This is a genomic window from Segatella copri, from assembly GCF_015074785.1.
In the GTDB taxonomy this organism is placed as follows: domain Bacteria; phylum Bacteroidota; class Bacteroidia; order Bacteroidales; family Bacteroidaceae; genus Prevotella.
On the sequence record NZ_CP042464.1, the window covers coordinates 2,018,503 to 2,076,173 of the forward strand.

A 57,671-nucleotide genomic window follows, 5' to 3' on the forward strand; every position below is an offset into this window, starting at 1 on the left:
CAGAGGAAGATGCATTTCCCGATTGCCGTTTCTGAAGATTTTCTCGTTAATCACCGTAAGGAGCGTGTTCTGGATAGCAGGTCCCGCCTTCCAGATTTCATCCAGGAAAACCACATCGGCAGTAGGCAGATAACCCTCCACCGCACGCTCGTACGTATCCGAAGTCTTCAGTTTCTGAATGCTCACCGGACCGAAGATTTCATCGGGTGTAGAGAATCGCGACATCAGATACTCAAAGCTCTGAGCCTCTCTGAATGCCGTCTTCAACTGTCTGGACACCATACTCTTTGCCACACCCGGAGGTCCCAGCAGGATGATACTCTCACCTGCCAGAGCAGCCAGGAGCGAGAGCGATATCTCCGTCTCCTTCTCATAAATGCCCCGGTTCATCTCCTGGAGCAAGAGTTTGAATCTTTCAATCATATTCTTACTTTTCTATTCAGAATCGTATAAAGACGAAAAGAAGTTAAGAGATAAAATTCATTATCCCTTAACTTCCTCATATTCTTTTATATAAATAAGGTATGGCTTACTTTACGTTGCCCACCTTAATCAAGTACTCAGCAATCTGAACAGCGTTCAGGGCAGCACCCTTACGAATCTGGTCGCCAGTCAACCACAATGTGTTGCCATTGTCATCAGCCAAATCCTTGCGGATACGACCTACATATACATCGTCCTTGCCGGCACTCTCCAATGGCATTGGATAAACGTAGTTCTGGGCATCATCCTTTACAGTTACGCCTGGAGCAGCCTCCAAAGCCTTGCGGATGTCCTCTACTGCCAATGGCTTCTCTGTCTCGAACCAAACACTCTCTGAGTGAGAACGGAGTGAAGAAACGCGAACGCAAGTAGCACTGGTGCGAACATCAGAGTGCATAATCTTGCGGGTCTCGTTATACATCTTCATCTCCTCCTTGGTGTAATCGTTAGGAGTCATCTTGTCAATCTGTGGAATGACATTGTATGCCAACTGATGAGGGAACTTATTGATATGCTCAGTCTTACCTGTCTCGATGATATCCTTATACTGCTGCTCAAGTTCAGCCATGGCAGCAGCACCAGCACCTGAAGCACTCTGGTAAGAAGAGATATGAATCTTCTTGATATGGCTCAAGTCATCGATAGGCTTCAACACTACTACCATCATGATGGTGGTACAGTTAGGGTTGGCGATGATGTTGCGAGGGCGGTTCAGGGCATCCTCAGCATTTACCTCAGGCACAACCAGAGGCACATCGTCACACATACGGAATGCGCTAGAGTTATCAATCATCACGGCACCATACTTGGTGATAGTCTCGGCAAACTCCTCAGAAGTGCCGCCACCAGCAGATGTGAAAGCAATATCGACATCTTTAAAGTCATCGTTATGCTGCAAAAGTTTGACCTCATAGTCCTTTCCCTTGAAGTTGTATTTTCGTCCGGCAGAACGCTCAGAACCAAACAACACCAAATCATCCATAGGGAAATTTCTCTCAGCAAGGATACGCAGGAATTCCTGTCCTACTGCGCCACTTGCACCAACAATTGCTACTTTCATAATCGAATCTTTTAATTTATAAAGTTGTTATAAGTGTAAACTGTGGAAGAGAAAGCCAACCTCCTTATCATCTTCATGATTTCTCATTTTCTGATAGCTTCATGATTTCTCATTCTCTGATAGCTTCATGATTCCTCATTTTCTGATAGCCGGAAACTGCTTATTTTCTCAAATCCGCTGCAAAGTTAAGACTTTTTCTACAATATCAAGCATAAATTCCCAAAAATTATTGCTTTTTGCTGCAAATTTATCATTTTTGCTTACTTTTCTGCAAGAATATGCAAGAATTTGGAGAAAAATACTATTATAATATAGGTGTACCTATCTCGGTGACGCCCGAAGAGAACATTCAGACTATCATTAATCTTCTACCTTCCAATCCTTTATGGTATGCGTCTCCACATCAAAGTTGATTCCTACCTTCACGATTGGAAGACCGCAGAGGGCGAAACGCTTCGCATACTCCTTCAAGTCTATCTGTTTCATTGCCACATCAGCACTTTGGTTCAGTTTCAATTCAAAGAGGTAGAGATGGGTGGCAGTACGGAGCACCATATCGACACGTCCCTTTGGCGTGTGAACCTCTACATCCACATAATTGTCGAGGATGGAGAAGATGACATACATCATCTGCTGATAATGCCCCTCATAATCCGTATTGTCGCAATAAGGAATCGTGCCGAGATAAGTCTGGAGCATTTCCAGAGCCTCATCTATCTTGTTATGACGAATGGCAGCAGACATCTTGGCGATTGTGGTGGTACCCTTCACCGTATTCATACCTATATAATAAGGTAAAAGACTACGATACAAACCCACACGAATCTCCTTGTTCGGTATGTCTAAGAGATAGAGTTCCGTCTCTGAGTCATAGCCCTTGATGGTGATGTAGCCACTCTGATAGAGCAACGGCATGATGGTGGTCATCTTCTCGGTTGGAGCATCAAACTCCGACTTATCTGCCTCGCTGCCACCTATCTCAGATGGCATCACCTGGAACTTGTTGAGCATGTTGATCAAGTAAGTAGGTGTACCAGAGGCAAACCAATAGTAATCCAAATTGCCATTTGTCATGGCATTGAGCAAGCTGAATGGATTGAATACGTCAGGAGATTCACTCGCAAAATGATAACCATCATAATATTCCCCGAGAGCCGCCAACGTCTCTTTTCTTGTCTTGCTCAACTTCTCGCCCAAAGCATCAATATCTGCGGACATTTGGGTCTCCAGTTCTTCCTTGGTGATACCACAAATTCCCGCATACTGAGGCAGCATGCTCACATTCGTGATGTTATTCAGTTCACTAAAGATGCTCATCTGCGAGAACTTGGTGATACCGGTCAAGAAGACAAAGCGGAGATAAGGTTCGCACATTTTCAATGGACTATAGAAATTGCGCATAACGTTGCGAAGAACCTGCAAGGAAGTATCCTCGTGTACTACATCCAACAAAGGAGCATCATACTCATCGATGAGCACAACCACTTGCTTGCCTGTCTTTCGATAAGCAGTCAGAATCAAATCGGTCAGACGATTATTTGCTCCATTCTGAGGTGTTGTAATACCATACGTAGCCTCTTTATTAGCCAATTGATAGCCCAAATAATCTTCCAACTCCTTCTTTTCCAGATGCTTACCACCCGACATATCAAAATGCAGCACAGGATATTCCGTCCACTCCTGCTCCAGTTTTTCGATGGCAAGCCCTTTAAACAAATCCTTCTTACCCTCAAAATAGCTTTGAAATGTAGAAACCAGCAACGACTTTCCGAAACGGCGTGGTCGGTTCAAGAAGAAATAACATCCACCAGAATGCGTCATTCTGTAAATGTATTCCGTCTTATCAACATAGAGCTTATCTTCTTTTCGAATTCGCTCAAAAGTTTGGATTCCCACAGGGTATAATTTCAATGCAGCCATCTTACAATATGCTTTAAGTACTTATATCTGGGGACAAAGATACAAAAAAATATTCATAGCTGCAAAGAACTCCCCATTTTGTTTGCGATATCTAACAAAAAACGTAAACAACATACCATCATCCCTTGGATTATATTCAAAAGCGGATACTCGGTTCATTCCAGCCAAGTTCCAGTTTCACGGCAAAGTGGAGCGCCGTGCTCTGGCAAGAACTCCGATGAACGCCAATGCCACTACGAACAATACAGATATAATACATTTCTTAGTCATGATTGATAAAATTTAAATTCAACTTTTAATATCCAAGACTCAACCCTATCCTTATAGCAAGGTAAAAATCCCGAGTGCAAAAGTAGAAAAAAATAAGCAAGTAATGATGCTATCCATACGTGGATTGTATCAAATACTCACTTATGTGTATGAAATCATCAATGCCTACAGCATCAAATCCTTGATGGTTGTACCATTCATGAATCTGCTTAAATCTACCCTTTCTCCAATACCATGCAAATGTCCGGTTTCGGAATACTGCCAGATATTGCACTTTCCTCTGCCGTCGATAGAGGGTTGTCTGGAGTTATAATTGGCGATGAAGAGATAATAGCGATTGAACTTCGCCCCCATCTCCTTATTATAGAAACTCTCGTTGCTATAGATGATAGGATACTTACCATAGTGTTTCTTCACCAAGTCAGCAAACACCTGTATGCTATCCTGCAGCTGTCGTCCCTTCCATCTTCCTTGGATGCCTTTCTCCTCCACATCCAATACAGGAATCAAGTCCTGCTCACCCTTCTTCACCATCTTTTGGAAATCCAGGAACTGAGCAGTTACTGAAGAGCCGGCAGACATCAGATGATAAGATCCCACCTTCAACCCATATTTACGAGCCAGTCTGATATTTCGGCGATAATGTCGATCCACATATCCCTTACCATGTGTAGCTCTGATATAAACGAACTTGATTCGCTTGTTCTTCGCTATTTCCTTCCACTTGATAACTCCATTGTGTTTCGACACATCAATGCCGTCATATCCGCCATGCGTATAAGGTTGCCCTTTCAATCTATCAACGAAGACATCAGAATAAGATGAAGCGATGCCCACCCATCGCTTCACCTTATATGGCGACACCACATACATGATTCCCAGACCAATACCAGCCAAAACGACCAGGCTGCCTAAGGAAACCAAAGTATATTTTAATCCTTTCTTCATTACATTTTATCTTTTAGTTGTTTTCAGGGGGACAAAGATAGTGAATTTATCCGAAACGGCATAGAAAACAAGGGGATAAATGTATGAAATAGGAGTCTGGAAGTACGAAATGATAAAACGGATGCTTGACAACACCATTGTTCCAAGATTCCCACTTGGATTTCTTTTTGAATCAATCAAAGGATATTCACCATTTTATTACTGGCATATTCCCATCAAACTTACCCCACATTACGGGATGTTGACGATTCCCTGATGCTTCGACTACTCCCTGATGTACGAAGTTATAAATTTCCTTAGCCGTGATAACTCTATCCTTGTTTGTATCAGCACCACCTCGCAAGCCACGTTCCAAGAACACAGTAAACAGGCTGTTATTGAAACCTGTCTGTCTTGGAGTTTCTAAGGATTTCTCCGTTGAACGGGAAGAGAGGAAGAACATCACATTCTCTTTGGAATAGTTAGTATTCCTCTTATTCGTATTTCTCATTTTCCCTGCAAAGCAAGCATCCACGAAAATCATTTTCTGCTGAGCTTTACACTGTCTCATGATGCTCAATACGGAAGAGTAATACAAAACTCCATCGTAACACACCAATCCACCAGGCACACCATGACCGCTAAAGTATAGGATAATAGCATCTGATGGCGAAGCCTTGGCAAATGTATTACGCATTGCCGTACATACCTTTTTGATTGTAACGTCTGAATTGACAAAACAATCAACCGTAGCATTACCATTCTTGGTAAAGATACCCGATATGGTCTTGGCATCATTCGCACTTACCCGAAGGTCGTTCTGACGACCGGGATAATCGGCAATACCAACACACACGATATAGGTTCTTGCTTGCAAAAACAAAATGCCAAACAAAAACATGGCTATTATGGATAAAATTCGTTTCATAACAAACTCATTATTATTAGCGAGCAGAATGATAATAAACATTTCTGCCCGCTATTCTTGCTAATCACAAACAGGTCTTATTGAACGCAGAGTCTGAATTGGCTCATACGTTAAATCAGAATCTTCTTCATTAAAATAAAGATAATAGGCATTCACGTAATGAGCTCTGCTAGAACTCCTATAATATTCAAATGTTTTTTTTCTATTCTAATCTAAAAACTACAGGTACACTATATCTTACTCGCACGCACTCTCCATTTTGCTTACCCGGAATCCACTTAGGCATAGTTTCTACTACACGCATAGCTTCTCTGTCTAAAGCTGGATCTGCAGATTTAGCAACTTTCACATGAGAAATGCCTCCATCATTTTCAACCACAAAGCTGATAATCACCCTACCTTGAACTCCATTTTCCTGTGCTTCAACCGGATATTGAATATTATTGCCAAGATACTGCATCAAGGCGCTTTGTCCTCCAGGAAATGAAGGCATCACTTCAACGACATCATATACTTTTTCCTGCGATTCTTGGGATGTATTATAGTTCTGCTGTTCGTTATTTACATCTTGTTCAGCACCTTGGTTTTGAACATTTTCTTCTACAGTTGTTTCAATATTTGGTGCAGTCTTTACTATTGCTTCATTATTTTCTTGACATTTCATGAAAGCATACACACAGCCAATTACGAGAATAGCCAGTATCACAAGAATGATTTTTCTAGAATTTGATATATTGTCTTCTTCATCGATATATTCCACATTTTCTTCCTTCTTTGGAGCAACTATCGTCTGTTCATGAGTATCAAGAAGATTGCCAGAAAGCTTTTGAGGCAACACTTGTGTTTCCTCCTGATCAGACAATACTTCTGAGGCGATAGTAGGCATCGTACAATACATCAACTTCAAAAATTCAGATACAGTCTGCACTCTATCCTTCTTTCGAGGATTCATACCTTGCTCTATAGCGTGCCAAACAGTATCTGAAATACCAATAGACTTATCTCCTATTCCTTCATTCAAGACAATACTAGCTTCAGGAGGATTCTTACCAGTAAGCAAATAGAACAAAGTTGCAGCAAGACCATAAACATCTGTTGCAGGAGAGAAATCCTGCAAACTCTGTTGATATTGTTCCAAAGGAGCATAGCCAGCACTAATTCCTACGGGAGTAGAACTAGTCTGATGCCCTTCTTCTGTATAGCCTTTTGAGATTCCAAAATCGATAAGCATAGCACCACCTTTGTCATCAAGGAGTATGTTGCTTGGCTTTACATCATAATGACAAATATGCTTTTGGTTCATATACTCCAATGCCGAACCTATCTGTTGGATATACTTAATGGCTATTGCCTCATCCAAAGCACCATGCTGCTTCACATAATCAGCCAATGAGCCACCACTCAAATATTGCATTACATAATAAACCGTATCATTTTCCTCAAACACATCTACTACTTTAACAATATGAGGATGATCCATCTGTGCAAGGTTCTTTGCTTCTTTAACAAACTTCTTGCGATATAACTCTACCAAGGCACGACTTCCTTGGGAAGGAACGGTTATCTTCCCCGTCCCTTCCTCTCGCTCACAAGTGTCCTTCATAAAGAACTCCTTGATTGCCACAGGTACATCGACCTCCATATTACCCAAAGAACCAAAGACGGTTTCTTTCATTATTGCCTTATAGGTAATACCGAAACCACCTTGTCCTATGATCTTTTCTATTTTATACTTTTTGTTTTGAAGATATTCTATCATAATTATCTATTCATAATATTCAACGACTCTCGTTTTCTATACATCCTAAAATCCGCAACTATCATCCAATACACGATTAAGGGTAGATTTATGAGTCGTTAGTAGCAGCTTTCAGTAAAAAGCAACAGCACAACATCAATATGTAGCCACCATCCCCTTACCCCACGATGCGACTTGAGGTAATACGCAGATTCAAACCGGAAAGAAAGGATTCTTATCCGAATTCTGTTTTGAAGGGTTTTGCATAAGCTCGGTTCTCTGTGTAGATATTCAGCACGTATTGCCTTGCAGTCATGATCCACTTGGCAGGTACGGAGATGAATCTGAAGACAAAAGCCTTTATGCGACTCGTTTTCTTGAGCCCAAAAGCCTTGGTGTCAAGCCTGCTCATGATGGTCTTGTAGAAATTGTGTATCAATGCAGTAAGCAGAAGAAAGACAGTATTCTCCGCCATGAATGACTTGGGGAGCCTGCTCCAACCGAATCCGTTGTTCATGTCGTCAAAGATACGTTCCTTGCCGCCACGCAGATTGTAGAATTCAACAATGTCCCTTGTCGATGACTTGTAATCGTTGGTCAGAATACAACGGTAAGTGTATTCGCCTTCCCACAGGTCAAGGTCGCCACTGTTGCGTCTTTGTCTCTGGATGACAAGACGATAGCACTTGCCTTCCCATTTCTCAACGAGAATGGAATTGAGTTCGAACTGGATGCCGTTAATCTCCTCCGTCTTCCATCCTCTCAGAGCAAAGATGTCATTGTAGAGCGAACTGCATCGGTTGGCACGGATGTAGAAATGTTTGCAATGCTTCTCTATCTCACTGACGATTTCCTTCGAGCAGGAACCGCAGTCTGCCCTGAAGCGATTTACACGGATGTTCTGGGATTCCAGAAGAGCGAAGAATCTCTTATGGGTGTCTGCCTGATGAAAACGCACATTCGTGTTACCATCGCTGTTCTCGATATAGACTATCTTGTCACCGATAACATATACGCCAGGCCTGTAGCCGAGGAACTTTTTGTAGGTCGGTTTTGCATCATACTTCTCCGTTTCAAGGAACTGATGGTCAAAGTCAACATCGTATTCCTCAATTTCCTTCAACTCGCCTGTAGAAACCAAAGCGTTTATAAGCAATGTGTTGAGTTTGTCTGCAGTATTGAAATCATAGGTCTTGCCTTGGTCGGAAGTATAGGAGATGTTTTCCTGTGTCAGTTCCTTGATGGCTCTGAGGATGGTATCAGAGCTGCATGTACGAAGGGTAGGATGATACGAGAGATGGCGCATCAGTTGTGACGTTACATCTTCCACGCATGAGCCGCCACAGAAATAAACGCTCATCAGCGAACGGACTATCTCGCTGAACTGATATCCGAAGATACTGCTGCATCTCTGACCCAGTGTTGAGTCGATAACGGGTGAAAGCATGGAGTCAAATTTCTCCATGATTGAAAAAATTCCTCCAAAAGGTGTGAGTTTCTCAGATTTAATTTGTATTTTTGCCATGTCATATTAGAGTTTTGCTTGTTTTCTTTTTGCAACACTAAGATAAGTGAAAATTCTGACATGGCAAAATCCTGGGCAACTTTTTGTTGCTCAGGAACTTATAAATAAAGTTAAATTATAGTGTTGCGGAATTAAGGTACATATCCTGTTCAAAAACATTTTTTACAAGATACCATATGATTATAAAAATCACATCCAGTACAAACTGAAACAATTTTGCCCGAACCATTACATTTTCCACAATATGCATGAGAACATACAGCCCCCACACTCTAAACAGGCGTTTCCAAATGTTCCAACAGTTCCTCGTCCAAAACAAGAACGACATTGTATTTGATGATTACACCACTTCCTTTACAAACGGGACATCTATCCTCTATTACAACTGTACCATTACAGAAAGCACATTTTATACACCCAGAACCACCACATACGAAACACTTTTCTTGGTATTTCCCCAGTTCTTTCTTTTTTACAGGAGACACATAATTTTTCATATCAAAACTTTCTTTTGTTTCTGTTTCCCCCATGCAAGTCTATCGCCAGCAACTTCTAGTGTTTTTGCGCCCAATTTACATTTAGACCATTTTACAGTCAAGCCCAAATCTACATATCCTTCTTCTCAAATATTCGAATTACCTAATGCCAATCTAAAGCCAACAAGACAATTTGTACCTAAATGTTTCTTTGAAGTTACCAAACTCTCAGATGCTTCATCCAAGCAACAACCTCCTCGAACACTCCACCTCTTATCATTTATATCAATACAAGCATTGTCACACAACTCATCAACATTACCGGTCATATCATATAACCCTAGTTCGTTCGGGCGTTTTTGTCCAACATCTTCAAGATTCGTTTTTTTTCCATTATAGAAATTTGCTACTCCAAGAATATCATTACCTCCTGAGTATTTATATCCATGCCCACAAATGCCACCTTTTGCAGCTACTTCCCATTCTAAGTCTGTAGGCAATCTATATTGTTTTCCTGTTTTTTCATTTAGACGTTCCAAGAACTCTAACACCTGCTTTCTAGACACTATCTTCGGATGATGTTTTTTGCCCATTGCAGCCTCGTTTTTTATTCTAAGCTTATTGTTATAAGCTTCCGCACCACCTATCTGAGCAAATATCAATCTATAGACTGGTCTTTCGTCCATCACTGCATCATATTCCTCATTGGTAATTTCGTATTTTCCAATGTAAAAATCCGAGAAGGTTACTCCGTCAACTGTTCCACCTTTAACCTTTATCATATTATCTACAAGTTCATTGATTACGATATGCTGATGCACTTTCACATAACCCACTTTTATCAAAGATAGAAGCATAGAAATCGTCAACAAGCTCATAAAAATTGTCCTTGCCCATTTCCCTTTTCCTTTACCAGCAATAGCATTTGTTGTAGACGATGCAATTGGTGCCTCAAATTCATTTACAAAAGTTTTTTTTGAAACAATTGTTGTTTCACCAACGGAAATAGAGCCTATAAAATCAGATATATTTTGAAACCTATCATTTTTACGAGGACACATTCCACGTTCTACGCTTCGCCATAGTTTTGCAGAAATACCATCAGATTTTCGGCCAATTCCATCATTCAAAACGATACTAGCCTCCGCGGGTACTTTACCCGTCACCAAGAAATACAATGTAGCAGCAAGTCCATAAACATCTGTAGCAGGAGAGAAATCCTGCAAATTTTGTTGGTACTGTTCCAAAGGTGCATAGCCAGCACTAATTCCTACGGGAGTAGAACTAGTCTGATGCCCTTCTTCTGTATAGCCTTTTGAGATTCCAAAGTCAATTAGTATAGCACCACCTTTGTCATCAAGCAGGATGTTGCTTGGCTTTACATCATAATGACAAATATGCTTTTGGTGCATATACTCCAATGCCGAACCTATCTGTTGGATATACTTAATGGCTATAGCCTCGTCCAATGCACCATGCAGCTTCACATAATCAGACAACGAGCCACCACTCAAATATTGCATCACATAATAGACCGTATCATTTTCCTCAAACACATCTACAACTTTAACGATATGAGGATGATTCATCTGTGCAAGGTTCTTTGCTTCCTTAACAAACTTCTTGCGATATAACTCTACCAAGGCACGACTTCCCTGAGAAGGAACGGTTATCTTCCCCGTCCCTTCCTCACGCTCACAAGTGTCCTTCATAAAGAACTCCTTGATTGCCACAGGTACATCGACCTCCATTTTACCCAAAGACCCCGAGATGGTTTCTTTCATTATTGCCTTATAGGTAATACCGAAACCACCTTGACCAAGGATCTTTTCTAGTCTGTATTTGCCATAGCAGAGAACGGCATTATTATTTAGTTGAACCATAATTTCTCCATAATAATTTTATACAATCAATGATAGAGTACTACTATTTGACTGTTCGCAGACATAATTTATATCCAGAAAAGGTACTATTGGTATCTAATTCCAAATCATTCAGAGTAATCTTTGCTGAATTTCTGCCACAACCATCTGAGTCTTTAAGCCAAAACAAAGCCTCTCCCGTTTGCGAACAATAAGAAAATTCCTCATAAAGTCCTGTTAATTCGAAAGTAATTTTATTACCATTCGGACCTAAACAGATTGCCCAACTATGATAATAGTAATTACCATATTCAGTCCAATTCTTTTCTGAATTCTCGTTCCATTTACACCTTCTTCGTAATTCATCCCATTGCTCTAAGGTAGGAAGATTATAAGCCTTACTCTCCTCTTGAGTCAAATAAACGGCATTACCTTTTTCATCCTCAACATAGCTAGATGCCCAAAGAGTTCCACTTGGAAGCCCTAAGTCAACATACTCAGTTTTTTCCAATGCGGAATCTTTTACCACCTTATTAATACCATTCTGATAGCCCGCATTATAACCAGCCTGATAAGCATCTGCAACAACCTGGTTTAACGCTTCGACAACTTTGCCATCAGCATATTCTTTTGCTTTATTAAACAATAGTTCGTTAAAATTTGAGATAATGGCTAAGCAGCTTTACGTTGCCAGCCAAAGAGTTCTTTGATAGTATGACTAATTAACTTTCGGTTCGGTATTCTCCGACACTTGTTGAAAATTAATTTAGCGATGTATGTGCTTGCCATAATCTCCTTGAAAGAAGCCATGGAATACGGCAATTCATTTTCCTTCATCATCACTTTCGCAACATTCTGTGATGCGAATGATGCATTATAGGAAAAGTCCAACTGGTTCTTGTGTCTTGCTTGGCAATGCGTAAGACCAGTATATTGCTTTGCATCGCGAAAACAAAACTCTATTTGGAATCTTGAGCGGTATGTGCGCAACACTTCCTCACCCGACATGGATGTCTTTGTTGAGAAGAAAAGCTTGTGTTTTCCGTTCGGCATAACCCAAATGACAAGGCGCACTTTCTGCTTCAATGCCTTTGAATAGGCTATGAGTGTGTAGGCTGTGCCTTCAAGTCCTTCAATATGCAACTCTGCCATACGTGTGAGGTCAAGTTTCTTGTAGTTGATTTTTCCGTCAAGTGTCTTGGGACGTCCAGGCTTATTGGAACGAGGTCCCGTATACACATAATATAGGCTCGCAGTATCCCTGAAGCGGCTGACAAGATGGAAACCGCACTCTTTGATTCCGTCCACAAACGGACGGATAGAGAAGAAAGCGTCAGCGACAACAATATCGGTGACCTTCAACAAATCCTTCTTATAACGCTTGATGACCGCTATGTAATGTTGCACGAGAGTCATGTTACGCATTTTCAATTCTCCAGTAGATGGAGTCTGATGGGCGCGCAGCATCATGCAACTGTTGGCATGGACATCGACAAGTGCAAGCCCCATGATTTCAAGCCCATGCTTCATGGAACTTGCACAACCGGACCAGAAAGTACCGATATGCGGAGTCTTCTTACCCGACTTGCTGATGTAGCTCGGATCGATGGCTATAGCCAATAGACCATCCATATTCAAGTAACGTCGGCATAGGGCAAGGTTGAACTTCACCCAGTCTATGCATTTAGCACGACCACGGTTGAAGTTCGTTCTGTAGGTCTGCTCACAATGGGTGCCGTAACGCTCCATTTGAGTGAAATTTATCTTTCTTTGTATCGTCATGTACAATAAAAGTATTTCCAAGAGTAGACTCTCGAAAGTTTTGCTTAACTTTGCAGATGAACTTTTGATAGCATCTCTGCATATTTCCGTATATTGGTTGAGTGGTTCTGATGTCATATAACTTTGAGCTTAGAGAACTATAAAGTTACTGATAATCAGCCACTTAACCAAATTTTATTAGTTGTATTACGTTAATTAACTCTCTCATTTTCAATCGATTACATAAGAATTAACAGAGTATTGTTAAAACTATCCATATAATTTTATTCTAATTTTCTTATTCCATTATGAGTTACTATATATGGTTCAATGCTGATAACTCTTGCTTTATTTACCAGCCCCTCTATGGAGAGTTCTTCCATATTACACTTTTCAAGCCAATATCTATTACACAAATCATCCTCATTCACATTTTTGTCTCTCATTCCAACTTTAAAGTTCCCAAGTAAGAAACATAAATCATCATAATTCCGAGAATCATGCCACTCTACATTATCAACTTCCAGTACTAACAGATTAACTATACAATATGAAACTGGAGTAGAAGCAAAAGTATTAGCCCATTGAAATGCTCGCTCTTCCTTTTTATCATCATACGGAAAAACAAATAAAGAGTTTCCTCTACCATATGACTCAGGATAATCCTGTTTTCTAACATCCTCTAACTTAGATTCAGCTTTTGCCCGTCCTTCCGAATAATTATGTTCTTTTTTTGAAGCAGTAATTACCTCACCGACCTTCCGAAAAACTGTATTTTTTTCGATTCTACAAACTTTCATATATCTTAATATACTTATTTCTAAATCATAATTTTAATAAAAACATTTTAGAACTATGGTTCCATAACCAATCTAAATCCATACTCAGAACTTGCATATCCCTCCAAAATACCAACACTTCGATAAGCAACAGTACAGTAATACTCATCAAGAGCCCAATCTCCACCACGAAATATATGTCCACACTCCCCTCCTTGCGGACCTTTAGGGTTTATTTGAGAAGTTGCTGTATAAGGTGCAGCCCAATCAGAACAATATTCACGAACATTTCCTGTCATATCATAAAGCCCTAATTCATTAGGATTTTTCAGACCTACATTATGAGTTTTTCCTCCACTATTCCCATGCCACCATGCAACTTCCGAAATATTATTACTACCTGAATAACGATAACCTTGGTTAAGTTTGCCTCCACGAGCAGCATATTCCCACTCTGCCTCTGTTGGAAGTCTAAACTTTCTATTTGTTATTTGATTCAATTTCTTTATAAATTTCAAACAATCATCCATACTTCCTCCCCCCACACTAACTTGTTCTACAGGTCTTTTTTCCCCTGTAAAACCAGATGGATTTGTTTCCATAATTGCCATCCACTCTTCTTGAGTCACTTCATATTTACCTATATAGAAACTAGATAAAGTTACTTGATGAACAGGTTTAGTCCCTTCCCAATCATATGTATCAGTTCCTCCCATCATAAAAGTACCGCCCTCAACATACACCATATTAGATACCAAATTATCTATTATTTGCTTATTATGTTGTTGCTTTTTTAAATATGAGAGTCTTGCATTTATTTTTTTTCGATGTTCATCTGTCATATTGCTATATTCATTTACAAATCTATTAATATCATCAATCTTTTGAGAAGAAAAAGCCTTTTCAAAAGCATTATTTTCACAAATAGTTTTATAGCCATAATAACTAATTGATAAACATATTAAAAACAACGCCCCAGCTATTAATAAATTACGACATATATGACTATCTGTTTTTTTCTTACTTATCCCTTGCTGGTTAACTCCAGCTTTAACTTTCTTTACTTTACCTTCCCACAGTGTTTCTTCATCACCCCCTGCAAGATTAACATGAGATTGCATAGGGCAACATGCCTTTGTTGCTTCAACATTACCATAAGCAGCCGAAGCAAACTGTTGCGAGATACGTCTTATCTCCCCAACATTCTTCGGTCTCTTCAATCTATTCACTTGCATCATCCAAACCACCAATTTCTTCATTTCCCCAGAAACATTAGGCATTGGGAGGGCAAGATGCTTGTCCTCTGTCTCGTCTTCAGAAAGGTCAGAAACTGATGGGGGGTCTTGATTGGTGAGCAACTTATACACAGTTGCACCAAGAGAATAGAAATCTGTCCATGGTCCGAACTTATCATAGCTCTGCGCCATTTGTTCACTAGGAGCAAAGCCATTCGTATAACTGATGCCCGTGCTCATTGTGGCACCACCTACCGTACTCTGCTGCTTACTTGCACCAAAGTCTATCAACTTGACTACATCATGACTATCCACCATAATATTGGCTGGCTTGATGTCAAGATGGAACATACCTTCGTTATGGATTGCCTCAAGACCATCCAATATCTGATTCAAGTAATTGAGAACGGCAGACTCTGTCAAAGGCGCATTGGTACGCTTCAAACGTGCAGATAGATTTTCTCCATCCACATAATCCATCACATAATACGCAGTACCATTCTCCTCAAAAAGGTCATAGACCTTGACAATATGAGGATTACTGAGACTACGGAGACGGCGAGCTTCTTTCTTGAACTTCTCTCGCTGTTGCTCAAAGCTACTGGTATTCTCGGCATTGCTTACGCTAATGGTAGTGCTATCACCATCACGCTGACACACACCCTTTACAAAGAACTCTTTGATGGCATAAGTCTCATCAAACTCGATATTCTTTGCTAAATAGGTATTGCCGAAACCACCTGATGCTAAGTAGCTTTCAATTTTGTAAGTTCCGTGTAGGATGGTTCCAACCTGGAGCATATTTTGATTATTTATTTCGTTCATTTTTGGTAGTATCTTGGTTTATAGAATCTTGCTTTGTTGTATCAATCTCTAACTTGCTATTAAGCACTTGCACGGACACCATTGAATCCTCTAGAAGAGAATCCTGCAAAGCTGCCTCTGCTTTATGCTTGCTATAGTAGCCATAACCAGCCATGCCAACAGCAGCCAATACCACTAAGGCAACAAAGGCCATGAAGAGAGATTTCTTTCTTTTCTGCTTATTCTCCATCGCAACGATCACACTATCAGGAACAGGCGGCGGTGTACCAGCAGGCTTTACGACTTCAACATCAGGAGAAGCAGTCACCTCTTCCACATCAGGCTTGATATTCAAAGCATTGCATTTCGCCGTAGGCTCTTCATTTACAAGACTCACATCAGCCTCGTCATGACTCACCTCTTTGATGTGTACTATATAAGCTGAATGATTATCTTTATTATCTGAGGTTTCTGAAATCAGCATCTGTCGCTTCTCTTCATCACGAACATTCGCAACAAAGACATCCAACAGCTCCTCATCCTCCATCTGTTCCAACATGCCGTCAGAACAAATATAGAAGTAATCACCTGGCTGAATATCTGAAATATGGATAACATCAGGTTTTGGATGATTTCTGTCTCCAGCTATCATCGCACGGGTGATGACATTTTTCTGTGGAAATGTCTTCATCTCCTCATAGGTCAACTCACCAGCCTGATAAAGATCATACACTAGGGAATGGTCACGACTCTTATATAATATGGTATGCGAAGATGGACGGAGATGGTATATTCTACTATCTCCAATATGGGCTGCCGTACATCCATTACCGTGAAAATACAGCAAAGTTAAAGTTGTTCCCATCTGACGGGAATCTCCCGCAATAGCCAGTTTATCCAGTTCTTCGTAGGCATACGCCAAAGCATCAGATAGCAACTTATCTTCCAAGCCTTCTGAAGCAACTGCATGCTGCAACAAAAACGAAGAAAGACTTTTGCAAATACTTTGGCTTGCCATCTCTCCATGCTCATGTCCACCCATACCATCACAGAGCAAAAACAAACGGTCATTCTCCGTTGCTTTGCCCTCTATTGGATAGATGCTATCTTCCTGGTCCGCCCTTTTACCCAACTCATGGATAGCTAAAGGCTGATATATCTTGATTCTCATTGTTAGCTTTATTTTTGATGATAAACAACGGTTGTGTTACCCATCTTGATGATACTTCCTTCTGTCAAGACGAGCTGGTCACCCTCATTCAATAATTGTCCATTCACATAACTGGCATTTTTATTATGATAGTTAGACACCACCACCCTAACCTTGTCCGTAGAAGCCTTAATTACCTGGATGGCAAGATGCTGACGACTCATATATCTATCATCAGTAGCAATCTGTACAGTTGCCTGCGAAGTAGTAGCCTTGCGACCTATTACATTACTACCGATCCCTAACGGATACTTCTGACCACCATAGAGCAAATAACCGGGGGTAACTTCTTCTTTCTTGTCGGCAAGAATCGTGTCATCAGATTGAGAAGGAGAAGAGAAATGCCCCACGTAACGAGTTTCTCCATTATCTCGATTCACATACTGAGTCTCACCATTACTATTACCAACATATTCTGTTTCCCCAAAAGATTGCGGAGTTGCAGCATGTTGCTGTGAGAACATCACTCTCAGCTGAGTTTTACATTGAGGACAAGTAATCACCTTAACCGCTTCGTTTTGAGAATTTCTCACGTCAAGCAATACACCGCAACTCGGACATTTGATTCTTTTAATTTCCATTGCTACCATCTATTTAAATCAATGTTTATGCCATCTGAATATCAGCATCAGACATATAGTCTGGCATATCAGGAGCAACATCTGGATTCTCCAAGGATGCAGTTTGGAGATTTGGATCAGCAGAATCATCAACTCCGGTATCAGCGAAATCACTACCACTTGGAGTAATCACTTGTCCTGTATGCAAATCAACTGCTTCCCCAACGTCAATACTTCCATTGCCATTGGCGTCACAAATCGCAACATCAGGATTTCCATCTTGATCAAAATCTACCACACTCACTTCCTGACCATCTACGTCGAAAACACCCACTGTAGCCATGGAACCATCAGCAAGCTGAACTTCACCCGCATTAACCAAATGAACATCTGCATTTTGGTCATCAGCCACCTGCACATCACTTGCCTGATGCAAATTTGCATCGTTGTGAGCAACAAATACATCCTGGTCTGCATGAGAAGAATGAGATACCACAGCAACATCTTCAGTTTGATGAGGAGCAGTATTCATTTCTTCAGCACGTACTTCAGGCTTTACAGCCTCAGCATAGTCGTTCTTTTCTGCATCTGTCATGTTGTTCCACTCGTCCTCAGTATAAGTACTATAGATATTGCCATGCCAATGAAAAGCGCCACCAGAACCAACTTCGGCTCTAGCGGCATCGAATGCCTCCTTAAAGCTCTGCTCATCATGACTCTCAGCTACCTTGATAGAGGCATTATCATTAGCTGCAGCAGCATCTTGCGATGGATTCTCCCCTTCCGGTTTTGTTTCGGGAGTTTCTTCTGCATTTGTAGCAAAGGCATCTGTGGCATACATAGCACTTGCACCTAACAAGATACCAGCAGCACCACCTACCGCTACTTTCTTCCAAGTTGCCTTATCCGCAGCGTTCTGAGTTTTATCTTTACTTTCCTGTATTACTTCAGGATGTGTATTATTGAAATACATTGTTTCTTCATTCTGTGCCATAACTATTCGTTTTAAAATGATTACTGGTGCAAATATAGTGAAATAATAAATAGATAGGTACTTTTTTTGTGCTCATTACACAAAACCTATCTTCTATTGTAGGAAATCACTTTTTGATTTTTGCCTTGCAATAAGGACAAGCCTCATTCTGCATTAAAACTCCATAAGACAGAAAGCCCAGGAAGTGATGACAATGAGGGCAAACATAATGCTGCTGAAACTCTTCAGTCAACTGTTTCTGCCTTAACGGTCCCTTAGAAGAATCCTTATATGCTTTTACAGTAAAGCCTACAGAAATCAAAATACCTAAGAGATACAAGCCTATATAAAGAGGAGTTTCTCTAAATTCGGGGAAAATGATACTCAAAGCGATGGCTCCCATAGTAATCAAACCAGTAATGCCACGAAGAGAATTAAACTTGCGGTCAGCAATTTGCTGATCAAGTTTATGTTCATCATATTCTTCCCAAACACGCTGCAATGGACGAAAATCTACCATTTGAGGAACAAAACTCTTTATCCAATCCCAACTAACCAAAAATTTGCTTGGACCAAGTTCTATTTTATCCTTTTCCATGATAGTCTTTGCAATTATTTCCACTCCACTGACAAAAGTAACATTCTGAGTTTTTAGATTCGTAATTCTATAAGAACCATCTGGATTAATGGTCAAACTACAGTGTTGACGGCTCACAGTCATAGGAACACTTCCAGCAACCCCAAAAGTCTTGGATTGCTGCCCCATCGTTATTCTCAATTGAGATGTACTAGCATCACGTCCAATGATTAATTCCATAAAATTCTTTGCTTGATTAGTTTATTTTTTAGTTATGAGTAAATCCTTCATTTGCTTCAAGGCTTCCTTAGAAATACCTAAAGCAAAAGCAAAATGCTCATAATCGGATAATATCAACTGTTGCTTTTGCGTATTGACCTGATAGATGTAGCCAGTGTTGATGATAAAGCGCTTACCCACTCGCATAAAAATACTCTTGCAATCTACAAGATGCTCTGCCAAATACTTCTCCATCTGAGTCAAATTCAGACAAACAACAGCCTTCAGCTTGTTAATAGTAACAATCTGTGTATAATTGCCATCTCCTTCGAAATAAACAATTTTGGAAACATCTAATCTTAAGAGTTCCGTCTTTGTATTGAATACGATAAATTGACTATCCATATTTACCATTTACATCGCTGACTTGTTCCCAGAAGTAGCTATCGGTCATTAAGTTTTCAATGAAAAAGCGTGGGACTATTGCTTATTACCGGATAGAGGTTGTGGAAGGACCCGTCAGCAAGTAATAATACAATAGCCCACGCCATAGAGTATATTAACATCTTCTTCCATAGAGAAAAAGATACAATAATCCTTAGACGTGAGCATCATTGCCTATTTATCGTTAGCAGACTTTGAAACTTCCACATTTCTATCGCAAGATAACGTTCAATACGCTCATTCACTAGAGCCTTCATCGTGCCCGTTCTTTTCCGTTCACTCATAACTCTATTGCAAAAGTAAGAAATCTTTTTAATACCGCCAAACTTTTCCTCTATTATTTCTTCCAACAGGCTTACTTTTATGAAATTTCCACCAAAAAGGCATTGAAGTTTGCCACTGCTGAAAAAGATAATGCTTCCACATTTCCTATCCATGACAACCTCAATGCCTATATCCTTAAACGGCTTTACAAATTAAAGTACACTTTACCGAAAGGCGCCGTGTTCGCCTTCCACTCAAAATTATTGGCTACAACCTCTCCGTCTAGGTTTCTAACCACCTTGCTAACGAATGCATGTGTTCTCAACAAACTATCCAAAGGACCACCATAATAACCAACAACTGTCAATGATCTGCGTCCACCACTATACGTTTCTCTCACACGAATCTTGACTCTTACAACTTGATTGTTCTTAATATAATAAGCACCAACATCAGTATATTCCTCCGTAGGCGGAGGCATCTGCGGCATCTCCAAGCCAAATGATGGCACAGAATATTGCTGGACAGGTGGATTAGTATATACTGGTTTATACTCTACAAACTGAGCATTTACACTCATTACACTTAGCACCATGGCTAAAATCAACATTACCTTCTTCATACCTTATTATATATTAAAGGGTTATACTTCATGTTCCTCGTTCCACGATTTTTTCTTTTCTATCGCTTCCCGATTACGAGCGCAAAAGTAAGAAGATTATTTCTATCAGCCAAATATCTAAGCCTACCTTGTATGAAATGCCATTCTATATGTACCAAATGACAAAGAGGAGGCGTCATAAGTCTAAATTATAGTTGGCGCATAACAGTTGGTCTACGCATGCACATCACCTGTTGTGCAAGCGCATATCAGCTGCTATGCAAGCGCATAACAGCTGTTGTGCGACCGGAGATACTAACTAACTCAAAAACATATACTATCTTTTCCAACAACTTATACTATGTTTTCCAACAACATATCAGTAACATTCCAACAAACCAAAAAGGGTGAATCATTTACTTATGACACACCCTCTTTGCTAAATCAGACACACAACTGATCTTATCTTATATACTCAAACTCATAATCCCCATTCTTCAGCCATTCGGGAACATCTTCTCCATTTTCCATAAGGCCTTCAATATGAAACTCCAGACTTTCCTTTGCTTCTTTTTGCAAAGCTTCAAAGGTTGGTGCTGTAAAAACCACCGCTCCTGGTACATTACTACCAAGAGAACCACCATAATTTCTGTCGCACCACGCAACGTCAACAATAATCTTTTCCATCATATGCTACTTTAGATTTTCCAAATCTCCCCCACAATACATCATAGCTAGACCCGCTCCGTACCAACTCTTAGTCTCTGCAAAGTTTGCAAGGTTTGCTGCAAACTTTGCAAAGAATTGGCATTAATCGTGTCTAGAGACAATGTTTCGACTACCATACTTCTATCCCAATAGGTTCTTTGCCTGTACGTTCAAGACAACTATTCCTTACCAAGGTTTCTAGCTTTTCAACCATCTTACGCTTGGTTTCCTTAGAAGCATCCCAACCTCGCAACGCTTCTTCTCTTGTTAACTTTGTTGTATTCATTCTTTATTCCTCCATTTTTAGTTCAAATTACAGCTGCAAAGATACAACATTCTAGTGTAAACGCCAAAGAAATAAGAGAAAATCTTTATTTTATCGTATTACATAGATTCCATCCCGTTCAATTCTTGATTTAAAGAAAGGATTCATGTTTTTGTGAATACGCACAACATCAACAGAGCACTTAAACAAGTCCTCTAAGAATTCTTTCAAATCGGCCAATAAAAAAGGATTAGGAGTTTCTGTTTCTACACAAATATCCAAATCACTTTGCTCTGTTTGTTCATTTCGTGATACGGAACCAAAAATGCGCAAGGTCTTGATTCCAAAATCTTGAGTAATCTTGGAACTATTTTGCCTAATTATTGCTATATAATCTTGAACTGTCATCATAACACTTATCTTTTAATATCCAACCTCCCGTCAATATTTATAACCAAAATTCATATACCTACATTTTTTGAATCTAGCGATAAAAACAAGAGGTTTGAAAGGCTGGAAATCCTTGTTTTCTGCTCTCTATTAAGAACAAGACCTATAGTTGTACGACTATAAAGTTACAGTTGTACGACTATACATGCTATGGTTGTACAACTGTAGAGTTATGGTTGTACAACTATAGGGGTTATAGTCGTACAACTATAGATTTTTCTCAACGGCATCATCTTGTCAAGAAACCACAAACATCTGATTATCAACGAGTTTCTGTTTTTCTTCATATTTGTGATATTCTCAAAGAAACAATAAGCGGCTGAAAATACGAGAATCTCAGGCAAGCTAATGTAAAGAAGATTCATTCTTAACAAAGCCACATCACTACATCTTCGTGATATTCTTACGGATTACTTACTTCATCTTCCACCCATCAATGGTTCCCGTCTTCGACGAGAAGTTGCAGCCTATCTGATAAATCTTTCTGCCATCTGCTGCATATTCCCTGGCATAACCCATATCCTCTATCTGCTTCAGGGCTTCTTCAGCCGAACCATCACGCTTGAATTCGAAGATGTAGATATAGTTCGGAGTCTCTACCACACAATCTACCCTACCTTCGCTTTGCTGCTTTGACCAGCGTCAGGAAACCGCTCCTCACTTCATCATTCGGGAAATCCAGGAGATAGGAATCGGTATCCATATTCCAATCTTTGATGGTAAGATAACCGCTCTGATAAATCATTGGCAATGGTGCTTCCACATCCGCCTTGTAATCGATGAAACTACTCGTAGGATAAAACCTGTTCACCATCTCATTGATGTTCTCATCAAAATGAGACAATAGGCGAACAAGATAGGTTGGCGAACCGGTGCGGAACCAATAATCTGCCAGAATCTTCTTGCTCAAAGCATTCAAGATGCTGAAAGGATTATAGATATCAAGCATATTAGGACTGAAGTGATAACCATCAAACTTCCTTTTCAGTTTGTATTTCATCCCTTCCTCCGTCGTCTTGTATCTCACGGCCATCGCCTTGATCTGTTCATCAAAGGTAGAATACAATTCTTCTTCCGTAATTCCACAAAGTGCCTCGTAATGCTCATCCATACTGATGTCGTTAGGCTGATTGAAGCCACTGAACACGCTCACCTGTGAGAACTTGGTGACACCCGTGAGCAAGACAAACTGTAGGTCATCATCAGCTTCCTTGAACACAGAATATACGCCTTTGAGCAGATTGCGATTATAATCCTCCAAAGTCATCTTTCCATATTCATTCTGCACAGAAATATCCATATCCATCACATCAAGCAAAGGCTTGTCATACTCATCAATGAGTACGACAGCTCTCATTCCTGTCTTCTGATGAGCTTTCCCCAACACTGCCTTAAAGCGACTACCTAAAGTCTCGGCCAACTCCTCACGCCCATAGATACGTTCTGCCATGGCAACAAACTCCTCCAACACTTTATCTAACGCATAAGGCTCTACAAAGTTTTGACCACCAAAAGAGAGATGGAACACAGGATATTGCTTCCATTCCTTCTCCAGCTTGTCGATGGCAAGCCCCTTGAACAGTTCCTTCTTACCCTCGAAATAGCATTTCAAGGTAGATACGAGCAACGACTTTCCAAATCGTCGTGGACGACTCAGAAAGTATATTTTACCATTAGTCACTAAGTCATAGACCAATGCCGTCTTATCGAGATAAACATAACCATCTTCTATGATTTGTTCGAAACTCTGTATGCCGATAGGATATTTCATATTGCTGCCGTTTTAAATTCTTTCGGCAAAGTTACAAAAAATAATGATACAAGCAAAAGAATATCCCGAAAAAAATAACGAGATTGCAAAATACCATATTTGTGGGATTGTTGACAAGGAAAAAAAATAATACCTTTGCCTTTTGAAAATAATAGTTTAAAATCATGGTAGAAACAATGAATAATATTGGAAATAGACAGCCGGATAGCAATGCTGGCTGCAGTAAGCAAAAAGGAGTGAAGAATAAGCAAACCCGGCAGCTGGTACTATGGATTGGCGCTTTGATAGTAGGCGCCGTCTTGGGGATATTCGGCATCAGCTGGCTGGATGGTCTGATGAACTTCATAGCCACGGTCTATACCCGCTTATTCCAGCTTCTGGCAGTACCAACCATAGCCTTGGCAGTTATCACAACCCTGGCATCCTTGGGCAACCAGGCAGATACCGGTAAGATATTCCGCCACGCCATCACCTACACCCTGCTCACGACGATAGCAGCTGCAGCAGTGGGACTGGTGCTCTACAACATCGTTTCTCCAGGCAATTTACCTACAGCCTTGGTACAGAGCGGTATGGCGGATGTTCCCCAAAAGCTGGGAGAAACCAGCTATTATGACCATATTCTTGGGGTAATACCCAACAACATCATCAAGCCGTTTGCCGAAGGAAATGTACTCTCTATATTGATTTTGGCGGCAGCAGCAGGTATTGCTTTAACCAAAATGCCATCAAGCGATAAAAAAGAAGTCGTGATGAAGGGATTGTTTGGATTACAGGATCTGCTTTTCATGCTGATTCATGGATTAATCTGGGCTCTGCCTCTGGGTATCGTTGCCTTTGCAGCACAACTCTCAGCCCAGTTCTCTGCGGGTATCGTGATGGCTTCTCTAGGAAAGTACGTAGCTGTTATCCTGGGAGGTAATGTCATTCAATTCTTCATCATCCTTCCGCTCTTCCTCTTGGCAAGAGGCTTGAACCCTGTGCGTACACTGGGCAAGATGATGCCGGCAGTATTAATGGCTCTGTTTACAAAGAGTTCTGCTGCTACGTTGCCGGTGACGATGCAGACAGCAGAAGACAGACTGGGAGTTTCCAATCAGGTTTCCCGCTTCGTATTACCTATCTGTACTACCATCAACATGAATGGTTGCGCTGCGTTTATCCTCGTAACCTCCTTATTCCTGATGCAGAATGGAGGAATGCCTTTACCTTGGACTACGATGATTCTCTGGCTCTTCATTTCAGTTATCTCAGCAGTGGGTAATGCAGGAGTGCCGATGGGATGTTATTTCCTTACCCTATCTCTGATGTCCGGTATCAATGCTCCTATCGGCATCATGGGCATCATCCTGCCAATCTATACCATTATCGACATGGTAGAGACGGCAGAAAACGTATGGTCTGATTCCTGTGTCTGCGCCATGGTGGATAGGGATTTGAAAAGATAGAAACAATAGTGAGCATGCAAAAATATCACCATGATAGTAGGATAAGGGCAGAAAAACTTTGTGCTTTCAAGATTTATTCGTACTTTTGCAGTCAAAAACAGAAAGGGAGGGATGAATGCTGATGCAGAAATCCCTCTTTAAGTATAACAAAAAAGAAGAAAGCCTATGTTCCATATCGCTCAATACTTCCCTATCACAGACCCTACGTTGATATTCTTCGTAGTGCTCCTCATCATCCTCTTTGCCCCTATCATCATGGGTAAACTCCGTATCCCGCACATCATCGGTATGGTGCTGGCAGGTGTGCTCATAGGCAAATACGGACTGAATATCCTGGAGCGCGACTCTTCGTTTGAGCTCTTCGGAAAGGTGGGACTCTATTACATCATGTTCCTCGCCGCACTGGAGATGGATATGGAAGGCATGAAAAAGAACAAGTCGCGACTGCTTATCTATGGCCTGCTCACCTGTTTTATACCGTTCTTCCTCACATACGGCATGAGTATCTGGTTGCTCCACTACTCTGCCAAGGCTTCCTTCCTGCTGAGCTGCATCATGGCATCCAATACGCTGATTGCCTATCCTATCGTTTCGAGATACGGATTGCAACAGAAACCGAGCGTTACGCTGAGTGTGGGATCGAGCATGATTTCGCTGCTCATAGCCCTGATTATGCTTGCCGGACTGGTAGCATCGTTCAGCAAACATGACGGCGTACTGTTCTGGGTATTCTTCACCCTCAAGTTTGCCGTCTATTGTGGCGTGATGATCATGCTGATTCCCCGACTTACAAGATGGTTTTTGCGAAGATACAGCGATGCGGTGATGCAGTTTATCTTCGTACTTTCGATGCTCTTTATGAGTGCGGCACTTTCGCAGATAGTGGGCATCGAGGGCGTTTTCGGTGCTTTCTTCGCCGGTCTGATATTAAACAGATATATTCCGCATGTTTCGCCGCTGATGAACCGCCTCGAGTTTATCGGCAATGCCCTTTTCATTCCTTATTTTCTGATAGGTGTGGGCATGCTGATCAATATCAATCTTCTGTTTCAGGGCAGTCATATTCTATGGGTCGTGTTCTGCATCGCCTTCTTCGGAACCCTGGGCAAAGCCATCGCAGCCTATATCGCCTGTCTGGGTTTCCGATTGCCACTTTCTTCGGGTCACATGATGTTCGGACTCACTTCGGCTCATGCTGCCGGAAGTATCGCCATGGTGATGGTGGGTATGCATCTGCTCGTAGCACCGGGCACTTATCTCGTCAACGATGATATGCTCAATGGTGTGGTTATGATGATTCTGTTTACCTGCATCATCTCATCCATCCTTACCGACCGATCTTCGCAGAAGATTATCCTGAGAGACAAGGAACTGCCTGATGCGGAAGACGACAAGAAGGTGAGCGATGAGAAGATTCTGGTTCCGGTGAAATATCCTGAATATGCCGACAACCTGATGAGTCTGGCGTTTCTGGTGAGAAACCAGAAACTGAACAGGGGTCTCATCTGCCTGAATGTGGTATATGAAGACAAGGACATGCGATACAACCAGGAACAGGGAAGACGGCTTCTGGAACATTGCAGTCAGCTGGCTGCTGCCACCGATGTGATGACGCAGACCCAGGTTCGTATTGCAGCCAACATCGCCAACGGCATCAAGCATGCCTTCAACGAGTTCCAATGTTCTGAGATTATCATCGGAATGCACATGCATCCTGAGGTTTCGCCGAAGTTCTGGGGAGAATTCCACCAGAGTCTCTTCAACGGATTGAGCCGACAGATCATCATGGCACGCATCAGACAGCCGTTGAATACATTGAGAAGAATACAGGTAGCCGTACCTTCGAGAGCAGAGTTTGAGCCGGGTTTCTACCGCTGGTTGGAACGACTAGCCCGACTTGCCGGCAATCTCGACTGCCGCATCCAGTTTCATGGCAGAGAAGAGAGTCTGGCGCTCATCAATGAATATATCAAGAACCGGCATCCGGAAGTGCGTGCTGATTATACCCAGATGATTCACTGGAACGAGTTGCCGCAGCTGGCTTCGCAGATATCTCCAGACCACCTGTTCGTGGTAGTAACCGCCCGTAAGGGAACCGTATCTTACAAGACAGCACTGGAGCGTCTGCCGGAGGAAATAACGAAATACTTCTCAGGTACCAACCTGATGATTATCTTCCCCGACCAGCATGGTGATTCCTACGGCGACCAGCTTACCTTCGCTGAGCCTCAGCATCAGGAAGAGATCAGTGCTTACGAATCATTCCTGCAATGGTTTAAGAAGAAGTTCAGAAAATAACAAATTTGTTTTTATCAAAAAGAGTTTTATTACATAAAATAAGGCTCTTTTTTTCTTTTTATCTCTTAAAATTAGGCATTTCCAAATATTTTGCTTAATTTTGCCTGCAAAATAATTTTGAGTAAGAAAATGATTGATATAAAAGGTATAACCAAGAGCTTCGGCTCCCTGCAGGTGCTTAAGGGCATCGACCTGCATATTGACAAGGGCGAGGTGGTAAGTATCGTCGGTCCTAGTGGTGCCGGCAAGACTACACTCCTCCAGATTATCGGTACCCTCGACAAGCCTGATAGTGGCAGCATCATGGTTGATGGCATCGATGTAAGCAGCCTCAGCACCAAGAAACTGAGCGATTTCCGCAACCAGCATCTCGGTTTCGTCTTCCAGTTCCACCAACTTCTCCCTGAGTTCACCGCCCTGGAGAACATCATGATTCCTGCCTTCATTGCAGGCAAGAGCCGAAAAGAAGCCAAGGAGCGTGCCGAGGAGTTATTGGAATTCATGGGCTTGAGCGATAGAGCCAGTCACAAGCCTGCCGAGTTATCCGGTGGTGAGAAACAGCGTGTAGCCGTGGCGAGAGCTTTGGTCAATAATCCTGCCGTCATCCTTGCCGATGAGCCATCAGGAAGTCTCGACACCAAGAACAAGGCTGAGCTTCACCAGCTCTTCTTCGACCTCAGAGACAAGTTCGGTCAGACTTTCGTCATCGTAACTCATGATGAGGGCCTTGCTTCCATCACCGACCGCACCATCCATCTCAAGGATGGAATGATTGAGAAGACGGTGGAAGCAGGAGCTACTGATAGCCAGGAAGAAACTGCAGATAACAATAAAGAAGTTTCTGCTGAAGAACCAGACTCATCCATAGATTGCATCTAAACGCCCTGAACCAACGGTCACCGGCCGAAGGGAAAGGTAAAGGGCAGAAGCTCCTAGCCCAGGGCAACACCCTGGGTAATTACGGACACAAACCTGTCGCCCTGTAAGGGCAAAAGCATTTTATATTCTCGAAAATAATATTATATGAGCAAAAAGATAAAACTCGGCGATTACAATCGCCTTCGCATCGTAAAGAAAGTTGATTTCGGTCTGTATCTCGATGGTGGTGACGAGGGAGAAATCCTCCTTCCTTCCCGCTACGTCCCAGAGAATGTCGGCATCGGCGACGAGCTGGATGTCTTCATCTATCTCGACCAGGAAGAGCGCCTCATAGCAACCACCGAAACCCCTTTGGCAAAGGTGGGCGACTTCGCCTATCTCGAAGTGAAATGGGTCAACGAATACGGAGCCTTTCTGGGCTGGGGGTTGATGAAGGACATCTTCTGCCCATTCCGCGAGCAGAAGAAACGTATGGTGCTCGGCAACTCCTACATCGTGCATATCCACATCGATGAGGAGAGCTACCGCATCGTTGCCTCTGCCAAGATTGAGCGTTATCTCAACGAAGACCATCCTCACTACAAGCATGGTGATGAGGTGGATCTCCTCATCTGGCAGAAGACCGACCTCGGCTTCAAGGTTATCATCGACAACCAGTATCCGGGTCTCCTCTATCAGGACCAGATTTTCCAGTACATCCATACCGGTGACAAGATGAAGGGCTACATCGGAAGAGTTCGTCCTGACGGAAAGATAGATGTCACCCTGCAGAAGACCGGCATCCAGCAGACAGCCGACTTCGCCGAGACCCTCTACCAGTATCTCCTGGACAACGACGGCGAGTGCAACCTTGGAGACAAGAGCGAGGCCGACGACATCTACGAGCGTTTCCACGTGAGCAAGAAGGTTTACAAGCGTGCCGTGGGCGATCTATACAAAAAGCGCCTCATCACCGTAAGCCCGATGAGCATCCGATTGGCGGAATAAAGCAGATTAGAACTATATATAATTAAGGTGGACATTGCTATTTTTAAAAAGCATTGTCCACCTTATTATTTATTTTGCATGATGCATTACATCCTTCTTTATTCTTCTACAACAGCATCCAATACGCTCCGCAAATTACCTATCAGATAAAACGGAAGATTGATCAACGTAAGCTCCTCTCAAGATAAGAGGCTTATGCTTTTTGTCTTGCTTCCAAGCCTCCAATTTACTGATGATATTTCGTCTAAACATATGCATTTGTTTCAAATCAGGGGCAAAGATACTACTTTTTTGTCGCAAATCAGCGGCAACAGCGTTAAAGTTTGTCGCAAATCAGGGGCAACAAGGCATTTCATTTAAAAAGGTGGCGCATCAAATTGTGCTTGATTAAAAACAGTTGCTGCCATATTTTTTTCCAGATTCCTTTTCTGCATATTATCCTTTTTCACGTTTATCAAGCAAAAAGCTGATAAACTCATCGCGATATTAGAGAAGTCTTCTCAACAAATCACGAGCATCCATCGGCTTAGTCCCATTCTTCTTATGAGCTTCCATTTCATCAAGAGCACGGTTAAGACTTTCTGCCACATAGGCTTCCTGCTCTGCCTGGCTCATATAAGTTTCCTGGTAACTGTTTCCTGACTTGGAGATAGAACTGGCTAATTTTTCAGCATAGTCTTTGAGCTTGGCGACAAATTCGTCAAGCGTATATTGACCTGTAGAAGGTACTTGAAACTGAATATTAATCGTTTCCATCTTATTCCTTTCTTTTAAATTAACGCCACAAAATTAACGAAAAGAATTAGAAATGCCAAAGAAAAGAATAACTTTCTTCATTTTAAAATACAAAAAAGCCTTTCAGTATCAAAAATACCAAAAGGCTCTATTGTCTTATCTCGATTTCACTTCAAAAACATTCAATTTACTCCTTCAACCATAAGTTCATAAGCTGATCATCAATATAATACGCACTTTGAGAAGTAGAAATCAGATGATATTCCAGCAGTTTCTTCACGGCACTCTGCACGCTACTTGCCGAACGGAGACGATGCTTCTTCACAAAACCAGAAGAAGTAATCTGACTAGCCATTCCCTCCTTAGCAACAGCATATAGTAGTTCCTTCTGCGGAAGAGTGAGACGGGAAAGTATCTCGCTAAACTTATGATCATTATCCAATACCAAAGCATGGATAATGCCCTCTATCATCTCACAATCAGCCTCAGCCTGTGGCACAGTCTGATTAAAAGCCTCGTGCATCACCTTCTGCATATAATAGGTATTGCCACCAAAAGCCTGATACACCTGCTCTATAGCCTTCTCCTTAATCTTCTTATCAAACTTACCAAACAAGCGGATAGCAAACTCCTTGTATTTATCAAGCGGAATCACCTCCAGGTTCATCATATCAGCACTATTGTAAAAAGGATGCGCTTTCTCGGAAAACATCTTGGAGATTAGATGACGCTCGCTGCCCGAAAAGATGAAATTGGCATTGCTGCACTTCTGAATATAAGTCCTGAGAATGGCTTCCATATTTTTCTCTGGATAATAACCTATCTGCTGAAACTCGTCGATGGCAACGATGCATTTCTTATCAGCCTGCTCCAAACAGGCAAATATCTCATCCAAAGTATAGAGCGGATTAGAAATATCACCCAACGAAAGATTAAACGTTGGGATATTGGAAATCGGATCGTAACCGAAGCAGCCATTGATAGACTTCAGAGTGTTAACCACCATTCTCATCATCTTGGTTCCACGACGGGCAGCCAATTCAAATACAGCCTTTCCCAACTCGAACGCAAATTCATGGATGCTGGAAGTTCGGAGGATATCGATGGATATACAGATGAAATGGTCTTTGATGGCAGAAGAATCCATGCAAAAGTCTATCAGTTTACTCTTGCCTACTCGTCTTGCAGCCATTACCACCATATTCTCACCACCCGTTACCTTATTGATGATTCTTTCCGCTTCCTTTTCTCTGTCGCAGAAATATTCGGGCTTGATATAACCCGTTATGATAAAAGGATTCTCCATATAGCTCACCATTTTAAAATGTTACTTTCGGCTGCAAAGATAATTATTTATTTTGAATTATGCAAATTGCATAATGCAAATTGCATAATTCATATTGATTAAAAATCTGTTTATTATCGGTCTACCTTTTCGATAATCTTCATTCCCTCTTCCACTGCCTGCATGTTCAGTGGAATCAAACCATGATGGCGCTCTGGCAATGACTTGTAAAGCGCCTTGTTCAAACCATCGGTGCTCACAACAGGACAAACCTTCAGCAGACCGCCCAAAACAATCATATTGAACACCTTGGAGTTTTTCATCTCGGCAGCCTTGTCCATTGCATCAATGCGATAAATGGTGATGTCCTTGCGCTGTGGAGGATTCATCACACCATAGCCATCGTAAATCAGGATGCCGCCTGGCTTAATCTTCGGCTCAAACTTGTCGAGCGACGGCTGATTGAGCACGATGGCTACATCATAATGGCTCAGGATAGGCGAAGAGATGCGACTGTCGCTCACAATGACCGTTACATTGGCTGTACCGCCACGCTGCTCTGGTCCATAAGCAGGCATCCAGGTTACCTCCTTATCCTCCATCAGTCCTGAATAAGCCAGAATCTTTCCCATAGAGAGAACGCCCTGACCGCCAAAACCGGATATAATGATTTCTGTCTTCATTGTTCTATTATTATATTAGAAGAGCAAATCGTTCTTCCTTCGTTATTCACTCTTCGTTCTTCACTTACATTCCCGTTGTATCCTTCAGGTCACCCTTAGGATACTGCTTAAACATGTTCTCTTCCATCCACTTGTTGGCCTCAACAGGTGAGAGTTTCCAACCGCTGTTGCAGGTAGAAACAATCTCTACCAGGCTGGAGCCCTTGCCCTGCATGCTTGCCTCGAACGCCTTACGGATAGCCTTCTTTGCCTTTTTGATGCTTGCCACGGTCTCCACACTCTGGCGGGTTACATAACAAGTACCCTGCAGATGGCTTGCCAACTCGGTAATATTGAGTGGATAACCATGAAGATCAGCCTCTCTACCATAAGGACAGGTAGCAGTCTTCTGACCCAACAGGGTGGTTGGAGCCATCTGTCCGCCGGTCATACCATAGATGGCATTATTGATGAAGATGATGGCGATATGCTCACCACGGTTCAGGGCGTGGATAGTTTCGCAGGTACCGATGCAAGCCAGGTCGCCATCGCCCTGATAAGTGAAGACAAGACGATCAGGCCACAAGCGCTTGATACCCGTAGCTACAGCAGGTGCACGACCATGAGCAGCCTCCTGCCAGTCAATATCCAAATAGCGATAAGCAAAGACAGCGCAGCCCACCGGACATACGCCTACCGTCTTATCCTCCATGCCCATCTCCTCTATAACCTCGGCAACGAGCTTATGAACTACGCCATGCGAACACCCCGGGCAATAGTGCATCGGGGTATCGTTCATCAGCGTAGGCTTCTTATATACCAGATTCTCTGGTGAAATTATATCATTCATTTTATTAACTTCTTTAATGCTTCAACGATTTCCTCCGGCTCCGGTACGATACCGCCCAGACGACCAAAGTGCTTCACAGGAGTCTGACCATTCACAGCCAGTCGCACATCCTGAACCATCTGACCGGCATTGATTTCTACAACCAGAATGCCCTTCTTGGTCTTGGCGAGTTCATGAATCTCCTTTTCAGGGAAAGGCCAGAGGGTGATAGGACGGAACAAGCCTACCTTGATGCCCTGCTCACGCGCACTCTCGATGCTCTTCTCGGCAATACGTGCCGCACTACCGAAGGCTACGATAACATAGTCGGCATCATCCATCTGTTCGGTTTCATAACGAACCTCGGTTTCACGGATTTTTCTGTATTTCTCCTGAAGAGCAATATTGCGCTCCTCCATTACCTCAGGCTTGAGTTCCAGAGAGGTCATGATGTTGACTGGACGACTCTTCGGACGGCCGATGGTAGCCCAAGGACATTCCTTCGCAATCTCCTCCTCTGTACGTCGAGGCTTGACAGGAGGCAGAACCACCTTCTCCATCATCTGACCTATGACACCATCGCTCAGAATCATCGCAGGATTGCGATACTTAAAGGCAAGCGTAAAGGCGAGATCAACGAAATCAGCCATCTCCTGAACAGAAGCAGGAGCCAGCACAATCACATTATAGTCGCCGTTACCACCGCCGCGGGTAGCCTGGAAATAATCACTTTGGGATGGCTGGATGGTACCCAGACCCGGACCGCCACGCTGCACATTGACGATAACGCCCGGAATCTCAGCACCTGCCATGTAAGAGATACCCTCTTGCATCAAAGCCACACCCGGACTTGAAGAAGTGGTAATGACACGCTTACCGGCACCGGCGCCACCATAAACCATGTTGATAGCCGCCACCTCACTCTCAGCCTGCAGAACCACCATACCTGATGTTTCCCATGGCTTGAGCAGAGCCAGCGTCTCTATAATCTCACTTTGAGGTGTGATAGGATAGCCGAAGAAACCATCCGCACCACATCTGATACAGGCATGGGCTATCGCCTCATTGCCTTTCATTAATGTAACTTCCTGATTTGCCATTATTTAGTCCTCCTTCTTACGATAAACAGTGATACAGCCGTCCGGACACACGATGGCGCACGAAGTGCAACCAACACACGCATCAGGTACAGCTGCCTCTACATAACGGTAACCATGCACATTGACTTTTTTCTCTGCCAATGCGATGACATGCTGAGGACAAGCCTCCACACAGAGCGAGCATCCCTTGCAACGCCCGGTGTCGACTACAATAGCCCCTTTAATCTTACTCATATTCTAATTTCTTACTAATTATCTTTACCATTGGAGTAAACAAAGCTCCTGCTGTCCACATGTCGGTTGTTATGGATTGTAGTAGTCTTTGCAATAAAAGCTCATGATATCATCCAGCATCTCCTTGGCTGCTACGGCAGGGCTCTCCGGATCGAGGGCAATGGCCTCCATATAGCAGTCGAGGGCACGCTTAAAGTCACCCTGCTTGCGCCAGGCGTTACCTTGCTGATAATATTCTTCTGCTGTCATTTACTCTTCCTTAATTCCGCAACACTATAGTTTAACATTATTTATAAGTGCCTGAGCAACAAAAAGTTGCCCAGGATTTTGCCATGTCAGAATTTTCACTTACCTTAGTGTTGCGAAAAGAAGACAAGCAAAACTCTAATATGACATGGCAAAGATACAAATAAAATCTGAGAAACTCACTCCTTTTGGAGGAATTTTTTCTATTATGGAGCAATTTGATGCTCTTTTAGCTCAAACCATAGATTCCACCTTGGGATTGAGATGCACTATGTTTGGTTATCAATATAGCGAAATTCTACGCTCTCTGATGTGCGTATATCTTTGTGGCGGCTCATGTATTGAGGATGTTACAACTCACTTGATGAAACATTTGTCTCTTCATCCAACTCTTCGCACTTGCAGCGCAGACACCATATTGCGTGCTATCGAAGAACTGACTTGTAAGAACATCACCTATAAATCTGCTTCTGGCAACTCCTATGATTTCAATACTGCAGACAAGATGAACTGCTTATTGATCAAAGCCCTGCTTGCTACTGGTCAATTGAAATCCGGTCAAGAGTATGATTTTGACTTTGACCATCAGTTCATTGAAACAGAGAAGCATGATGCAAAACCAACCTACAAGAAGTTCCTGGGCTATAGTCCAGGTGTGGCAGTCATTAACGACATGATTGTCGGTATTGAAAATAGAGACGGCAACACAAACGTGCGCTTCAACCAAAGAGAGACTTTGGAAAGAATCTTCAAGCGACTGGAGGCATCAGAAGTATATATATCCCGTGCCCGCATGGATTGCGGCTCATGCTCGGAGGAAATCGTAGATATGGTAGAGGCTCATTGCAGGCATTTTTATATTCGTGCCAACAGATGCTCTTCCTTCTACGATTCCATGTTTGCCTTGACTGGATGGAAAACTGTTGAAATCAACGGTATTGAATTTGAGCTGAATTCCATCCTTGTTGAGAAATGGAAAGGAAAACCGTATCGTCTTGTCATACAGAGACAAAGGCGAATAGATGGAGACCTTGACATTTGGGAAGGCGAATATACCTACAGATGTATACTGACTAACGATTACAAGTCGAGTGCAAGAGACATCGTGGAATTCTACAATCTTCGTGGTGGCAAGGAACGCATCTTCGATGACATGAACAATGGCTTTGGCTGGAATCGATTGCCAAAATCGTTCATGGCACAGAATACTGTATTCCTGCTTATGACAGCTCTCATCAGAAACTTCTACAAAGCTATTATGCAGAGATTGAAAACCCATGAATTTGGATTGCGTGCCACCAGCAGAATCAAGACCTTTGTTTTCAAGTTCATCTCTGTTCCTGCGAAATGGATTAAGACATCACGTAGGCATGTATTGAATATTTACTCAGACAACAATGCTTATGCCAACCTGTTCAAGACAGACTTTGGTTAAAGACCATGCTTTTCTGGTTAAACCAGCGTATTACCTCAAGTCGCTTTATGGGGTAAGGGGATTTTGTGTCTGCGACATTTCTGTTGTGCAAGAAATATGTACAATAAAATGAATTTTGTCGCTTTGCAAGCAAAATCCCACTAAACCCTATAGGTTGCGGATTTGAGGCTCTTTTCTTTTTAAGTTTTGCTCTGCGAAATTACTAATTTTCGGCTAAGAAAAAGAATATAAGCCTAAGATTTAAACTATATTAATGTAGTTTTTCACAAAAATGCGCACACTATAATTCTGTGTGCAATTTTTATGAAAGATGTGCATTATTTCTACTAAAATATTCTATAAAAACACTATTTGTCATTTACCGCAGTTTTTTACGGTAAATGACGAACAGTACGATTCCCCTTAACAAGAGGTAGAGAATGAAGGCCAACCACAAGGCATGATTGCCCAGGAAAGAATGCAAGCCGAAGAACAGACCGAAGAACGAAGCCGAGGCTACGGCGGTAGAACAGAGCATAGACTTAGACTGGGTGATGCCTACAAAGATGCCATCGAAGACGAATGCCGACATGCCAGACAGCGGAATCAGCACAGCCCACCAGAAATATTCGCCCGATGCATCTATCACCTGCTTATCGCTCGTGAGCAAAGAGAGGAAATTCTCGCCACCCACTATATATAATAAGGTGAAACCTACTGCCACGACAGCTCCAAAACCCATCGTTCTTCTAACCACCTCGCGGAATGCCCCCATGTTTCGGGCTCCATAATACTTGCCGCTCAACGCCTCTGCCGCATAAGCAAAACCATCCATAAAATAAGAGAAGATGGTAAAGAGCGTCATCAGCAGCGTATTCACAGCCAGCACGATGGTACTCTCCCTGGAACCTGCCGCCGTAAAGAAGAGGTTTACCGCCACCAGACAGAGGGTGCGGAGAAAGATATCCTTATTGAGCGAGAAAAACTGCTTCAGCGGTTCGGCAGCAAAGAGATGCCGGCGATAGTCATACTTGCTTAACCGGCGATAACAGATACGATAGAACAGACATGCCATCAGGAATCCCCACCATTGGGCAATGACCGTTCCGAGCGCCACACCTTCTACCGTCATACCGCCGACAAATACCAGCAGCAGAGAAGCTATGATATTCACCACATTCTGTGTCAGCGATACCATCATCGGAATGCGCGTGTTCTGCATACCGATAAACCAGCCCGTAAATCCGTAGAGTCCGAGCACTGCCGGGGCTCCCCAGATACAGACATAACAGTATCTCCGTGCCAGTTCCACGACATCCGCTTCCGGCGACATCGCCCAGAGTCCGCAGCCTATCAGCCATTTCTGGAGAACGAAGAACAGCACACCTATCCCCACACCGATACTCAGAGAGCGCACCAGGAGCCTCAGCACCTCAGCCAAATCTCTCCTTCCCAAAGCCTGCGAAGTCATTCCGCTGGTTCCCATTCTCAGGAATCCGAAAAGCCAGTAGATGACATTGAATAGCATCGACCCCACGGCAATGGCTCCGATGTAAGCTGCATCGCCGATATGCCCGACGATTGCGACATCCACCAAACCCAAAAGCGGTACCGTGATATTGGATATTATCGACGGCACCGCTAATTGCAATATTCGTTTATTCACCTTTTTCAATTCTTAAACCTCATTTAGTTTTACCGGTATATGACCTTCAAGCTGTAAGCACCTCTTTTAGAATTAAAAAATATACTCAATAAACTTACATTCATTTCGCTATTACCATCTGCTTATCAGCGAAAGCGCTACAAGCATCAACCAAAGCCAACAGTTTGCTCCAGTTTGAGACAGGTTCCACTCTATGAGCAAAACATTTGCGCACATACACTTTTACACTTTCATTTCCAGCGGTAGCCTTAACTGTAAATTCTCCACACTCATTAGCCACCGAAGTCTCAATCTTCTTTAATGCTTCAGCAGAGACCTTATATCCTTGCGGCAACGGAATCTCTATATTCCATTCATCAACAAACGCTATCTTGCGCCAAACATCATCGATACGCTCTCGATCCTTGCCTTCTAGTTTCAACGAACTTCCTATTAACTTACCTACCGACAACAAATAGTTATTTCCAGCGCGTTTCACCATTCCATCCATCACATAATCTACATGATAAACAAAGTTAGAACTATCTCGACGGATTCCCACGCAATCTACTCCATAGCCACCAACTTGCACAGGATCACCATCGTGATAACTACTGATTTCAGCCTTAAACGGATCTATGGCATTTTTCCGATATTCATTGAAAGCTCCTTTTAATTCAGCAGATTCCTTCTTAGTATAACAAGAGTACGGATCTTTGTCGTCGTATTTCAAATATCGCCAATAAGCTTCAAGTTGGCTTGAACCAAAAAGCGTGTTATCAGGACTCACCAAAGACTGACCGTACATTTTCTGTTCACCCGAATAAGTTACCTTCCTACTGATATCAAGTTTAGTACCATCAAGTTTAACCACCATATCATTCACCGACTTATTGTCTTCAGCTTGACTCACAGGTATCGTTATTTGTTCCTCGGAATCTTGCATATACGCCTTTCTTCCTTGATATATATAAGGTATCTCGGAAGCAACCTTAGGATAAGTCCCAGGGAAGTAGTACACATCAGTTCCCTTAAGGCGGAAGAACCAAGATGTCGAATTATAATTAATCAGTTTATCAACAGGCAATGCACCAAACGGAGTGGTAATGCCCATTTCTATTTCCACACCCAATTTACGCAAATAATTAGCCACTGTATTAAAAACCCTCTGAGAAGCTCCCCCACTAACATACTCAAAAGAATAAATACGGTCAGCTTTCTCCTCGGCAGACATCCCCTCTTTTTTGGCAGACTTGAAGACGCTCTTATACGTACTAGGAAGACCAGCAGGAGAATATCCCCCCTTAGACACATAAGATTTCAGCAATTTCCAATCGTCTTGCAGGATTGGTGTTACATCAGGATTGCCTCGAACACCTTTTTTGCGCATAGCCTTCTCTACTACTGCCACTTTAGCCTTGGTCGGGGTAATATACATCTCTATAAAAGGTGACTGCTCCAAAGAATTATACCAAATGGATGATTCTGCATCTACCGGCTTATCCATAACCATATCGAGCACTGCATTTTTGTCCTTGTCTGTGGTCTGAGTAAAATCAGGGGCACCATTCATCGTCCGATAGACGGTGGCAAGACTTTGGTCTAGCACACAGTGAACCTTGGTATAAAGGACAGGTTCGTCTTGACGAAGAACAAAATAGAAAGGATCCAGCTGTTGTTCCTGTGTATCTATTTGGTCTAGAGAAAAGACATCAATACAATCTCCCACTTCCAAACCAGGCACAGCTATCTTCTGACTCAAGTCCTTGTCATTTTTGCCTTCCTTGACATCTACATAGTCATCTAAACTTACTTCCTGTACGTTACCATTCTTCTTTATAACACGAATGCCAAGCACCGTTTGCGTTTTATGATGATATCCCCAGGTCCACTTTCTACTTTTCGTCTTGAAAGTAAACTCAGAATAATCCTTCAACGCCTTTTTGTCATTGATTTGAATTAACATACGTTCCATATCCGTACAGTCTATCTGACGAGTAAGGCGAAGATTGAGCACCAGATCAGCCGTTGCCTTACGATAATAATCCGTGCTCAACTCCCGATAATAAGATAGTATGACGGCCGAAGCATTCTTGTATCTGTCGGGAACCGTTCGTTTTTGAAAGTCAGCAGGCGTACTGCTCCAAACTTCTTGCCGCACCTTTTGCGCCAACTTCAAATAATCAGCTTTCTCGTCAGCATTCACTGACAACGTCAAGAGCTGTACCAACAGAATACTGAAGACAACTCGGATTACTTTAATCTTTCCCATAATTCAACTTTTTGACTATGAATAATACATTTAACTCATTTTTCCTTTAATACTACTTGCTCATTACAAGCTGCTCCCCAATCACTTATAATCTTATTCCAAGCAGGGATTTCGCTTCGCGGAACACGTCTGTGGTGTATTACACACTCCTTATGCATAACAATCTGATTGCCTGTTTGAGAATAAGTGCGACAAAAATCAACCCATGCTGTATGAATCTGATAAGGTGCGGGGAGACTACTGACCTCCATTTTCTCTGGAATCAAAATCTTTACATCACGTACTTCCTTAGACCGCAAGTCTATCATGTAATCGGAAACCCGTTTGGTTGTATCCACTGGAGTCAGAAAAAGGCTCTCATCGAGATTGGCATCTAAATAAACACTACCGTCAACCAGTTGCCCAGCTCCCTTTTTCATAAAAAAAGCAGTGATATTCAAAGACTCATCCCGAGGACGATTTCCCGTCATCACTATATCCCCAATCTTATCCAATCGTTCACCAGCCCCCATCGCTGCCACCAAGGCCTTCTCTTTTTCATCTTGTGCCGTAGCGTCATTCCCCACTAGTATCCAAGACTTCATATCGCCCTTCCATTTAGAGTACAATTTTCCCTTTATATCGTAGTTTCCATCATCCCCAGATTCTAAGGTTGTCTGATATGTTATAGAAGAAAAGCAAGAATCAGCAGCCAGCTCAGGTAACTTATTCATACGAAAGCTATCTGCGTCTTCTACCAAAGCCATCCTTCCTTGTATATTGTCTGGCACATAGCCTAGAGGAACATATGGATTCGTAGCATCCAGATAATATGGCTTTCCCTGATAGAAAACCGTACATATCGCATGATCAATAGATGCAATAGAAGGATTTTCCTGCAAAGAATAAGGTACATCCCATGTCCCTATATCCGTTTGACGAGCATCAAAGCCTTGAGCCTTGAGCAAGGTTTTGAGCAAAAGAGCCATAGCCTTGCAATCACCATAACGCTTACGAATAGTTTCAGCAGGTGTTGCCGGTTGATGGGCAGAAATGCCTGCCTCAAAAGCCAAATATCTGATATTCTGCTGTACCCAGGCATAAGTATTGGCTATCTTGTCATAATCGTTTTTTGCCCCTTTCTGTATCTCTCTTAGTATTTCTTCTTGATTAGGAATAGAGCAATCCACATTAGCCAACTGATGAGACCAGACAAACATATCTTGCAGACTTTGGAATGCTCCCAACACCAAGAGATGAGGAGCACTATATCCCCAAGATGGAGAATTAGGTTCTATCAGCTGTGCAGGTAAGGAATGAATCACATAAGTAAAAACGGAATCTCCCTCTGCATTACATGTAGTACTTTTCTCTATACCAGCAGGAAGATTATATTCTTTTATCCGAAACTGCTGGAAGGCTTTTGGCTTGATTACCTCTATCTTCTTATGCTCTACATAATTAGCTTCACACAAAGGAATAGTTGTGAAATAAATAGGATTGAGATAGGTTCGGGTAAAAGAAGCCTTCAGAGTCTTGCCAACCTTTGGAATCTGATAGCTAAAGTAGCAAATCTTGGTATCATCGTAAAAGACATTACGAGGAATGGCTGACTTGTATTGTGCATACCCCTTACACTGTGCCTTGTCCAAACGAATAAACTCTCCGTAATAAGCACATGGTTGAACTAGAGCGGAATATTGGGTTACACCATACTCATAATCCGTAGTGTTAACAACAATAGTCTTACCTGCGTCATCAGTTTTGAAGACGTATCTATCATTGCATTGCAATATATGCACATTGTCATCAGCTTTTTGAGCCGAGATGGGTTGCAAAAAAGCGAAGAGCAATACCAGCATACTATCTAAATCAGCAAGTCTGTATTGGAGCATTTTTCTCATTTTCATTATACTCTGCTTCTTTTATTTATTCTGTTTGCAAAAATAAGAAAAAAAAACGAGAACAAAGGATAAGAAAAGAAATTATTTTGTTTTTTGCGTTAAAAACATATCATAATAATATAAAAAAGACAAAAGTTACCAGCTGACGATAACTTTTGCCTTTTCACTTTATATTTCTATCTTTTACATCATTATCAAACCTTAAATTTCGCAGCCTGCTCCTCAATATAGGCAGCATCGCTGAAATAGTCGATACGCATAGCCTTGCGAACCTCATCCATGGTCTGGGCTGCAAACTCGCGGGCATCCTCGCTACCCTTCTTCAGGATGTTGAATACCTCAGGAATATCCTGCTCAAACTCATGACGGCGGGCACGGATTGGGTCAAGCATCTTGTTGATGACGCTGTTGAGGAATTTCTTGCAGGTACCATCACCGATACCACCCTTCACATACTGCTCCTTCAACTCATCCAAAGTCTTGAACTCAGGCCAGAACTCAGCGAAGTCCTCAGGAGTAGAGAATGCCTCAAGATAAGTGAACACGGCATTGCCCTCCAGATGTCCCGGCTCTTCCATGCTCATGCGTGGCTCACCGTTAGACATCTTCTTCACCTTCTTCCAAACGGTCTTCTCATCGTCGCTCATGTAGATGCAGTTGCCGAGACTCTTACTCATCTTCTCCTTACCATCAGTTCCTGGAAGACGACGGCAGCAGGCAATCTCTGGAAGCAGAATCTCCGGCTCTACCAATACAGGTGCATAAGTCTGGTTGAAGCGGCGAACCAACTCGCGGGTTACCTCCAGCATAGGCTCCTGGTCCTCACCGGCAGGCACGGTTGTAGCCTTGAAAGCGGTGATGTCGGCAGCCTGACTCACAGGATAGCAGAAGAAACCGAGCGGAATGTTTGCCTCGAAGTTACGCATCTTGATCTCAGTCTTCACGGTTGGGTTACGCTGAACACGAGATACGCTGATGAGGTTCATCAGATAGGTAGTCAACTCTGCCAACTCTGGAATCATACTCTGGATATAGAGTGTACACTTCTGTGGGTCGAGGCCCGCAGAGAGATAGTCAAGAGCCACCTCTGTAATGTTCTGTCGAATCTTCTCAGGATTGTCGGCATTATCAGTCAAAGCCTGAACATCTGCCATGAAAACGAACATTCTGTCGAAGTCGCCAGCGTTCTGAAGTTGTACTCGGCGCTGCAGAGAGCCGATGTAATGACCCAGGTGAAGTTTACCTGTAGGACGGTCGCCCGTCAATATAATCTTTCCCATTTTCTTGCAATTTATTATTATTTTTGTGCAAAGGTACAACAAAATATTGAGAAACTGCAAGAAATGGTGAAAAAATAACAAAATGAGCGGGAGAAGGAAGGGATATCTGAAAGAAAAACGGGGCACCCCTGAGGATGCCCCGCCACCAATTAAAATAATTGATTGTCGCATTATAAACTTACCGTACTACTTAGCGATCATGATCGTTACACGGTTCTTTGCGTTTTCTGCAAAAGGCTGCACACGTGCACCCTTAGATTCTTCTGTAATGCGCTCAGAAGGTATATTATATTTCTTTGTCAGCATCCAAACCACAGCTGCAGCTCGCTTGGCAGCGATGCGGTCGTTGATGACGTCATTGCCTGTACCCTTGTCAGCATAGCCGGTTACTACAACCTTTGCCTCTGTGTTCTTGTTCAGGAAGTCAACCACCTCACGGATCTTAGCATCCTCAGCAGGAGCAATCTTGTAAGAATTGATGGTGAAGAAGATGTCACGGCGAATCTCCTCTACCTTCTTCTCTACAGGAGCTGGCTTAGGCTCTGGCTTAGGAGCTACATATTCCTGCTTAGGAGCTGGTGCCGGAGCAGGTTCCTCTACCGGCTTAGCCTTCTTGGTATAGCTCTTGCCCAGGTTGATGCGTACACCTGCCAGTGCATTGAAGTACCAGTCAGGGTTATCTGCCTTCTTAGAGTTGTACTTGTCTGAAATCATGTTGGCATTGCCTTCGAGCATGATGCTCACAGCCTTGCTTACCTTGAATTCCAGGTCGATACCGGCTCTGCCGTATGGGCGAACCTTCTTTCCGTGCCAGAGATACTCCAGCAGATAGTTGCTCTGATTCTTGATGTTGGCAGCCAGATCGTTTACCTCCTGGTTAGCTCCTGCCCAGTTGATACCACCACCTACGAAGGCAGTAGCGTTGAACACGCGGTTCGGGTTCCAGCCACAGAAGAAGTTAGAGAGGTTGAACATAAAGTCCACACCCGGAGCTACATATTTCCATTTGTAGCTGGCGGTATACGGAGTACCGTCCTTGGTAGCCTTGTATCCGTTCCATCCGCCCTTGCTCCAGATACCGTTTATCTGACCACGGAGTCCGAAGACAGGAGAGAACTGGTAGCCGATGGCACCCTGGAAGTTAGGAGAAAGCAAGTCGGAGAAGCTTGCCTCACCTACAGTATATTGCCCACCTGCCTGAACATCCAGGAACCAGTGGCGCTTAAACTGATATTCGTTTCCATCCTTGTCTGTGTAGGATGCTTGCGCCATAGCGGCTGTAGAGCCGATGGCTAACATGGCTGTTGCCATGAGCAGTTTAATTGATTTCATCCTTAATTCCGCAACACTATAATTTAACTTTATTTATAAGTTCCTGAGCAACAAAAAGTTGCCCAGGATTTTGCCATGTCAGAATTTTCACTTATCTTAGTGTTGCAAAAAGAAAACAAGCAAAACTCTAATATGACATGGCAAAAATACAAATTAAATCTGAGAAACTCACACCTTTTGGAGGAATTTTTTCAATCATGGAGAAATTTGACTCCATGCTTTCACCCGTTATCGACTCAACACTGGGTCAGAGATGCAGCAGTATCTTCGGATATCAGTTCAGCGAGATAGTCCGTTCGCTGATGAGCGTTTATTTCTGTGGCGGCTCATGCGTGGAAGATGTAACGTCACAACTGATGCGCCATCTCTCGTATCATCCTACCCTTCGTACATGCAGCTCTGATACCATCCTCAGAGCCATCAAGGAACTGACACAGGAAAACATCTCCTATACTTCCGACCAAGGCAAGACCTATGATTTCAATACTGCAGACAAACTCAACACATTGCTTATAAACGCTTTGGTTTCTACAGGCGAGTTGAAGGAAATTGAGGAATACGATGTTGACTTTGACCATCAGTTCCTTGAAACGGAGAAGTATGATGCAAAACCGACCTACAAAAAGTTCCTCGGCTACAGGCCTGGCGTATATGTTATCGGTGACAAGATAGTCTATATCGAGAACAGCGATGGTAACACGAATGTGCGTTTTCATCAGGCAGACACCCATAAGAGATTCTTCGCTCTTCTGGAATCCCAGAACATCCGTGTAAATCGCTTCAGGGCAGACTGCGGTTCCTGCTCGAAGGAAATCGTCAGTGAGATAGAGAAGCATTGCAAACATTTCTACATCCGTGCCAACCGATGCAGTTCGCTCTACAATGACATCTTTGCTCTGAGAGGATGGAAGACGGAGGAGATTAACGGCATCCAGTTCGAACTCAATTCCATTCTCGTTGAGAAATGGGAAGGCAAGTGCTATCGTCTTGTCATCCAGAGACAAAGACGCAACAGTGGCGACCTTGACCTGTGGGAAGGCGAATACACTTACCGTTGTATTCTGACCAACGATTACAAGTCATCGACAAGGGACATTGTTGAATTCTACAATCTGCGTGGCGGCAAGGAACGTATCTTTGACGACATGAACAACGGATTCGGTTGGAGCAGGCTCCCCAAGTCATTCATGGCGGAGAATACTGTCTTTCTTCTGCTTACTGCATTGATACACAATTTCTACAAGACCATCATGAGCAGGCTTGACACCAAGGCTTTTGGGCTCAAGAAAACGAGTCGCATAAAGGCTTTTGTCTTCAGATTCATCTCCGTACCTGCCAAGTGGATCATGACTGCAAGGCAATACGTGCTGAATATCTACACAGAGAACCGAGCTTATGCAAAACCCTTCAAAACAGAATTCGGATAAGAATCCTTTCTTTCCGGTTTGAATCTGCGTATTACCTCAAGTCGCATCGTGGGGTAAGGGGATGGTGGCTACATATTGATGTTGTGCTGTTGCTTTTTACTGAAAGCTGCTACTAACGACTCATAAATCTACCCTTAATCGTGTATTGGATGATAGTTGCGGATTTTAGGTTCATAACTTTCTACATTAAATTTTATTTCTTGACGAATTTCTTTCCATTCACAATGTAGATACCAGAACGGTTCATCTGCTTTACCTTACGTCCTTGGACATCATAGATTACATTGTTCTTCTCAGTAGAATTCACAACTTGTTCGATACCAGTAGCCTTATCATTGTCTACTTCGATTGAAATCGTCATTCTTGGGTTTGTATGACAGTCACTGGCTTGGGTTGTGGTCTTGTCTTCAAGGAACTTTCCAAAGTTTGTATCTCCGAAGGTTCCCTTCAAAATTACTATAGCGTAAAGTTCGGCTTTCAATTCACCTTCTCTTATCGGTGTATCAAAGACTAACAGCAATGTAGGCGTTGACGGATCTTCCGGATCTACATAGCTTTCAAAGTGTCCTGTACGAATCGTCTTGTTGTTGTCGTAAACAGCAAGTCTCACTTCTCTATCAGGATTAGCAACCAAACCATCATAGTATCCTATGTTTTTAATCATGAATCCATTCAATGCAACATCCTTTTGAGTTACAGATGTATTAGGCAACTGCTGGTATATAGAATAATCGTAGTGAAGGTTTGGATCTTCAGGAGAGCCGCCCTTTCCTATTGTAAAGTTTTCTTTGATAGCCTGCGTCTTTACTTCCTTATTATTCTTTTCATAATGGAAGGTTCCTTCTGGGATTACCAACTGATAGCTAGCCTTTGCCAAGTCAGTCAACGCAACAGTAAACTGATTGTCTTTTCCTGTTACCGGAGTAAAGGTAACGTTCTTCACACGCTCACCCTTCTCATCAGTGATGTAGGCATCGGCATCACTCATTACTGTAACATGACTCAACCCATCAAAAGAAAGAGTCAGGAGATCAGCATTGCTTTCTACTATTGCAGGTGTCAACTTGTAAGCAGTCTCTACGGTCTTGATAGCTGCTGCAGGTTTTTCAACCTCAACAAATGCGAAGGCACTGGTCAGACTGCTTTGCCAATATGGAGCAACAACATCTGCTTCAGTCTGATATTTATTGTCTGCATGATTACACAAAGCATAAGCAACGCTAGAGTTTCCCGTTACTGATGGATAAGAGCCCTTGAATGAGAATGTACCCAATGCTTTGTCGGCATCAAAGACATCACCCGATTCGAGTTGTACAGCAGAGCCATTCAGTTTGGCAATTCTAAGTTTGCTTACTTCTGCACCTGCATCAGCTGTCACTCCATTGACATTCAGCATATTGTCATCAGCATCACCCAAGGTGAACACTCCACTATTGTCTAACGCCTCAAATGCAGAAGCTTCATCAATATTGTCTACCAATTGAACCTGGTTGTTACTTACGGCAAGATACTTTCGTTCATTCTTCTTATTTACACTGGCTATCTTATACCACTTCTTGTTCTCTGGAAGAAGAACATCAGTTTCATTATAATAAGCATCAATAGCAGCCTTGAATTCTGCATCAGTTGATGCCTCATTCCCGACAACTTCGTTCAAAGCGACATAAGCGGCACTGGTAACCTTAGGATAGCCCACCGTATTATTCTGCAACAATTTCAGAGCTTTCAGATATGCGGCAGAACCGACAACAACATATTCTACATCAAAAGCCTTATTGTAGCGTTCCCATTCCGCATCGCCCTTCTTGTCGTTGCAAACTACATTAGCAGGAACAATAAGTTTATAAGTACCCTTCTTTGAGATAGCACCTGCAGCGCCCTGTATTTCAAAATTAACTTTCGTATCAGATGCCTTGACAGCCTTTGCTGTCAGATAGTCGTTACCATCTTTCAGTAATTTCACGCTAGCAGCCTCATCTACATATCCAACATTCTCTCCGAAGTCTACGGCAATAGTAAGAGGTAAAGTTTCAACGGTTCCCGCTGCAGGAGTAATCGAAACAGGACTAAAAGGAGCCTTGATGACAAAAGAGAATTTCATTTCCTTGTTCTCAAAGCCTTCCTTATCAACAAAACTCTTTGCAGGAACCGTAAGTATATATGTACCATTCTTTGCTATCTGGCTAGCAGCAGATAAGGTCACCACATTGTCTTTTACAGTAGCAGAAAGCGTTTCGCTGCTCGTTCCATCAGAGAGTGTGATTTTGGATGCATCTTTAACCAGCATGTTGCGGTCGAATGTAAGATGCATGTTTTCAAAGTACTCTAAAACACTGCCATTCTCCAAATCACCTGTAGCTGTCAGAATGGTAGACGGCATGGTATAGAGTACCGTAATCTTTTTTAATTGAGCATTCGAAAAACTGTTTTTGTATATTAAGTCATGGATATCCTGCTTTTTATCATTAATCCATGTTTTGTATCCATCTGCCTGACTTCCTAATTCATCGTCTGTCACTCGAAGATCACCTACACTACTACCTTCGGAGAAAGATACTCTGTCTAGACGTCCGATACCAGGCGCATGAACATTCATCAATGCCTGCTGGCTGACTTTGAGATAATAGGTGACTTCCTTAGTATAGAGATTAGTAAAATTTAAGATGGATGTACCCAATCCCTGATTACCCCACTCAAAATCAATAGTGATGTCGCCATTAGAGAAAACATTATCAGTAACGGGAACTTCATTACTATTACCTTCAAGTGGAGTTATGGAAGGAGTAAGGCTGAGTGGCTGACTGAAATCAAATACAACAGTGCGCTGTATCTGAGCCCAACCGGGGGCAGACACACAAGCCAGTAATATGACAAACAATGATTTCTTCATAATAGGTAAGTTTAAATGTTTTATTAGCGCATGTTCATATCTATTTCGTCAGTAGCCGTCTTTACACACAGTTTCCAAGTGCCGTCTACTTTCACCGGATTGAACATATAAGCTGTCTTTGCCGGTTCAGCGGTTCCAGCCTGTTTTGCCGTTGCAAAGGTAACATCATATTTCACATCATTGCAGCCTTGCAACTGGAATGAGTAATATACGCGTGTATAATCCAATACAGGGAACATCTTAAACTTGTTAAGATATCTTTGTCTTGTTTCTTCTGTGAGAGGTTTCACTTCTTGCGTAGAATCGGTATATTCATGCAAATTGGCAAGCACTGCGTTATAATCCTTTGCCTTGAGCTGCGCCATGGCATCATCACAAAGTTTCAACATGGCAGCCGTATCTTCTTCTGTCAATTCGCTTCTGAATTCATCAACCTGCTGTTCGCGACTTTTCTTTTTCTCACCGCATGAGCATAATGAGAAGACCAATATAGCCAAGAGAGAATATAATATAGTTTTTTTCATACCCGTCACATTTTTAAATAAAAAGAGGGTGCGCCGCTCTTTTAGGCACACCCTCTAATTAGAGCTTAATTATTAATTATCTTTTCAATAAATGTCTTAATCGCCGATTGTACCGTTGATTGTGAACTCAACCTTAGTAGTAAACTCACCCCACTCGTAAGCGATAGAGATAGGAATTCTTACCTTGAAGGTCTCTACGTTACCACCATTGTTGTAGTACCAGATAGTACCGAACTTAGCCTTATCTGCCTCCATGAGGGCTGCCAATGCTGCATTCTGACTTGCTGAGTTGTAACTTGTCAAATTGAAGGTGTAAGTTTCGCTACCCTTCTTTTTAGCAGCTGTAGGATTACCGTTCTTATTACCGCATAAGAGTTCAACGTCTTTACTAATCTGATCCATTGTAGTCCAGGTACCACCACCAAGAGTTGTCTCAACGTTAGCAGGGGTAGTATCTATAGTGATAGACTTCACATTGTAGTAACCCCAGAACCAGAGGTGGTCACCCCACATATGACTCTGATTAGCTACACAACCAGCCTCAGACATTGTTTCAGTATTCCATCCACGCCAATCGTACAACTTGAAGAGATCAAGAGCGTAGATTACGTTACCATTGGTGTTAGCATCAATACGTGGCTCTGTAGCAACATCAATCAAGTTGATTGGACGCTCCCAAGATGTCAGGAAGATACCATCCTTAACAAACTCAGCTACACCACAAGAATTCTCAGTTACAACACCTACCCAAGAGCGGAGCTCCTTCTGGATATTAGCATTTGCAGGCTCATAACCAATCGCATTCAATACAGCCTTTGTTGTTTCATTCTTTACCAATGTAATCTCACTAGTAGCAGGATCCAATGTAGCAATGTGCGTATAAACACCACCCTTTACTGCATAGAGATCTTCATTCGTGAATGCACCATCAGCGTATTTAATAGCGCAACCCTCAAGAGTTTCCTGCAACTTAGCCTTGCTGAATACGTGAGAGTCGCCAGTGATATACTTGCAGAACAACTTGTTCCACTTGGTATCAGCAGCACTGCTCTGTGGAGTGATTGTATAACCACCAACTACAACAGGCTCAGGAACGAAGTAATACTTGTGAGTACCTACTAACTTAGCAACATTACCCTTCAAAGTAGAAGTAACCTTGCGGCTGATAGCATTGATATCGCCACCATTTGTAGGCTCCTTAACATCGAAGATAACAGCTTCCTTACCATTTTCAGAACCATCAAGTCCCTTCCAGTATTCAGGAATCAACTCACCGAATGTCTGGTTCTTATTGATACGTGACAAGGTGTAAGTCAACTTAACATAGATGTAAGGATACTTAGCCTTTGCCTTACCAATGTAACGTACATAGCGAGTTACAGTAACAGGATTAACCTGATCATGAGTCAACATCTCAAGTTCCTTAGCAGTCAAGTGCCACTTGAACGCATGGTTAGTTGTACCCTCTGTATTAGGGAAGTATTCGATATTACCAAGATCATCAGCAGCGTTGTAGGTACCACCCTTCTCAGGAGCATCCTTGAACATCCTCAGATCCAATGTTGTATTACCTGCAGCATCGTTACCATAATTACCCTTAGAATCAATAGTATACTGCTCATCGAAGTCTTTCTTGGTCATATTCTCAAGACCCTGTGTCAATACAATAGAAGAGAACTGAGACCATGTAGTCTTCAACTTATCAATATCATTGCAGAGATCGAACTGAGCATCCTGTGTCAACAAGTCAATTGTCTTATTAGGAGCAACCTCTGGGTTCTGGCGTGTAATGTGAATCAAGATGTAACCATCCAAGACCACCTTATCACCACGCTTAACGAGTACCTGAACCAATGGCTCACGGTCGATAGCTGTAGAAGATTCTGTTGTAGTAGGATTACCGTCTTTATCAACATTCCATGCACGGAGAACACCAGCTTCCTGGTTAACCCACTTAGCATACTTACTATCAATAGTAGCGTTGCCATCTACCTGATAATTAACGAGATTGAACTGATATGTCAAGCCCCATTCCTTACCTTCTTCTAGCGACAACTCCTTCAAGTTAACACCAAGTTTATTAGGAGTACCAGGAGTAAACTGCTTAACATCCTCTACCAACATGTGGAGTCCGAGGTAGCTTGCAATATCAATACCCTCTGCGCTGTTATAGTAAAGTTCGAGAGCTGCACCAGCTGGATCAGCCAAAGCCTCCTGAGGTGAGTCATAAACGTGAACCTGAGCAGCAGCATCAGTAGCAGTTGTACCGAAGTACTTAGCTGTAGGAATACCCTTTTCGTCACCCATACGGGTATTAGACGCACCTAATCCAGCATAATGAGGTTTCAATCTCCAGTACAAAGCCTCGAGGTATGCCTTCTGTGGCTGAATCAAAGCATAATCAGAAGTAACCTTGCCTTCAGCTACTGTACTTGCAGCAGTCTTAGCCTGCAAAGCAACCGTATTAGCTGTCTCATTCTTATCTTTAACAGTTGGGAATGGTTCCAACTTTTCAGGATGCTGAATCTTCAAACCTGCTGTTACAATACCATTAGAAGTATTGAAGAGAGCCTTACCCGCATCGTTCAACTTTGGAGAAGTAATATTTCCAAGATCTGAAGCTGTAGCGCGGGTATGATAGTTCAAGATTGTTGGCTCAAGAAGATTGAAGCCCGTAATATCCTCGTATGCCATATCAGCATTTGATGGATTCATGTGATACTTAACACCCCAAGCAGGACCATAATTGTACAAAACTGCAGCAGCAGGATCAAGAGCTGTAGCATCGGCCAATCTGTCTGGCAAATAATTATCAAGACCCTTGATTGTCTTAGCCACGCCAGTAGTAGTATTCAAGCGGCTAAGGCCAGTCAAATTGTCCTTATGCTCTAAGTATTCACCATGCAAGTAGTCATAAGTCAAAGTCTCAATACCATCCAAGTAGAGATTTGGCATGAATACCAAGCCTGTCAAATCACCAGTAAGTGAAATAACGACCTTTTCACCAGAAATACCCTTAACACCTGTGAGGATTAAGTTTTGCTTATCCAAAGTAGCGGTGATAGAGTTTGGAGTTTCTGATACAAACTGAACATTACTCTGTTTTACCTTCTTGCCATCCTTGTAGATGTCGAAGTAACCAGATTCAGCATTAGGAACAAAGTACTCATAAGATGCTGCGGATGCGCTTGTGCCTGCATCACCCTTGTCACCCTTGACGCCTTGATCGCCCTTGTCACCCTTGACGCCTTGATCGCCCTTGTCGCCCTTGACGCCTTGATCGCCCTTCTCGCCTTTCTCGCCCTGAGGACCACGAGCCAAGTTGTCTGTCTTTTTACCATTCTCATACCAGTAACCATCGGCACCGATAGTCCATGCAGTACCAGGAGCGCCATCCTTACCATTTGAAATAGTGACTGATTTTCCATCACTGAGCTTTACAGTAATACCATCACTAGTTTCTGTTACTCCGGTAACAAGACCACCACCCTTAATCAAATTCTGAATGGTCTCAATTGCTTTTGCATTAGAATCAATCTGCTGTTGCAAATTACTAATGTCATCATCGTAGTCCTTACAAGAAGTAAATGTGCTTACCGAGGCAATTGTCAATGCACCCATAAGCAGCGCGCTAAAATACTTTCTTTTCATACGGTAATAATTTATAAAGTTATACGATTTTCCTAGCCTTTCGGCAGGAAGTTATTAATTAATTCTCTATATTGAATTAAGAGTTCCGTTTGATGAAAAGAGTCTGCACTCTTAGAAAAGTTCTTCGTTCTCTTTCAAAGGTCCTCTTAGAAAAGTTATTTTATCGTTCTTATATATCGTGTGGCTTTTTATAACCACTAAGTTCTTATTGTTCTTATATGTCGTGGCTTTTTGTCGCCACTCAGTTCTTGTTGTATATGGAATATCTCCAGCCAGGAGATTTTTCATGTTGCAAATATAAGTATATTTTTCGAAACTTGCAAGTTTTTGAGCATTTTTTTTTCAAAAAAGGCTAATTTTCTTATGTTTTTTATAAAATAGCCCCCATATTGGGCTTCTAACCCGTCCATTTTCCCTGTTTTCCTCCATTTTCCCGATATAAAACCTACACCTTATTATATATAGGGGAGATTGGCGGTCCTACACCTTATTATATATAGGGACCATCTAGATACGAATGTATGAGTATCTACCAGGAATGTTGTTTTCTGCAGATTACCGAAAAAAATCCGTTTTTCTTTGGTATTATTCCCAAATAGTTGTATCTTTGCACAAAATTACAAGTAATACTGGAGATATGAAGCAAGATACTAAAAGAATACCTTATGGACGCAATGACTTCGTACAAATCATAGAGCAAAACAATTACTATGTGGACAAGACGATGTATTTGCCAGCATTGGAAGATGAGGCGGTAAACCTCTTCTTTATCCGTCCTCGCCGTTTTGGCAAGAGCGTATTCATCAGTATGCTCCAAGCTTATTATGATTGTAACATGAAGGATAAGTTCAAGGATCTGTTCGGCAATCTGTGGATTGGCAAGAATCCTACTCCCCTTCAAGGCAAATATCTGGTTCTCTATCTTGACTTTTCGCAAGTAGGCGGACGTATCGACCAGTTGGAAGACAAGTTTAACCGTTATTGCAAAGTGAAGCTGGATAGTTTTGTGGATGTCTACCGTCAATACTATTCGGAGGATTTTGTAAAGAAGGTCTTCGAGGCGGAAGACGCCGTAGACAAGTTGATACTTATCAACGACGAATCGAAGAAGCTGAATCTTCGTACCTATCTCATCATTGACGAATATGACAACTTCACCAACACGGTGCTCAACGAGCAGGGTGAAGGAGTGTATCGTGCCATGACCCATGCTGAGGGTTTCTATCGTGATATCTTCAAGAAATTCAAAGGTTCGTTTGAACGTATCTTTATGACGGGTGTGAGTCCTGTGACGCTCGATGACGTGACCAGCGGTTTCAACATCGGATGGCATATATCCACCAAGAAGCAATTCAACCAGATGTTAGGCTTTTCTACAGAAGATGTCTATCAGATGTTCAACTATTATAAGGAAAAGGGCGAAATTGCAGCCAATGCCAACATTGATGACATTGTTAACGAGATGAAACCCTGGTATGATAACTATTGCTTCTCGAAGAGTGCCTTGACATCTCAAAGTAAGATCTTCAACTGCGATATGGTGTTCTATTATCTGCGCAACTATCTGAGCTCTGGCAAGGGACCTGAAGAGATGATAGACCCTAACACCAAGACCGACTATAACAAGATGAAAAAGCTCATCCAGCTCGACAAGCTAGATGGCGACCGAAAGGGCGTGATTCGCACGATTGCCGAGAAAGGAGAGATTGTGACTACACTCTATGACACCTTCCCTGCAAGAATGATAACAGACCCGCAGGTATTTCCAAGCCTGCTGTTTTATTATGGCATGCTTACCATCAAGGCTACGAGAGGAGCAAAGCTTGTACTCGGAATTCCGAACAATAATGTGCGCAAGCAATATTATGAATATCTGATAGAACTCATGGATGCAAAAGCCTATGTCAATGTAAACAAGCTTACTGACTATTACTACGACATGGCATATGAAGGCAAGTGGCATGAAGCCTTGCAATACATGGCAGATTCTTATGCCAAGATTTCTTCCGTGCGTGACGGAATAGAGGCAGAACGTAACATGCAGGGATTCTTTATGGCATATCTCAGTCTGAACGATTACTATTATACTGCGCCAGAACTGGAGTTAAATCATGGGTATTGTGATTTCTTCTTATTGCCAGACCTTACGCATTATGAGGCTAAGCATAGCTATATCATAGAACTGAAGATGCTGCCGAAGAAAGATTTCAATGTAATTTCTAAAGGGGAAAGCAAGACGAAAGCCGAACTGCAATGGGACGAGGCTGTGGAGCAAATCAACCGATATGCTGCAGCCCCAAGAGTAGAAGTTCTAAGGCAGGGGACTCAACTGCATAAAATCATCATGCAATTTGAGGGTTGGGAACTAAAGAACATGAAGGAGGTATAAATATCCAGAGAAGAGGGTGCGTCATCAGTCTATGACGCACCTTCTTTTACTTTTAATAAAGGCTGGGCAGCAAGCCCCAAACGCCTAACAGACTAGCGAGTCGTATTACACCAAGCCGCCTCATTCTGATAACTCAAGTGCTTCATTCAGCTAACTGAGCTACTTCATTCAGCTAACGCAGCCATATTATTCAGCCAACGAAATTGACTCTTCCACCCAACGAAGTCGAATCTTTAACCCAACGAAATCGAATCTTCCGCCCAGCGCAGTCGTATCTTGAACCCAACGCAGTCATATCTATCGACTCAATGAAGCGTATAAACTTGTTAAATGACGTACATGATTTCATCTGTTTACTTAAACAGGCTGGAGTCCCTACACCTTATCATATATACTGGCATTGATGTGAATATCGGAAAAGTATCAATGACGATGTGATAGACAGATACAACGATATGCTTATCGAAGCTAGCAGTATATGAGAGGGAGGTAGAGTTATTCCGCCAACGATGCAGGAGAAATTACGTCACGACGTAGCAGTAGCTACGTCACGACGTAACAACAACTACGTCCCGACGCAGTGACAGCTACGTCGTGACGCAGTTTCAGGAGCATCCTGCCCATTATCAAGTAAGGCTCTTTTGAAGTTCGAAATAGCTTTTTTGAAGTTCGAAAGAGCCTTTTTTTGAATCTAAAGTAAGCCTCACTTCCATTTTTGGTGATAAAAAGACGAAAAAAGGGCTTTATTGAACGCAAAAACCCTCGTTTTGTTCAGTCGATGCACCAAGCGCCCAATGAATAGAAAAAAACAAAAAGCAAACAAGAAATACCTGAATATCAGCTAATTATGCCTGTTTTAACATACATAGGGTGTGGCAATAGGTGACAATAAGGTGACAATAGAAATAGGGTCTATTGCCACCATTAAACCATTGTATGCCAGTAAGTTAGTATGCGTGTGGCAAATGTGGCAATAAAATCGAGAGTAAACTGATGCAAGTAGCTGCGTTGGGCATCGCAAGTACTTGCGAAGAGCAATGAAGCCTGTTTCGAAGGACATCGAAACAGGCTTCATTTATTTATTCTAGAATTCTGCGTTCTTTGGTGTACGTGGGAATGGAATCACGTCGCGGATATTCTGCATACCGGTTACGAAGAGAATCAGACGCTCGAAACCGAGACCGAAACCTGCGTGTGGGCATGAACCATACTTACGGGTATCGAGATACCAGTTCATATCCTTCATAGGGATGTTGCGAGCCTCAATCTCACCCATCAGTTTGTCATAGCTCTCCTCACGGACAGAACCACCGATAATCTCACCAATCTGTGGGAACAGTACGTCGGTACCCTGAACGGTCTGACCGCTCTTGCCACCGAAACCACTCTCCTCCTCGTCTATCTTCATATAGAATGCCTTGATAGCCTTAGGATAGTTGGTCATGATAACCGGGCGCTTGAAGTGCTCCTCTACGAGGAAACGCTCATGCTCTGAAGCCAAGTCATCACCCCACTCGCATGGGAACTCAAACTTCTTACCGTTGGCAATAGCCTCCTGAAGGATGCGGATACCCTCGGTATATGGAAGATGAACGAATTCGGAATTCAATACGCCTTCCAGACGGGCAATCAGACCCTTGTCTATCATCTTGTTCAAGAAAGCAAGATCGTCCTTGCAATGCTCCAGTGCCCAACGGATACAATACTTGATGAAGTCTTCCTCCAACTCCATCAAACCGTCCATATCCAGGAAAGCAACCTCTGGCTCTACCATCCAGAACTCAGCCAGGTGGCGAGGAGTATTACTGTTCTCTGCACGGAAGGTTGGACCGAAGGTGTAGATGGCGCCGAGTGCTGTAGCACCGAGCTCACCCTCCAACTGACCGGAAACGGTCAATGAAGTCTGCTTGCCGAAGAAATCATCAGAATAGTCAATCTTGCCATCCTCTGTCTTCTTCAGGTTGTAGAGGTTCTTGGTTGTAACCTGGAACATCTGACCTGCACCCTCGCAGTCGCTGGCTGTGATGAGCGGAGTATTGAAATAGAAATATCCATGCTCGTGGAAGTAAGTGTGGATAGCCATTGCCATGTTATGGCGGATACGCATCACGGCACCAAAGGTATTGGTACGGAGACGGAGGTGAGCATACTGACGCATGTATTCGAAGCTCTGTCCCTTCTTCTGCATAGGATAGTCGCTGCCGCAGAGACCGTAAATCTCGATGCTCTCGCACTGGATCTCAACACTCTGTCCGGCACCCTGGCTTTCTACCAGCGTACCTACGGCGCTGATACAAGCACCAGTAGTAATCTGACGGAGCTGATTTTCATCGACCTTTGATGGGTCGACTACTATCTGAATATTATTAATAGTAGAACCATCGTTAAGAGCGATAAAATCGACTGCTTTGCTACTACGATGGGTACGAACCCATCCCTTGACATTCACGA

44 protein-coding genes and 3 pseudogenes (2 of these 47 only partly in view) are annotated in these 57,671 nt (G+C 42.5%); 7 read left to right on the forward strand and 40 right to left on the reverse strand.

The window, feature by feature from the left end; translation table 11 throughout:
• From FO447_RS08765 to FO447_RS08875, 24 genes and pseudogenes are all read right to left on the reverse strand, one after another.
• Positions 1-423, reverse strand: the 5' portion of a protein-coding gene (locus FO447_RS08765; RefSeq protein WP_200756073.1) for an AAA family ATPase. The gene continues 816 nt to the left of window position 1, outside the view; only the first 423 of its 1,239 coding nucleotides appear in the window; its start codon is at positions 421-423; the stop codon falls past the left edge of the window.
• Between the two features lie 106 nt (positions 424-529).
• The gene (locus tag FO447_RS08770) at positions 530-1,543 is read right to left on the reverse strand and encodes an aspartate-semialdehyde dehydrogenase (protein ID WP_117662130.1); all 1,014 of its coding nucleotides are present in this window, start codon (positions 1,541-1,543) and stop codon (positions 530-532) included.
• A 360-nt stretch (positions 1,544-1,903) separates the two neighbouring features.
• Positions 1,904-3,463, reverse strand: coding sequence for an ATP-binding protein (locus FO447_RS08775; protein WP_200756074.1), 1,560 nt, complete (start codon positions 3,461-3,463; stop codon positions 1,904-1,906).
• Positions 3,464-3,898: 435 nt separating this feature from the next.
• Positions 3,899-4,681, reverse strand: a complete 783-nt coding sequence (locus FO447_RS08780) for a glycoside hydrolase family 25 protein (RefSeq protein WP_200756075.1) — start codon at positions 4,679-4,681, stop codon at positions 3,899-3,901.
• Between the two features lie 187 nt (positions 4,682-4,868).
• On the reverse strand, positions 4,869-5,588 hold the full coding sequence (locus tag FO447_RS08785) for a caspase family protein (RefSeq protein ID WP_200756076.1): 720 nt from the start codon (positions 5,586-5,588) through the stop codon (positions 4,869-4,871).
• A 202-nt stretch (positions 5,589-5,790) separates the two neighbouring features.
• Positions 5,791-6,117: pseudogene (locus FO447_RS16055) on the reverse strand (energy transducer TonB); the annotation flags it as partial.
• Positions 6,118-6,489: 372 nt separating this feature from the next.
• Positions 6,490-7,347 (reverse strand): annotated as a pseudogene (locus tag FO447_RS16060) (serine/threonine-protein kinase); the annotation flags it as partial.
• Positions 7,348-7,561: 214 nt separating this feature from the next.
• A complete protein-coding gene (locus FO447_RS08795; protein ID WP_005814044.1) occupies positions 7,562-8,851 on the reverse strand; it encodes an IS1380-like element IS612 family transposase in 1,290 nt (429 codons plus the stop codon).
• Positions 8,852-9,123: 272 nt separating this feature from the next.
• On the reverse strand, positions 9,124-9,381 hold the full coding sequence (locus tag FO447_RS08800; protein ID WP_200756077.1) for a hypothetical protein: 258 nt from the start codon (positions 9,379-9,381) through the stop codon (positions 9,124-9,126).
• 92 nt (positions 9,382-9,473) lie between these two features.
• Positions 9,474-11,210, reverse strand: a complete 1,737-nt coding sequence (locus tag FO447_RS08805; RefSeq protein ID WP_200756078.1) for a bifunctional serine/threonine-protein kinase/formylglycine-generating enzyme family protein — start codon at positions 11,208-11,210, stop codon at positions 9,474-9,476.
• Positions 11,211-11,253: 43 nt separating this feature from the next.
• On the reverse strand, positions 11,254-11,835 hold the full coding sequence (locus tag FO447_RS08810) for a hypothetical protein (RefSeq protein ID WP_200756079.1): 582 nt from the start codon (positions 11,833-11,835) through the stop codon (positions 11,254-11,256).
• A gap of 26 nt (positions 11,836-11,861) precedes the next feature.
• A complete protein-coding gene (locus tag FO447_RS08815; protein WP_117664388.1) occupies positions 11,862-13,088 on the reverse strand; it encodes a transposase in 1,227 nt (408 codons plus the stop codon).
• 146 nt (positions 13,089-13,234) lie between these two features.
• Positions 13,235-13,750 (reverse strand): hypothetical protein, encoded by a 516-nt coding sequence (locus tag FO447_RS08820; RefSeq protein ID WP_200756080.1) that lies wholly within the window; start codon positions 13,748-13,750, stop codon positions 13,235-13,237.
• A 53-nt stretch (positions 13,751-13,803) separates the two neighbouring features.
• On the reverse strand, positions 13,804-15,789 hold the full coding sequence (locus FO447_RS08825) for a bifunctional serine/threonine-protein kinase/formylglycine-generating enzyme family protein (protein WP_200756081.1): 1,986 nt from the start codon (positions 15,787-15,789) through the stop codon (positions 13,804-13,806).
• Positions 15,773-16,939, reverse strand: coding sequence for a protein phosphatase 2C domain-containing protein (locus FO447_RS08830; RefSeq protein ID WP_200756082.1), 1,167 nt, complete (start codon positions 16,937-16,939; stop codon positions 15,773-15,775). The genes FO447_RS08825 and FO447_RS08830 overlap by 17 nt, the downstream gene beginning before the upstream one ends.
• 8 nt (positions 16,940-16,947) lie before the next feature.
• On the reverse strand, positions 16,948-17,559 hold the full coding sequence (locus tag FO447_RS08835; RefSeq protein ID WP_200756083.1) for an FHA domain-containing protein: 612 nt from the start codon (positions 17,557-17,559) through the stop codon (positions 16,948-16,950).
• A 25-nt stretch (positions 17,560-17,584) separates the two neighbouring features.
• Positions 17,585-18,532: a hypothetical protein gene (locus FO447_RS08840; RefSeq protein WP_200756084.1), complete on the reverse strand. Its 948-nt coding sequence runs from the start codon at positions 18,530-18,532 to the stop codon at positions 17,585-17,587.
• Positions 18,533-18,638: 106 nt separating this feature from the next.
• Entirely contained in the window at positions 18,639-19,328 is a 690-nt protein-coding gene (locus FO447_RS08845) for an FHA domain-containing protein (RefSeq protein ID WP_200756085.1), read from the reverse strand.
• A gap of 21 nt (positions 19,329-19,349) precedes the next feature.
• On the reverse strand, positions 19,350-19,712 hold the full coding sequence (locus FO447_RS08850; RefSeq protein WP_228119568.1) for a LytTR family transcriptional regulator DNA-binding domain-containing protein: 363 nt from the start codon (positions 19,710-19,712) through the stop codon (positions 19,350-19,352).
• A gap of 508 nt (positions 19,713-20,220) precedes the next feature.
• Positions 20,221-20,637: a hypothetical protein gene (locus tag FO447_RS08855; protein ID WP_200756086.1), complete on the reverse strand. Its 417-nt coding sequence runs from the start codon at positions 20,635-20,637 to the stop codon at positions 20,221-20,223.
• 441 nt (positions 20,638-21,078) lie between these two features.
• Entirely contained in the window at positions 21,079-21,306 is a 228-nt protein-coding gene (locus tag FO447_RS08860) for a hypothetical protein (RefSeq protein ID WP_200756087.1), read from the reverse strand.
• A gap of 148 nt (positions 21,307-21,454) precedes the next feature.
• Positions 21,455-21,610 (reverse strand): protein tyrosine phosphatase, encoded by a 156-nt coding sequence (locus FO447_RS08865; RefSeq protein ID WP_200756088.1) that lies wholly within the window; start codon positions 21,608-21,610, stop codon positions 21,455-21,457.
• 90 nt (positions 21,611-21,700) lie between these two features.
• Positions 21,701-22,000, reverse strand: a complete 300-nt coding sequence (locus FO447_RS08870; RefSeq protein ID WP_200756089.1) for a nucleotidyltransferase family protein — start codon at positions 21,998-22,000, stop codon at positions 21,701-21,703.
• 453 nt (positions 22,001-22,453) lie between these two features.
• Positions 22,454-23,810, reverse strand: a pseudogene (locus FO447_RS08875) (AAA family ATPase).
• Positions 23,811-23,986: 176 nt separating this feature from the next.
• Between FO447_RS08875 and FO447_RS08880 the strand changes: the two are divergent.
• From FO447_RS08880 to FO447_RS08895, 4 genes are all read left to right on the forward strand, one after another.
• Complete coding sequence (locus FO447_RS08880) at positions 23,987-25,258, forward strand: dicarboxylate/amino acid:cation symporter (protein ID WP_234698965.1); 1,272 nt, start codon at positions 23,987-23,989, stop codon at positions 25,256-25,258.
• 165 nt (positions 25,259-25,423) lie between these two features.
• Entirely contained in the window at positions 25,424-27,556 is a 2,133-nt protein-coding gene (locus FO447_RS08885) for a cation:proton antiporter (RefSeq protein WP_200756091.1), read from the forward strand.
• Positions 27,557-27,685: 129 nt separating this feature from the next.
• Positions 27,686-28,435, forward strand: a complete 750-nt coding sequence (locus FO447_RS08890; protein ID WP_200756092.1) for an ABC transporter ATP-binding protein — start codon at positions 27,686-27,688, stop codon at positions 28,433-28,435.
• 144 nt (positions 28,436-28,579) lie between these two features.
• Positions 28,580-29,422 carry a CvfB family protein gene (locus tag FO447_RS08895; RefSeq protein WP_200756093.1) on the forward strand — a complete coding sequence of 281 codons (843 nt, stop codon included), beginning with the start codon at positions 28,580-28,582 and terminating at the stop codon, positions 29,420-29,422.
• Between the two features lie 486 nt (positions 29,423-29,908).
• On the opposite strand, the gene FO447_RS08900 is transcribed toward FO447_RS08895, so the two are convergent.
• From FO447_RS08900 to FO447_RS08930, 7 genes are all read right to left on the reverse strand, one after another.
• Positions 29,909-30,178 carry a hypothetical protein gene (locus FO447_RS08900; RefSeq protein ID WP_117695039.1) on the reverse strand — a complete coding sequence of 90 codons (270 nt, stop codon included), beginning with the start codon at positions 30,176-30,178 and terminating at the stop codon, positions 29,909-29,911.
• A 166-nt stretch (positions 30,179-30,344) separates the two neighbouring features.
• Complete coding sequence (locus tag FO447_RS08905; protein ID WP_233339178.1) at positions 30,345-31,463, reverse strand: AAA family ATPase; 1,119 nt, start codon at positions 31,461-31,463, stop codon at positions 30,345-30,347.
• Positions 31,464-31,576: 113 nt separating this feature from the next.
• Positions 31,577-32,125 carry a 2-oxoacid:acceptor oxidoreductase family protein gene (locus tag FO447_RS08910; RefSeq protein WP_117695038.1) on the reverse strand — a complete coding sequence of 183 codons (549 nt, stop codon included), beginning with the start codon at positions 32,123-32,125 and terminating at the stop codon, positions 31,577-31,579.
• Positions 32,126-32,189: 64 nt separating this feature from the next.
• Positions 32,190-32,954 (reverse strand): thiamine pyrophosphate-dependent enzyme, encoded by a 765-nt coding sequence (locus FO447_RS08915; protein WP_118416053.1) that lies wholly within the window; start codon positions 32,952-32,954, stop codon positions 32,190-32,192.
• A complete protein-coding gene (locus FO447_RS08920) occupies positions 32,951-34,033 on the reverse strand; it encodes a 3-methyl-2-oxobutanoate dehydrogenase subunit VorB (RefSeq protein ID WP_200756094.1) in 1,083 nt (360 codons plus the stop codon). The genes FO447_RS08915 and FO447_RS08920 overlap by 4 nt, the downstream gene beginning before the upstream one ends.
• A 3-nt stretch (positions 34,034-34,036) precedes the next feature.
• Positions 34,037-34,267: a 4Fe-4S binding protein gene (locus FO447_RS08925; RefSeq protein WP_006848322.1), complete on the reverse strand. Its 231-nt coding sequence runs from the start codon at positions 34,265-34,267 to the stop codon at positions 34,037-34,039.
• A gap of 69 nt (positions 34,268-34,336) precedes the next feature.
• A complete protein-coding gene (locus tag FO447_RS08930; protein ID WP_006848323.1) occupies positions 34,337-34,516 on the reverse strand; it encodes a tetratricopeptide repeat protein in 180 nt (59 codons plus the stop codon).
• 145 nt (positions 34,517-34,661) lie between these two features.
• Between FO447_RS08930 and FO447_RS08935 the strand changes: the two genes are divergently transcribed.
• Complete coding sequence (locus tag FO447_RS08935; protein ID WP_055235773.1) at positions 34,662-35,948, forward strand: IS1380-like element IS942 family transposase; 1,287 nt, start codon at positions 34,662-34,664, stop codon at positions 35,946-35,948.
• Positions 35,949-36,306: 358 nt separating this feature from the next.
• Here FO447_RS08935 and FO447_RS08940 read toward each other — a convergent pair whose 3' ends face one another.
• The 5 genes from FO447_RS08940 to FO447_RS08960 all read right to left on the reverse strand — a co-directional run bounded on the left by FO447_RS08940 (position 36,307) and on the right by FO447_RS08960 (position 44,339).
• Positions 36,307-37,602 carry an MATE family efflux transporter gene (locus FO447_RS08940; protein ID WP_200756095.1) on the reverse strand — a complete coding sequence of 432 codons (1,296 nt, stop codon included), beginning with the start codon at positions 37,600-37,602 and terminating at the stop codon, positions 36,307-36,309.
• 91 nt (positions 37,603-37,693) lie between these two features.
• Complete coding sequence (locus FO447_RS08945) at positions 37,694-39,844, reverse strand: hypothetical protein (protein WP_200756096.1); 2,151 nt, start codon at positions 39,842-39,844, stop codon at positions 37,694-37,696.
• 35 nt (positions 39,845-39,879) lie between these two features.
• Positions 39,880-41,733 (reverse strand): transglutaminase domain-containing protein, encoded by a 1,854-nt coding sequence (locus tag FO447_RS08950; protein ID WP_118190136.1) that lies wholly within the window; start codon positions 41,731-41,733, stop codon positions 39,880-39,882.
• 188 nt (positions 41,734-41,921) lie between these two features.
• Entirely contained in the window at positions 41,922-43,007 is a 1,086-nt protein-coding gene (gene trpS, locus FO447_RS08955; RefSeq protein WP_117695026.1) for a tryptophan--tRNA ligase, read from the reverse strand.
• 186 nt (positions 43,008-43,193) lie between these two features.
• Positions 43,194-44,339, reverse strand: a complete 1,146-nt coding sequence (locus FO447_RS08960) for an OmpA family protein (protein WP_118139373.1) — start codon at positions 44,337-44,339, stop codon at positions 43,194-43,196.
• A 137-nt stretch (positions 44,340-44,476) separates the two neighbouring features.
• Here FO447_RS08960 and FO447_RS08965 point away from each other — a divergent pair, with 137 nt between their 5' ends.
• Entirely contained in the window at positions 44,477-45,766 is a 1,290-nt protein-coding gene (locus FO447_RS08965; protein WP_005814044.1) for an IS1380-like element IS612 family transposase, read from the forward strand.
• 193 nt (positions 45,767-45,959) lie between these two features.
• On the opposite strand, the gene FO447_RS08970 is transcribed toward FO447_RS08965, so the two are convergent.
• The 3 genes from FO447_RS08970 to FO447_RS08980 all read right to left on the reverse strand — a co-directional run bounded on the left by FO447_RS08970 (position 45,960) and on the right by FO447_RS08980 (position 52,831).
• Positions 45,960-48,656, reverse strand: coding sequence for a hypothetical protein (locus FO447_RS08970; RefSeq protein ID WP_200756097.1), 2,697 nt, complete (start codon positions 48,654-48,656; stop codon positions 45,960-45,962).
• Between the two features lie 23 nt (positions 48,657-48,679).
• Positions 48,680-49,180, reverse strand: coding sequence for a hypothetical protein (locus tag FO447_RS08975; protein WP_117695021.1), 501 nt, complete (start codon positions 49,178-49,180; stop codon positions 48,680-48,682).
• A gap of 96 nt (positions 49,181-49,276) precedes the next feature.
• Entirely contained in the window at positions 49,277-52,831 is a 3,555-nt protein-coding gene (locus FO447_RS08980; RefSeq protein WP_117695019.1) for a PL29 family lyase N-terminal domain-containing protein, read from the reverse strand.
• Positions 52,832-53,468: 637 nt separating this feature from the next.
• Here FO447_RS08980 and FO447_RS08985 point away from each other — a divergent pair.
• Positions 53,469-55,220, forward strand: coding sequence for an ATP-binding protein (locus tag FO447_RS08985; protein WP_118139371.1), 1,752 nt, complete (start codon positions 53,469-53,471; stop codon positions 55,218-55,220).
• A gap of 1,084 nt (positions 55,221-56,304) precedes the next feature.
• Here the strand turns inward: FO447_RS08985 and asnS are convergent.
• Positions 56,305-57,671 carry the 3' portion of an asparagine--tRNA ligase gene (asnS, locus tag FO447_RS08990; RefSeq protein ID WP_200756098.1) on the reverse strand. Its footprint extends 61 nt past the window's final position, so the window shows 1,367 of its 1,428 coding nt (coding positions 62-1,428); the start codon falls outside the window, past its right edge; the stop codon is at positions 56,305-56,307.

Excerpts from the sequence above, each read along its gene's own strand:
- FO447_RS08960 (WP_118139373.1), bottom strand. The coding sequence starts at position 44,339 with ATGAAATCAATTAAACTGCTCATGGCAACAGCCATGTTAGCCATCGGC.
- FO447_RS08865 (WP_200756088.1), bottom strand. The coding sequence starts at position 21,610 with ATGAATACAACAAAGTTAACAAGAGAAGAAGCGTTGCGAGGTTGGGAT.
- FO447_RS08935 (WP_055235773.1), top strand. The coding sequence starts at position 34,662 with ATGGCAAAGATACAAATAAAATCTGAGAAACTCACTCCTTTTGGAGGA.
- FO447_RS08930 (WP_006848323.1), bottom strand. The coding sequence starts at position 34,516 with ATGACAGCAGAAGAATATTATCAGCAAGGTAACGCCTGGCGCAAGCAG.
- FO447_RS08770 (WP_117662130.1), bottom strand. The coding sequence starts at position 1,543 with ATGAAAGTAGCAATTGTTGGTGCAAGTGGCGCAGTAGGACAGGAATTC.
- FO447_RS08890 (WP_200756092.1), top strand. The coding sequence starts at position 27,686 with ATGATTGATATAAAAGGTATAACCAAGAGCTTCGGCTCCCTGCAGGTG.
- FO447_RS08970 (WP_200756097.1), bottom strand. The coding sequence starts at position 48,656 with ATGAAGAAATCATTGTTTGTCATATTACTGGCTTGTGTGTCTGCCCCC.
- FO447_RS08965 (WP_005814044.1), top strand. The coding sequence starts at position 44,477 with ATGGCAAAAATACAAATTAAATCTGAGAAACTCACACCTTTTGGAGGA.
- FO447_RS08985 (WP_118139371.1), top strand. The coding sequence starts at position 53,469 with ATGAAGCAAGATACTAAAAGAATACCTTATGGACGCAATGACTTCGTA.
- FO447_RS08820 (WP_200756080.1), bottom strand. The coding sequence starts at position 13,750 with ATGAAAGTTTGTAGAATCGAAAAAAATACAGTTTTTCGGAAGGTCGGT.
- FO447_RS08905 (WP_233339178.1), bottom strand. The coding sequence starts at position 31,463 with ATGGAGAATCCTTTTATCATAACGGGTTATATCAAGCCCGAATATTTC.
- FO447_RS08920 (WP_200756094.1), bottom strand. The coding sequence starts at position 34,033 with ATGGCAAATCAGGAAGTTACATTAATGAAAGGCAATGAGGCGATAGCC.
- trpS (WP_117695026.1), bottom strand. The coding sequence starts at position 43,007 with ATGGGAAAGATTATATTGACGGGCGACCGTCCTACAGGTAAACTTCAC.
- FO447_RS08975 (WP_117695021.1), bottom strand. The coding sequence starts at position 49,180 with ATGAAAAAAACTATATTATATTCTCTCTTGGCTATATTGGTCTTCTCA.
- FO447_RS08880 (WP_234698965.1), top strand. The coding sequence starts at position 23,987 with ATGAATAATATTGGAAATAGACAGCCGGATAGCAATGCTGGCTGCAGT.
- FO447_RS08780 (WP_200756075.1), bottom strand. The coding sequence starts at position 4,681 with ATGAAGAAAGGATTAAAATATACTTTGGTTTCCTTAGGCAGCCTGGTC.
- FO447_RS08845 (WP_200756085.1), bottom strand. The coding sequence starts at position 19,328 with ATGGAATTAATCATTGGACGTGATGCTAGTACATCTCAATTGAGAATA.
- FO447_RS08980 (WP_117695019.1), bottom strand. The coding sequence starts at position 52,831 with ATGAAAAGAAAGTATTTTAGCGCGCTGCTTATGGGTGCATTGACAATT.
- FO447_RS08840 (WP_200756084.1), bottom strand. The coding sequence starts at position 18,532 with ATGGCACAGAATGAAGAAACAATGTATTTCAATAATACACATCCTGAA.
- FO447_RS08805 (WP_200756078.1), bottom strand. The coding sequence starts at position 11,210 with ATGGTTCAACTAAATAATAATGCCGTTCTCTGCTATGGCAAATACAGA.
- FO447_RS08910 (WP_117695038.1), bottom strand. The coding sequence starts at position 32,125 with ATGAAGACAGAAATCATTATATCCGGTTTTGGCGGTCAGGGCGTTCTC.
- FO447_RS08800 (WP_200756077.1), bottom strand. The coding sequence starts at position 9,381 with ATGGGGGAAACAGAAACAAAAGAAAGTTTTGATATGAAAAATTATGTG.
- FO447_RS08785 (WP_200756076.1), bottom strand. The coding sequence starts at position 5,588 with ATGAAACGAATTTTATCCATAATAGCCATGTTTTTGTTTGGCATTTTG.
- FO447_RS08850 (WP_228119568.1), bottom strand. The coding sequence starts at position 19,712 with ATGGATAGTCAATTTATCGTATTCAATACAAAGACGGAACTCTTAAGA.
- FO447_RS08815 (WP_117664388.1), bottom strand. The coding sequence starts at position 13,088 with ATGACATCAGAACCACTCAACCAATATACGGAAATATGCAGAGATGCT.
- FO447_RS08895 (WP_200756093.1), top strand. The coding sequence starts at position 28,580 with ATGAGCAAAAAGATAAAACTCGGCGATTACAATCGCCTTCGCATCGTA.
- FO447_RS08855 (WP_200756086.1), bottom strand. The coding sequence starts at position 20,637 with ATGAAGAAGGTAATGTTGATTTTAGCCATGGTGCTAAGTGTAATGAGT.
- FO447_RS08925 (WP_006848322.1), bottom strand. The coding sequence starts at position 34,267 with ATGAGTAAGATTAAAGGGGCTATTGTAGTCGACACCGGGCGTTGCAAG.
- FO447_RS08885 (WP_200756091.1), top strand. The coding sequence starts at position 25,424 with ATGTTCCATATCGCTCAATACTTCCCTATCACAGACCCTACGTTGATA.
- FO447_RS08860 (WP_200756087.1), bottom strand. The coding sequence starts at position 21,306 with ATGATGGAAAAGATTATTGTTGACGTTGCGTGGTGCGACAGAAATTAT.
- FO447_RS08835 (WP_200756083.1), bottom strand. The coding sequence starts at position 17,559 with ATGGAAATTAAAAGAATCAAATGTCCGAGTTGCGGTGTATTGCTTGAC.
- FO447_RS08795 (WP_005814044.1), bottom strand. The coding sequence starts at position 8,851 with ATGGCAAAAATACAAATTAAATCTGAGAAACTCACACCTTTTGGAGGA.
- FO447_RS08775 (WP_200756074.1), bottom strand. The coding sequence starts at position 3,463 with ATGGCTGCATTGAAATTATACCCTGTGGGAATCCAAACTTTTGAGCGA.
- FO447_RS08950 (WP_118190136.1), bottom strand. The coding sequence starts at position 41,733 with ATGAAAATGAGAAAAATGCTCCAATACAGACTTGCTGATTTAGATAGT.
- FO447_RS08915 (WP_118416053.1), bottom strand. The coding sequence starts at position 32,954 with ATGAATGATATAATTTCACCAGAGAATCTGGTATATAAGAAGCCTACG.
- FO447_RS08870 (WP_200756089.1), bottom strand. The coding sequence starts at position 22,000 with ATGATGACAGTTCAAGATTATATAGCAATAATTAGGCAAAATAGTTCC.
- FO447_RS08945 (WP_200756096.1), bottom strand. The coding sequence starts at position 39,844 with ATGGGAAAGATTAAAGTAATCCGAGTTGTCTTCAGTATTCTGTTGGTA.
- FO447_RS08900 (WP_117695039.1), bottom strand. The coding sequence starts at position 30,178 with ATGGAAACGATTAATATTCAGTTTCAAGTACCTTCTACAGGTCAATAT.
- FO447_RS08830 (WP_200756082.1), bottom strand. The coding sequence starts at position 16,939 with ATGAGAATCAAGATATATCAGCCTTTAGCTATCCATGAGTTGGGTAAA.
- FO447_RS08825 (WP_200756081.1), bottom strand. The coding sequence starts at position 15,789 with ATGAACGAAATAAATAATCAAAATATGCTCCAGGTTGGAACCATCCTA.